The sequence below is a fragment of the Caulobacter sp. CCNWLW153 genome, from assembly GCF_036889365.1.
Lineage (GTDB): Bacteria > Pseudomonadota > Alphaproteobacteria > Caulobacterales > Caulobacteraceae > Caulobacter > Caulobacter radicis.
The window spans coordinates 1-57,671 of the sequence record NZ_JBAKFV010000006.1 but is presented as its reverse complement, the minus strand read 5'-3'; the positions used below and the strand labels follow the sequence as shown (position 1 = coordinate 57,671).

Below are 57,671 nucleotides of genomic sequence, written 5' to 3'. Positions count from 1 at the left end.
CTGCAGCCCTTCCGTGATCGGCTTCTCGAGCGGCGCCGCATCTGAGGGCGCATGAACGGTGCGCCGATGCTCGCGCTCATATTGACCTCGCCTTAGGACCATCTTCTCCGGGTCGCACGGCGCCCAGGTGGCGGCGTAACGGCGCCGGCGAATGATAAGGACTTTGAACAGATGTGGCACGCCGCTGTCCGCCACGCTGCTGTGGGGCAGCGGAAAGGCCGACCGCGCTGGGCCATCGAACCGCCGCCTCACAGACTTTCAATTGGACGTTGACGCACTTTCAATTGGACGCCATGAATCTTTCAATCAGACAGCTCGGTACTTTCAATTGGACGGCATCATGCCCAACCTGCGCCCACGTTTCGTCGCCGACCGCGTCGCCGAAGCGCTAAGCGACACACGGGTCGTCCTGCTCGCCGGGCCGCGACAATCGGGCAAGACCACCTTGGCCAGGTCCTTGGCGGGTGAGCAACCATGTTGAGTTCAGGCTTTTAGCCAGGGCTGCTGGCGTGCGAGGACGAGGTTGGCGGCCTCGATGAGCTTTCGCATGACGGCGACGATGGCGAGCTTGGTTGGTTTGCCGGCGGCCATGAGGCGGTCGGCGAAGGCCTTGAAGCCGGGATCGAAGCGCTTTGCGGCGATGGCGGCGAGGTAGAGCATGCAGCGAGGCCGGCTTCGGCCGCCGCCGATGAAGCTCTGGCCACGCCACTGGCCCGACTGACGGTCGAAAGGGGCCACGCCGAGCAGGCTGGCGGGCTGGCCGCGCTTGAGCGCGCCCAACTCGGGCATGCGGATGACGAGGCTTGCGGCCACGATCGGTCCTACGCCCGGCAGCGACTGCAGCAGCCGCCAGCGAGCGGCGAGATCCTCGAAGGCCTTGATCCTGGTGAAGATCTCGCGCGCCAACCGAGCCTTCAGCCGCTTCAGGCTTTCGATCTGCTCGCCGAGGCTGGCGGCCAGATCCGGCACTGTCACGTGCTCCATGGAGGTCTTCAGTCGGGCGGCCAGGGCGCTGATCTGCTCGTAGGCCGTCATCCGTTCGGCCAGCTCCGCCAGGCGCGGATCCTGGGCCGCCCGCACCGTGTCCACCTGCGCCGTCGCCGCCGCGATCAGCGCCGCGTCGATCCGGTCGGTCTTGGCCCGCAAGCGCTTGAGCCTTGCGAACAGCCGCACCTCCAGCGGCTGGTGCACCACCACCTCCAGGCCCGCCGTCTCCAGCCTGGCTCGTATCCCGCGCTCGTAGCCGCGCCGTCGCCTCCACCCCCACGCGGCCAACGCCCATTTCCTTCAGCCAGGCGCTCAACGTTTCCCAGCCGGCCGCGTCATTGCCCCCCTGAAACTGCTGGGCGCAGCCGTGCACCGCCACGTCCAGCTGCCGCTTGCCTACGTCGATCCCAGCGATTTTCGTGTTACGCTCAATGCGTTCCATCGACCCATCCTTGTGGCTTCGGACCTCATCGTCCCTGCAACCATCCGGGTCATGAAACTTCGGCGGCGGCCCTGCTCACCCACGGCCTTAAAGCCACGGGGTTATCGGCCCCTCCGCCGAAACCCGCCTGGTGCTGAGAACACCGGGCGGGTGTCCCGGAAGACGCCCCAAGCTATCAGCCTTCTAACAGACAAGGGGAGAACCTATCTCACGCTCGACGACGCCACGACCCTTGCCGCCGCGCAAGCCGATCCGGCCGGACTGATCCGCAGCCTCGACACAGCGATCATAGACGAAGTCCAGCGCGCACCTGACCTGCTGCTGGCGATCAAGCAAGTCGTTGATCGAGATGCAAGGCCCGGCCGCTTTCTCCTGACGGGCTCAGCCAACTTGATGACCCTGCCAAGGGTCGCCGACTCCCTGGCCGGCCGAATGGAGACCATCCGCCTTCTGCCGCTGGCCCAGGCGGAGATCCTGGGCGAGACCCGGCCACCCTTTCTCTCGAGCCTGTTCGCCGGCCATGCGCCCAGGGCCGGCGCAGCGCGGCTCGGACCCGACCTCGTGGAACGCGTCCTGGCCGGCGGCTACCCCGAAGCGCTGGCGCGAAGCGCTTGGGCGCGCCGCCAGGATTGGCACCTGAATTATGTCGAGGCGGTGATCGAACGCGACGTCCGCGACGTCGCCCAGATCGACCAGCTGGACCGCATGCCAAGGCTTATGCGCGCCCTGGCCGAGCATTCCGGGCAACTGATCAATCACTCGAGCGTGGGCGCCGCCTTCAATCTCAACCATGTCACCACCCAACGCTACACCGGCGTCTTCGAGCAGTTGTTCCTGGTCCGAACGCTGCCGCCATGGAGCAACAACGCCCTCAGCCGACTGATCAAGACGCCGAAGCTGCACTTCCTGGATCCGGGTCTGCTGGCGGCTCTGCGCAACCTCACGCCGGAGCGGGTCGCCGCTGATCGGACCCCGTTCGGGGCCGTGCTCGAAAGCTTCGTCTTCAGCGAGGTGTTGAAGCTGACCGCCTGGGACGCCGACCGCTACACATTAAGCCACTTCCGCGACAAGTCCGGCGACGAGGTCGACATCGTGATCGAAAACAGGGCCGGTGAGATCGTGGGCCTGGAAATCAAGGCCTCGGCGACGGTCCGCGGCGGGGACTTCAATGGTCTGCGAAAACTACGTGGCGCGGTCGGTGATCGCTTCAAGTTCGGCGCCGTGCTTTACGACAGCGCCGACACAGTGCCGTTCGGTGAGGCGCTGGCGGCCATGCCGCTCTCGACCCTTTGGGGGTAGTTCACACCTCGTGATCGCCCGGGCCGGCGGCGACGTGCTGCGTTAGCTGATACCTACGCGCCTCGCCGCCAGCCCAGGACAAGCGACAGAGGGCTAGGTCGGTCTCGCTACCGTTTGTGAACCTCAGAGGAGGCAATGAGGCCTAGCTCATCCTGACGGAAAGAACGTCGCGTTTCCAGAGGCCAGCCAACGGTAGCTACTGGCGCCGCTTTGACCAAGACGTTTGTCGTGGCCGAAGCTCGTTTCGGCTTTCGATCATGCCGCCCGAGGGCAGGCCTTGTTGTGCAGGTCCACTTCACAACAAGGGCCGCACGCGGCGTCCGCGTCGTGACGATAGATCAGGAGCCATTCGAACGCCCCTGACGACTTCAGCCATCTGATCGAGGAAGGGGAAAGCAGAACAAGGCCCTTCCCATGAACCTGATCGAAATTCTTCCTTCCCTCATTACGGCCGCCACCGGACCGGCTGGTGCCGTCGTCGTAGCGCTTGTCGCTCTCGGCGTTGTTGCGTTGGCGCTCACGAAGATCCCTAGCGGCCGTCAATGAGCTAGCGGACTGTTCGTTTGCGTATAGTTGCAGAAGATTTTGCTTCAAGTCTCGACCGAATGTCTGCGCCTAGCGCGTTCTCGCTGGTCAAAGTGGCGGGTTTCGACGTCAAACATCACGGTTAACCGTCCAGAAATCTTGAACCCTCGACGCGCCTACCGACATTCAGTGTGAAGCTTGGCAGGAGCGAACATGGGGTGGGTGGGCGTCTGGAGTGCATTTCGTCGCGGCGGTGCGCGCCGCCGCGGCTTGGTGGTGAAGTTCGCGATGAAGACCAAATTTTCTACAGTGGCGCTGCTGTTGGCTGAAAGCCTGCTTTTAACGCCTGCAGACGCCGAAGCGACGCCGCGCTACCGAAGGAGGGATGGATGGCTGTCGTGTCTGAGCGCGGCCTGCTGGACCCTCACCTTGGGGACGTTCTCCTTCTACCTCGCGGGCGGAATGGACATCGCGGCCAAAATGCCAGACATCGGCCCCGTCGATGGAAAGCTCATTGCAACGGGATTCACGACCATGGTCAGTTGGGTCATGCTGGTCGGGGTGATCGTCTTGCGTTGGGGAAGCGATCACGTCGCCCGTCAGATCAATCGATGGGCGAAGTGGCCGCGTGTGGAGCCTGCGCCATTCGGATACTATCTTGTCGACAGTTGTGCGGCCTTTTGCTGGGTCGGGATAGGGCTCATCACTCTTGCAATGCTGGCGGGCGTTTCGGCTCAGCCGTTCTGGGGCTGGCTAGGATCTGATGCCCCGAGCGCCGTCGCTGCTTTCTGGATATTCGCTATAGCCGTCGTGCTCTTTCATTTCCGGCGTTCGGACATGCGCAAACGCTTTGATCAGCAGGTCTACGGTGGGCACTGGAACGCCGTGCGCAGCGCCCTGATCGTTCAGGGGCTGCCCTGCGCTCTCGGCGCGAGTTGGATCATCTCGCTGCGGTAAATTGACAGACGAAGAGGCGTTGGTCCGCGACGGAGGTCCTCTATCGCAGAACAATTCTAGACGTCGTGGTTCCGGAGCAATCTCAGGGGACGCTATTGGCGCGCTACCGCCCGTCGAAATAGACCGCCACTAGGAAGTGCTGATCGCACCAAACAGGTCTCACCAGAACTTTGTGCTGTGGTTGTTGAGACCCCGTGAGTAGGTGTCGGTCCTTGCTGTGAACGTCTTTGGGATGTCGGCACCACTACGGCCATCCTTGAAGAATTCACGGACCGCGTACAGCGCGCCGCTCTTGAGGTGCTCCCAAGTGTGGCGAAGATGAGTCTGCAGTTCCCGGTCTTGCTGGGCCTTCGTCGGCTTTCGCTTAGGGGCGGGGCTCGAGTAGCCCGGTCTAAGATCCACCTCGTGCGTGAAGGTGATCGAGCCGTGCTTCCATTGGTCATCGATCGTTGAGCGCCAGCTGTAGGAAACTCGGACACTGAGGGTTTGGCTCAAGCGCAGCGGCGACCAAATCAGGTCATCAATGGTGAAGAGTTCGCGGTCCCGAAGTTCTTCTTCAATTCGGCGTTTCATCGCGTCGACGGCATACGTAACGTCGGAGGCAGCGCGATACAGATCGTATTGTGTTTCCTCGCGCTTTCGGCCTGATTTTGCTTGCCGATCTCGATCCAAAGCCCGTTCAAAGGCGTGAAGATTTTGTAGGATGTAGGGGCCGCAATTCCAAAGGTATTGGCGCACTCGGTTGCGTGCCCGATCTGCTTGGACCGTTCCACCAGCCTGTACAGTTCTTTAGCATCGAGAGCGGCAATAGCCTCTTGCTCAGAGCGCGGAGTATTGATTTCGCCCATGTTGGTACGCTCGTCCCGTGCCGACCTAACCTCCGGGGATCATCTCAAGGCGACAGGCGTGGGCGCAACTACAAGTTTTCCTAGTGGGCGGCGAGTTTCTGGCCGTAAACCAACGTCGGCTTGTGGCGCGCGTCGGACGACGACCGAGGCCTCGATGACGAGCTGGGGGCGATCGTCGCACGAAAAGGTTGTCGATCAGGGGGCGGAACAGGCCGCGAAGGCGCCCATCGTCGCGCGTGCTCGAGACGATCGAACGCTCCGGCGAACTCCTCTCGCGACATCACGCCCAGCGCGATGAGGATGCCGATCAGGGCCGCGGTAACGCCAGACTGATAGTCGCCCATCAGCAATGTGGATTCGTCAGCGGTCATGCGCTCGCTCCAATGTGGGCCTGACTCAGAACTCTTCCCAGCTATCGAGCGTCGGCGCCGCTGAGCCCCGGACCAGCATCGGGGCGCGGGTCATTGGGCGCGTCTTTTTGATCGCGCCGGGACGCTCGCGAGGCGGGCTGGACGCGGCGCTTGTCGCCGTGACCGCGCTGATTCTGAACCGTCCGACCATCTGGCGAAGCTCGCCTGCTTCGAACTTCAGGCTGGCGGACGCGGCGGTGGCCTCCTCGACCATGGCCGCATTTTGCTGGGTGACCTGATCCATCTGATTGACCGCGACATTGACCTCGTTGAGGCCGGTCGCCTGTTCCTTGGAAGACTGGGCAATCTCGGAGATCAGGCCGTCGATCTGGCCAACCTTCTCGACGATTTCGCCGAGCGCGCGGCCGGTTTCGCCGACCAGCTTCACGCCGCGTTCGACCTGCGAGCCGCTATTGGCGATCAGGGTCTTGATCTCCTTGGCCGCCTCGGCTGAGCGTTGGGCCAGAGCGCGGACTTCCTGGGCGACAACCGCGAAGCCGCGACCAGCCTCCCCAGCGCGGGCGGCCTCGACGCCAGCGTTGAGAGCCAACAGATTGGTCTGGAAGGCGATTTCGTCGATGACGCCGATGATGCTGGTGATCTGGCCCGACGACTTCTCTATCTCGCCCATGGCGGCCACGGCGTCGCCAACGATCTCGCCCGAACGAGCGGCGTCTGCCCGGGCGCTGGATGCCGCTGCCGAAGCCTGCCGGGCGCCCTCAGCGCTGCGATTGACCGTGGCGGTGATCTCGTCGAGCGCGGCGGCGGTCTCCTCGAGGCTGGCGGCCTGTTGCTCGGTGCGGCGGGAGAGGTCGTCCGAGGCTATAGAGATCTCGTCGGCGCCAGCGCCGACGCTGCCGGTGGCCGTGGTCACCGAACTCATGGTCTCGTCGAGGGCGGCCAGGGCGCGGTTGAGATCGTCGCGCAGTTTCTGGAACTGCGGATCGATCGGCTGGTCGAGCCGGCAGGTCAGGTCGTTAGCCGCCAAGCGCTCAAGGGCGGCGGCGATCTGGTTGACGGCGTCGACCCGCCCGGTCACCACCGTGGCGAATTTCACGATCTTCTCGACGCGGCCCCTAGGCCCGAACACGGGGTTGTAAGAGGCCTGGATCCAGACCTCCTGGCCGCCCTTGCCGACACGCTTAAACTCGGCGGCGACATATTCGCCCGCGTTCAACTTACGCCAGAAGTCAGCGTATTCGGGCGAGCCGGCGTAGGTCTTGTCGACGAACATCCGGTGGTGTTGCCCTTTGATCTCCGAGAGGCTGTAGCCCAGCGCGTCGAGGAAGTTCTGATTGGCGTCCAGAACCAAGCCGTCGGTGGAGAATTCGATGATCGCCTGAGCGCGGCTGATGGCGGTGAGCTTGGCTTCAAAATCCGCGTTACGCAGCTTCTGGTCCGTGATTACGGTGGCGACCTTCACCACGCGCTCAACCTTGCCCGAGCCGTTGCGGACAGGATTGTAGGAGGCCTGGATCCAGACCTCGCGACCGCCCTTGCCGATGCGCAGATATTCACGCGCATCGAACTCGCCTTGGCCGAGCTTGGACCAGAAGTCGCGGTAGTCTTGACTCGCTGCATACTCAGGCTCGACGAATAGGCTGTGGTGCTTGCCGACGATCTCGGAGAGCCCATAGCCCATGGCGTCGCAGAAGTTGGCGTTGGCGGACAGGATCTTGCCCGACAGGTCGAATTCGATCGTGGCGAGTGAACGATCCAGCGCCGCCAAGGTATGGGCCGGATTGCCATTCAAACGATTGCGTAACCCAATCACCGCGCTTCCTCCGAGGTCAAGCTTTCGCGCAAAGGAAGCGAACTGGGGTCAACGAACGGTAAAATTCGAAGGCGTGATTTGTCGCGGTCTTAGAAAATCGAGCCCGATTTGGGTTGCCTGTTCTCAATTAAAGGTAGCTATTTTTTGTTCAGAGAATTTGATGATGGAGAATATTGACCTGATTTCGCGCTATGCGGGACCCCCCCGACACGAACGTGAAGATTTCTAGCGACGATCTGCCGCATCGCATCGGGCCTGAGAAACGACCGGCTGATTTGATGACATCTACAGAGGAAGTTTGGCGCGCGGCGCGATTGGATGCTCTCGGCCCGAGGCGCGTGCGCCACCTGAGCGCCGAAGTCGTGTTCTCGGAGGTGATCCAAAGTCGGCTATTGGCGCGCCGGGCCCAAGAGCGTCGTGTTCTTGGTGCCGACGCAATGTCCGCAAATGGCGCTGCCTTACCGATCGTAGCGGGACTGTTAGGATTGCGAAAAACCGCAGGGATCGGTCGGTGATCTGAACCGAGCGGCCTATGTCGGTCATGCGACGGTGCAAACCTCCAGCATTGTTATGGTGCGGACGTCGATAACGCGATCTTGTCCCTACCTCCCTAAGCCGTAGCTATGCACAGCCGGTTCCGCCCCTCCGGCTATTGAGGCGGCGCGATGCAGGCCTTTGATTGTAACTTCACCTTTGAGCTGCCGATGCATTGTGCGGCATGGAGTTGGGCAGAGCATGACTAAAGAGTCGCTGGATAATCCGAAAGCTGGGCCAGCGGCGGCAAAGGTTGAAAACACCGGGCCACGCGAAGCCAACAATGGGCTGTCGAGCCCTTCCTACGACACGGCGGACCGAGATCACGTCGACGGCGCCCTGCGTGGAAGCGAGGAACGTCTTCGTTTGGCCCTTGAGATTGGCGGCCTTGCCAGCTGGGACTGGCACATCGCCTCGGGCAAGGTCGTTTGGAACGACCGCCACTTCTTGCAGCAGGGCTACGCGGTCGGAGAAGTTTTACCCAGCTACCAAGCCTGGCTCGACCGGTTGCATCCGGACGATCGCGACGAGACGGTGGCGTTGATCGAAGCGGCTCGCGATGGCCGGTCGACCTTCCATCATGAGTTCCGCGCTCTATGGCCAGACGGTTCAATCCACTGGCGCGCGGCGCGCGGTCGATTCTTCTACGATGAAAGTGGCACCCCGGTGCGCATGATCGGCGTCGCTGAGGATATCACCGAGCAAAAGCTCGCGGCCCAGCGAATGGCGGCTTCCGAGGCTCGGCTGCGATTGGCGCTGGAAGCGGGCCGAATGGCGCCGTTCGAATGGTCACTCGACGACGCCCTCCCTCCTCCTAGTGACGACCTGCGCCGGCGAGTAGACTTTGGCGACGCTGGCGCTCGCCTCGAAGAGGGACGCGCTCGCCACCACCCAGACGATGCCGCTCTTCTGAGTAAGACGCGACAGCGCGCCCTCGACGGCGACGACACATTCTCGGATTTCGAATTCAGGCGCCTAACGGCTGACGCCCAGGTGCGCTGGCTGCAGGTCCGATCGGAGATCGTTCGCGATAACCTTGGCCGGCCCCGGAAGTTGGTCGGCGTACAGTTGGACGTCACCGAGCAGCGGGAGAATGAAGAGCGTCTGCGGCTTCTGATGCTCGAGGTCGATCACCGCGCCAAGAACCTGTTGTTTGTCGTGCAGAGCATGGTGTCGCTAGCCAAGGCCGGTGATCTCGAGACCTACCGACAAGCCCTGCTGGGGCGGATCGAGTCTCTCTCGCGCGCCCATCAGCTACTTGCTGAAAGTCGATGGTCGGGCGGCGACCTGCGCCAGCTCCTGACGGAAGAACTTGGCCCTTATGGCTTGGGTGACAACGGTCACATCAAGCTCGACGGGCCGCCGATCTCCTTGCCGGCCAGACATGCTCAAGCGCTTGCGCTCTGCCTCCATGAGCTGGCGACCAACGCCGCCAAGTATGGCGCATTGTCCGTCGATGAAGGCGTCTTGACCGTGCAATGGCGTAGCAGCCATGGGCAGCTTGAGCTGTCATGGATCGAGCGTGGGGGCCCGCCCGTCGTTGCGCCGAGACGTTCAGGGTTTGGTGGGACCTTGCTCAAGCGCAGCCTTCAGCCGTTTGGCGGTCGCGTGGAATTACATTGGGCAGAGCTAGGGCTCAGCGCGCAAATTACGCTCCCGCTGCAGGCTAACCCAGACCCAGAGCCAGACCCAGACCCTGCATAGGTCGTCTTTCCGGAGGTGCGGCAACGACAGCAAATGGCGCAGCCTTGCCGCGCCGACACCATGATGAGTCAGACAGATCATGTCGGACAATAGCTATACTGCATGCCGCCACAGCTGATGGCGAGAGAGGACCGCACCGCCGGCTTTGGGCAAAACGGCGGGCGTTGGCTAGGACGATTTCCCAACAGGAAACCTAGACTCCAAGGCCGCGCTTTGGAAGAACTCGGTCTGATATCCACGGTCGATAAAATTGGGGGGAGCGAATGCTCGCACGACTGGTCATCGCTTCGATCATGGCCCTGAGCGCCTCGGCGGCCATGGCGCAATCCCCCCAATGGTATTTCTACAAGGAGGTGAGCGGGATCGAGGTCTATTACGCCGTGCGTATCAATCCCGATGAGGCGCGGGTCTCGTGGAAATGCGTGAACAAGACGGGCGACGCCGTCAGCTGTTCTATCGGCGCCGGCCAGAACAAGGTCTATCGATGTGTCCGCGACGGCACGCCCGTCGGCTTCACCGAAGCGCTGGGCGAGCGTGCAACGGCTCCGGCCCGCGGCGAATACGCCTTCCCGTCCGAGTCCGCCTGCAAGGGCAAGGGCGCTAGCCAGGTCGAGCCCTACGGCGTCCAGATCAGCATCGAGCGGTAGTCCCCGATGAATGGCGTCAATCCTCTGGGCATGCGGCTTTCGATCGGTCTGGCGATCGCCGGCGCCCTTGGCGGCGGAGCCGGCGCCCAGCCCCCGGCGGCCCAGCCTGCGAGCAGCCCGCCGGGGAGCCAGTACGCCTATTGCTGGGCGACATTGAAGCCCCAGCCCGGAAAAATCGACCATTCATACTACTACTCGCCCATCTTCGTGGGGCGGCCGGGCGACGAGGCCGACAAGGCGGCCTTCGCGGCGGCCGTGGTCGGCGCCTATGGCGGCGAGGCGGGCGTCTCGTCCTGCTCGTCTCGCGCTACGGCGGCGGAAATGATCGCCGTTCGGGACAGGCGGTTCAACAGGGACGCCCCCCATGCCGTCATGACGACCCTCCTGCCCGGCGGTGCGCGGGTCGCCAATATCGAAGGCGCAGCCGTTCCGCGAACCGATCCCCCGGGCGACGGCTCGCCCGAACGGCCGCTGATCCTGGAATGCACGGCCGCCGCCGGCCAGTTCAGTTCCTTGACCCAGCGGTACGAGACCGCACAGAGCGTTCTGGTGAAGATCGCCGGGGGGCAGGTCTCGATCTGGAAGCGGTCGGCGTCTTCCTGGATTCAGCACCCTTGCGTGGAAAACAGCCGCAACGGGCAGTTCTGTTCGATCACGCCCACCCGCATCTGGCTCAAGGACAGCTACGAGCTGACGCCGGGAGCCGAGGAGTCGAACGAACTGGATATCGACCGCCGGTCGGCTGGCTTTAAGTTCGAGACCCTGCTGGCGACGCCCAAGGTCGCGCCATACATTCAGGCTCGCCAAGCCACGGGAGCGTGTCGGCCGACGAAGGAGCCCGCACCCGCGCCCGCCGGACCCGCGCCGCGCACCGCCTTCTGAGCGAGCTCCGGTTGTCGGAACGTCTCCTTTCTGGAAGTGCGTCAGCGTGCGCAACTGGCGCGACCACGCCGGAGAACCGGACGTCGCGACTGTCAGGGAGAGGCACTGACTTTGGTTTGCCGCTGCGAAGCAGACCGTCATGTTGAGCCCAGCTCACCGCCGCATCGAGTGCTGGACGGACCCGCGCTGGCATGACGTCGGTCGGCGGATGGTCGTGCCTCGTCGCAGCAAGCTTGTCGTCTCGCACAAGGGCTATCGCAAGACCGAGGAGAAGGGCGCCACGCCTGATCCGCTGATGGGCGTTTGGCCGTTCGGCTATCGGCTCGAGCCCTGGGATGAGCGGGCTACCTTGTTGTTCTATCTCAACCAGGCGGAGGCGCATCTGGGCAGTCGATGCTGTCGGCCCTCTACGGCGCTTGGGCGGCGCGGACGGGCGACCGCCCCTGGCGCTCAAGCTTCTGGATGAGCGCTTGGTGACGGGGCGGAAGGCGCTGACGGCGAGGGTTGCGGGACGTCGCGGTGGGCTTTGCGTGCGTCGCCGACATCGTCATTTCCGGTGGCTGCAACGTCGCGGCTGCGGATGACGAGTGATTGAGGCGGCTTCGTGCGGATTAGGCGCCCAGTGGCGATGTAGTCGGGCTGGATGGAAAAACGGCCAGGAAGGCCCTGGCCGTTTCCCAATTCGCCGCCGTCTCGCGCGGAGGCGACAAGGCCGTGTGAGGGCCTAGTACTTCACCTTCAGGCGCGCGTACCAGAAGCCGCCGTTCATGCCGAACGGACCGCCCGAGCGCGGATAGATCTGGCCGTCGGCCGTGCTGCCGGTGATCGCGTAGATCGGGTTGGCCGTGGTCGGGGCCAGCTTGTCCGGGTACTCGTCGAACAGATTGTTGGCGCCGACGGTCAGGGTGTACTTCTCCGCGACCGTGTAGCTGACGTCGAGGTCGGCGGTGACCTTCGAGCCGAACTTCTGGCCCGGATAGTCCTGGTTGGTGCTCCAGCTGCTGTAGTAGTTGCCGCGGGCGTTGATCGTGAAGCCGGCGACCTCGTAGCTGGCCGAGACGTTGGCCCGGTGCTTGGGCGTGATGTTCTCGATGTCGTAGATCCGGTCGTCGCCGATGGCGATGGGATCGAACTTGGTGACCTCGCTCTTGTTGTAGCTGTAGGCGAGCGTGAGGCTCAGCGGGTTGTCCAGCAGCTCGGTGCGATAGCTGGCGACCGCGTCGACGCCCTTGGTCTCGGTGTCGAAGCCGTTGGTGAAATAGGCCACCGCGCCGCCGACGCCGACCGCGGCCAGCGCCGGTTGGGCGACGATGTCGGCGGCTTCGACGTCGAAGGTGCTGGTGATGCTGATGCGGTCCTTCACCTTGATGAAGTAGCCGTCGACGGTGAGCGTGAAGTTGCTGATCGGGTTGAAGATGAACCCGACGCCGTAGTTGGTCGACTTTTCAGGCGTCAGGGTCTTGGCGCCGAAGTACTGCGCGATGGCGCTGGTCACCGGATAGGTGCCGGTCTGCACCTGCTCGCCGCCGGGGGCGAACGCCGTCGTCAGGATCTCGGTGTTGCTCTGCCCGGGCGACGGGGCGTGGAAGCCTGTGCCCACGGTGCCGCGCACCGAGAACATGTCGGAGAACTCGTAGAGGCCGTTGACCTTGCCCACGAAGGTGTCGCCGAAGGTGTCGTAGTCCTCGTAACGCCCGGCCACGCCCACCGTGAAGGCCTCGGTGACGTCGGTCTCGGCGCCCAGATAGACGCCGTAGTTGCTCTGGGTCGAGGTCTTGGCCGAAGCCGGGCTGGTGCCGCCGTAGCCGCTGGCGCCGGGCGACTGGGAAGCCGTCTCGGGATTTCCGTTCACGATCGAGCGGGTGTAGACGCCGGGCGAGACCTGCACGTACAGCGGCTGCACCGCATAGGGACCCGCGGCGTAGGACTGCAGGTCGCCAGCCGTGGCTTCATATTCCTCGTGCCGGAACTCGGCGCCGCCCGACAGGGTGACCGGGCTCGCGAACCCGACCTCAAGCGGATAGGTCAGGTCGAGGTTAAGGTTGGTTTCGCGCTGGATCAGCTTGCCGAACTTGAACTCCTTCTGGCTGGTCGGGCCGAAGGAGGCGTTCAGCGAATGAGTCATCGCCAGATCGAGCGAGTTCTTCCCCACGGTCGCCGACAGATCGTAGGTCAGTCCGCTGTCGGCCTTACCCTTGACGCCCATCGTGCCGTAGAACTGCTCGACCTCGCCCTGGAAGCGCGGGGTGAAGCCGGCCGGATAGATGGACGTGAAGTTGAAGACGTTGCCGTCCTTGACGAAACCGCCCGTCGGGCAGGTGGCGTTGCCGACCGGGCAAGGCGTCAGATAGATCGGCGCGAAGGCGCCGTTGCGCCCGGGCGAGCCCGTGGCCGGCGCGCCAGTGCCGTTGTTGACCGCCAGCGGCGTCGGCGCCGAGATCGGCGAGCGATAGTTGAAGCTCTGATCGGCCTCGCGATGCCCAACATTGGCCGTCAGGTAGATGCTTGTGTTCTCGCCCACGTCATAGGCGGAGTTGACGAACACCTTGTAGCCGTTGGTCGGCGACGAGCCCCATATCTGCGCCGGGCCCGGATAGTTGGGCAGCTGGTTGGCGAGCGTGGGATTGTTGGCCGCGAACACGGCCGCGATGGGCCGGGTGGCGCCGCGGCTGGTCTGGCCGTCGTCGAAGTACTCGGCCGACACGTTGACGAAGCCGGCGTCGAACAGCTTGAAGCCGCCGTTGACCGCGAACTGGTAGCTGTCGCCGTCGCCGGCGTAGGTCTGGCCATAGCGCGCCTGGGCCTCGAAGCCGCTGTCGGCGTCGCGCAGGCCGTAGTTGATGACGCCGCCGATGGCGTCCGAGCCGTACTGGGCGGTCGCGCCGTCGCGCAGGATCTGCAGGTTCTTCACCGCGATCGACGGGATCATCGATAGGTCGACGGCCTGGGCGCCCAGTGACAGCGCTGTGTCGCCGCCGGTGACGACCTGGACCAGCGCCGACCGGTTATAGCGCTTGCCGTTGATCATCACGAGCACCTGGTCGGCGCCGAGGCCGCGCAGGGACGGCGCGCGCACGAAGGTCGAGGCGTCGGAGATGGTGTTCTGGGGCACGTAGAACGACGGGACGAGGTTCTTGACCACGTCCAGCATGTCTGCGGCCGGCTGGCGGGCGAGTTCCTCGCCGCCGAAGACATCGATCGGAGACGGCGAATCCACGACCGAGCGGTCGGTTCTGCGCGTGCCCAGGACGATGACGGTGTCGACCTCGGTCGCGGTCGGCTCGGCCGGTGCGGGCGGCGCTTCGGCGGCGTTGGCTAGACCGACACAAGCAAAGGAGAGAGAAAGAGCTGAAATTCCAGAAAGCAGAATATTACGTGAGCACTTAGTCATGCATATCCCCTCGTGGCGCTATGCGCGCGTGTTTGCTTTCTCCGTAGGGCTTCCCGGGATCATTTTTATTGTTGGGTACTAGAGTGCGGGCGACACATTCATCGAATTTCGCCGATGAAACATTTCTTCAACTCTGTCGCTTTCGCAACAGACCTTGCCGTCATGTTGTCGTAACGGCGTTTCCCGACGTGCGGGCGCCCCTTTGGGCGGCGCCCGCCGAGATTTTTTGCAGCGCGATGATCATGATTGCGGCGCCCGAGCATTGGGCGAGATCGTCGACTGTGTAGACGGGCGCTTTTCGATGACCGCCCCCCCCGGGCGCGACCTTGGATTTGATGAGGCATGAGGCTTGAGCGTGCGGCGACCGGGCGCGTGGCTTGGCGCCGACGTGTAGGGCCAGCCCCAGCGTGTTTCGGGCTGAAGACGTGGAGGCGGTCTCTTCTTCTAGTTGAGAAGGGTGGGAGAAAATGGTCTGCTGGTCGGGCTAAGCCCAGCGTGATGCGCAAAAGCAGCAAGCGAAAGCTTTAGAGGCCCCTGCGGCGGTACGCTCGGTGGTGTGTGCAACTGGCTGCTCTCGATCGCCAAAGCCGTGAGAGGCAACGCTTGGTTCCACCACGAGCGCCTTTTCGAATCTTGGTGGTCGAAGGCGACTGTATCTTGGCGCAAGAACTCGCGAACGCGCTTGTGGCTTTCGGCAACCAGGCCGTTGGACCAGTAGCCCAGCTCTCTGAAGCCATGACCATAATCGAAAGAGGGCCAATCGATGGGGCGGTGTTGGACGCCAACTTGGACGTCCAGACGCTACTGCCTTTGGCCTGCACCCTGACCCAGCGCGCAATACCCTATGTGCTCGCCGCAGGCGGCGACCTGGAAGTGTTTCCCGATGCTCTCCAAGGCGTTCCCGTCGTTCGAAAGCCGGTAAATATGTGGGTGCTGAGGTGGATAATGCGAAAGCACAATTGGTGACGCTATCCAGCCAGGAAGCGTGAGCACAGCCCCGGAGACAGGATTTCAATGGGACACGCAGAGGCATTGGCCGCTCACGCGTTCAGTTCTCTTTATCCATCGGACGCATCTGGCAGTTGGCTGCCTGGACCAGAAGCGTCGCCTTTTCGTCGCGCGTTTGAGCTTGAGCGCCCATCCGCCCATCCTAGCATCACCCGAACGTAACAGGAACGCGCAACTCCCCCCTTGGCCCGGCCCTAAGGGGCGTCGGCCCAGGATCCGGCCAGCCGGAAGATTTCCGCCCGCACGGCGGGCGGCATGCGCAGCGCCGCGTGCATGAAACCGGTCGCACCGTCGAGTTGGCAGAACCGCGCCAGCAGGTCGTCGCCATGAGGGGTCTCCAGGCCAGCGAAGAAGGCTGTGATGGGAACGCCCAGAACGCGGGCCATCTGGACCAGCTTTGAAGCGCTGATCCTGTTTTCGCCGCACTCGTACTTCTGGATCTGCTGAAAGGTCAGGCCGACCGTGGCGGCCAGATCATGCTGCGAGATCTCCTTGGCGCGCCGATGACCGCGCAGCAAGGCGCCGATGTGCCGGTCCAGGGCCTGGTTGGCCGCAAGCTCCTTCATACGCCCTCCGTGGTTGCGTCATTGGCCAGGAAAGTCGGTCCAGGATCAAGGCGCTAGGGGCGTCGACCTCCAGGCCTTGGGCTTTCCACCCGGGCGATAGCAATCGGTTCGCGTACGGAACAACCGCCGCTCTGGGGCGTAGTCTTTTCAAGCATCCGCTGGAGCAGAAACGGCCTTGGCGGTGTGAACGAGCCAACAGCGGAGGGCGTTGTCATGCCTGACGAAATGCACTGCGATTTTCGATCGTCTTTCCGTCTGGAAGCGACTGTCGCCGAGGCTGATCACACATCAATCGCCCGACCTTCTTGCAGCTTGTCGAAACAGTGATGGCCTGACGCCGGTCAGCGTCAGGCCGCTCCAGCATCTAGATACCAGGCTCGTCCTGGACCGCTCGCCCCTAGGCTTGAGCGCCGCTGCGCCCCGGTCCAGCCGGGGCGCCTTCGCGCGTTCAAGGGACGGAGCCGATACGCCGAGTGTTGCTCAAGACGGGCGGGGGATAGGCGTGTCAGGCGAACCGCACGGGGCCTGAAGAGTTGTTCGGACATGGAAAAACGTTGGCCCGCCGTGCTCTGGATCGTCCGCCATGGCCAGAGCGCCGGAAATGTCGCGCGAGACGCCGCGGACGCCGCCGGGCTTGGCCTCATCGATATTGCCGATCGCGACATGGACGTGCCGCTGAGCCCGCTTGGTCACCACCAGGCGCAGGCTCTGGGCGGCTGGTTCGCCGCCATGCCCGCCAGCCAGCGTCCTCGCACCATGATGGCCTCTCCCTACCGACGGGCCGTCCAAACCGGTGAGGCGATCAGAACGGCCGGCGGTCTTGAGCGCCCCGACCAGCGGTTCTGCATCGACGAGCGTCTGCGCGAGAAGGAGTTTGGCGTGCTCGACCGGCTGACCCGGATCGGCATCGAGGCCAGGTTCCCGGAACAGGCGGAATTTCGTCGTCTTCTCGGCAAGTTCTATCACCGGCCGCCCGGCGGTGAGAGCTGGTGCGACGTGATCCTGCGCCTGCGCAGTCTGCTGGACACCATCAGCCTGCACCACGCCGGAGACCGAGTCCTCATCGTCGCCCATCAGGTCGTCGTCCTTTGTCTACGCTATCTTCTGGAAAGCCTGACCGAGGACGAAATCCTTAAGATCGATCGCCTGGCCGACATCGCCAACTGCGGCGTCACCGAGTATCGCTTCGACCCCGATCAGGGCGCCGACGGGGGGCTGCGGCTGGTGCGATATAACTTCACCGCGCCGCTGGAAGGCGAGACGGCGGTCACCGCCGCGCCCGACGCCAATGTGGCTGCCAGATGAGCCCGCCGATCACGATAGACGCTGCTTGGGCCAGGGACCACCGGCTGCCGCATCCAGGGGAGGGGGGCAAGGAGGCCCGCGGCAGGGTGCTCGTGGTCGGGGGCGGCGTGGCGCTCCTCGGCGCTGGTCGTCTCGCCGGCGAGGCGGCTCTACGCGCCGGAGCCGGTAAGCTGCAACTGACAGCGCCCGCCGAGGCGGTCGCCATGATGAGCCTGATTGTGCCCGAGGCGCGTGTCCTGGGCTTGCCGCGCGATGAGGAGGCCGATGACGCGCTGTTCCAGGCCCTTGGCCAAGCTGACGCCGTCCTGATCGGTCCTGGCATGGAGGCGGACCTAGGGCGCTTGGCCAAGGCGCTATGCCTGCATGTGCGTTCACCGTTGGTCCTGGACGCCGGCGGTCTGGCGGCGGCGGCCTGTCCAGGCCCCGATGTACGTATACTGACCCCGCATGCTGGGGAGATGGCCACGCTGCTGGAAACGGAAAAGGCTGAGGTCGAGGCCGACCCGGCCAGCGCCGCTAAGGAGGCTGCGCGCCGGTTTTCGGCGGTGGTCGTGATGAAGGGGGCCAGAACCGTGATCGCCACGCCGCAAGCACGATTGGCGTACTACGCCGGCGGCGGCGCGGGCCTTGGGATCTCCGGATCGGGGGACGTGTTGGCGGGGGTGATCGCCGGGGTGCTGGCGCGGGGCGTTGATCCCTTCCAAGCCGCAGCCTGGGGGGTCTATCTGCATGGTGAGGCAGGCAGGCGCCTGGCTGAGCGGGTCGGCGCCTTGGGCTTCCTGGCGCGAGAGATCGCCGCCGAGATACCACGGCTGCTCCATGTCTGAGCGTTCGCCGCCAGCACGGATGTGCGATGTGCGCCGCGCGGGGTGGTGAGACATAATGGCCAAAGCCCCGCCGGCCCGGAAGCTGAAGGTGTACGCCGCCCAGATCGGCTTTTTCGACACGATCGTCGCTGCGCCCAACCAAGCCGCCGCCCTGGCCGCTTGGGGCGTTCGCCAGAATCTGTTCGCCGAAGGGCGGGCCAGGGTGAGCAAGGATGAGGCCAACGCCGATGCGGCCCTGGCCAATCCTGGCGTTCCGCTACGCCGCGCCATCGGCTCCCGCGATGCGTTCAGCCTCGAGCCGGCCCTGCCCAGGGCGCCTGCGGCGCCTGGGCCGCCGAGGCTCAAGGTCGTGGCCGAGACGAAGGGGCCAGCGGTGCAGCCAAGGCCCGATCGCTCGGCGTTGGCGAAGGCCGAAAGGGCGCTGGCGGCGGTCAATCAGCGACGGGCGGAGGAGGAGGCTGACATCCGGCGCCGCCGCGAGGCCCTGGACGCAGAGGATAAAGCCTCTCGCAGACGATGGCGCCAGGACCGGGCAAAGGCCCAGAAGGGCGTGGTCGAGGCCAGGCGAGCCTATGAGGCCTCAGGCGGCGAGGCGTGATCAGGAGGCCCTGCGGGCCGTGGTCTTGGGCGCGGCCTTGGAGGCTGGCGCCTTCACCTCGCCGGTTCGCTCGGGCGAGCTCTTGTCATCGGTCCGGGGCGGAGTGTCGTACGCTCGACCGTCGCCTGGAGCCGGCATTGGCGGGGCGGGCCGCGGTTCTGCGAACGGCATGACGGGATCGTCGAACTCCGGCCTGGTCGGCATGGGCGGAACTTCGGTCGGGGTCTGGCTGGATGTCGAAGGACGGCAATTGGTCACGGCGTCTTCTCTGGCTTTCTCTATCTCTGCCAACGCTCGCCTTGGCTGAGGGCTCCAGCAGGCCTTGCCTTTGGGCAGGCGCTCAGTGATCGCTTCGCTGCTCCAAGGCCAACAGGCCGCCGCGTTGCAGGGGCCGGCCGCCTCATGGCGCGAGCCGGGCGGAGCTTTGCAGGACCGACGCGTCCTCGGCGGCGTGGCCGCCGCCCCCCTGTTGGAACGTCGGCGCTCTTGCAAGGTTGTCAGTTGCAGCCGCGCCGCTGACAGGTGGCGGCGGTGTTCACGCCAGAGCTGGGAGAGCCTCATGACCGATACCGGACCGCTTTCGCTGGACGCCCGCCACCGCGCCAAGGCCAGGGGCAAGTTCGAGGAAGCCGGCGCTCACGCCAAGGACGCCTATGGAAGCCTGAAGGGCGGCGCCGAGGAGCTCTACGAGGGCGGCCGTGAGCACGTCCAGGACGGGCTGCGCCTGATCGAGAGCAAGGTGCGCGACAAGCCCGCCTTGGCCCTTACGGCCGCCATCGGCTTAGGCGTTCTGCTCGGCTTGCTGCTGCGCGGTCCTCGCACCGTTTACGTCCGCGCGCGGGTCATCACCCGGTCCTAGATTTCGGCGTCGCTTCCGGGGTGGGGTGTTAGACCGACAGTCGCGGCGGGCTCAGTGCTTGGTGGGCTCGAGATCCGAAGGACTGGTAGCGTCACGGTAAACGTGCTGCCGAGGTTCTCGCCGGCGCTTTCGACACTGATCGTACCGCCGTGCAGGGCGACAAGCTGACGAACCAGCGCCAGGCCGATGCCAAGACCGCCCTGGGCCTTTGTCAGGTGATCCTCGACCTGGGCGAAGATCTCGAAGATTCTGGCCTGCATCTCTTGCGGCACGCCGACGCCGGTGTCGGCGATACGAATCTCCACGTTCTCTTCCATCGGCCGCGCCGACAGGGTGATGGTTCCGCCCGGCGGCGTGTACTTGGCGGCGTTGTTGAGGAGGTTGGCCACGATCTGGGCCAGCCTGGTGTGATCGGCGTCGAGCCAGATCTCGCCTGGCGGCAGATCGGTGACGAACACGTGGCCGGCCGCGTCGATATGATGCTGGCTGGCCTCGATCGCGGATTTCAGCACATCGCCGAGTTCGACCTGCTCCTTCTTGAGCGAAATCTTGCCCTGGCTGACGCGAGAGACATCGAGCAGATCGTCGATCAGGTGGGAAAGGTGCGCCAGCATCCTGTCCATACGGATACGGATGTCCTTGGCGCGCTCGGCTGGAATGTCCTTCTTGAGCAGGTGCAGGCCCCCGCCAAGGGCGGCGACCGGATTGCGCAGCTCATGCGCCAGCACAGCTAGAAAATTGTCCTTGTGACGGTCGGCGCGCCGCAGGGCTTGGGCCAGCGCCTCCAGCTCGTCGCGCTGGCGCTCGATCTGCTGGCGCTGCTGGTAGAGATCGAAGAACACCTCGGCCTTGCTGCGAAGAATGGTGGGCTCGATGGGCTTTTGGATGAAGTCCACGGCCCCGGCCTCATAGCCCCGAAAGCGGCGTTGAAGGTTGGCTGCGCCAGCGGTGAGAAAGATGATCGGGATATGGCGGGCCCGTTCGCTGCCGCGCATGAACTCGGCGAGCTCGAAACCGTCCATGCCGGGCATCTGCACGTCGAGCAGGGCCAGGGCCACGTCGTGGACCAGCAGCAGCTCCAGCGCCTCTTCGCCCGAGCGCGCCTTCAGACAGTGGAGCCCGTCGCGTTGAAGCAAGGCTTCTAGCGCCAGGAGGTTTTCGTCCAGATCATCGACCAGGAGGAAGTTGATCGGCGGATCGGCGATCATCGCTCGGTTCCCAAACTCAGGAGGTAGGATGCGATTGCATCAAGGGACATGACGGCTGCGGTCGGCGTGGCTGCGAGCGCGGCTTGCGGCATGGCCGACGCCTGGGCGCTGGCCGGATTTTCCACGATCGCCGCGCCGCCGGCCTTGGCCACCGCGCGCAGGCCCGCCGCGCCATCCTGATTGGCGCCGGTGAGCACCACGCCCACCAGACCGTCGGAGAAGACGTCGGCGGCGCTTTCGAACAGGATGTCGATCGAGGGGCGGGAGAAGTTCACGGGCGCGTCGGCCGACAGGGCCAGGGCGCCGTTGGTCTCGACCAGCAGGTGATAGTCCGGCGGCGCCAGATGGACCACGCCGCCGGCTATCGGCTCCTTGTCCTCGGCCTCCTTGACCGTCAGGCGGCATTTGGCCTCGAGCAAAGGCGCCAGGACATTGTCGCGATCGGGCGGGACGTGCACGACCACGAGGATCGGCAGCCGATAGTCGTGGGGAAGGGGGGGCAGGATCGCCATCAGCGCCTGCACCGCACCGGCCGAGGCGCCGATGACGACGACCCTGGGGGGCGACGCGCTCATAGATCGCGCCTTTGATAGATCTTCTCGCTCGGCGTGAAGGCCGCAAAGGCCTCGGCGTGGGCGGAAAAGCGCAGGCTTTCCTTCGAGCCCAGGCCCAGGAAGCCCTTGCGGGCGAGGGAGTCGTGAAAAAGGCCGATCGCACGGTCCTGCAAGAGGCGATCGAAATAGATCATCACGTTGCGGCAGGAGATCAGGTGCATCTCGCCAAAGACCGCGTCGGTCACCAGACTGTGGTCGGAAAACACCACCCGTTCGCGCAGACTCTTGTCGAAGGCCGCTCGGCCGTAGTCGGCGGTGTAGTAGTCCGACAGCGACGAACGCCCACCCGACTGCTGGTGGTTCTGGGTGAACTTGCGGACACGGTCGAGCGGATAGACACCAGCCTCCGCGGCCGCCAGGGCTTCGGGATTGATGTCGGTCGCATAGAACAGCGTGCGATCGTAAAGGCCTTCCTCGCGGAACAGGATCGCCATCGAATAGAGCTCCTCGCCGTTGCTGCAGCCGGCGACCCACACCTTCAACGACGGATAGGTGCGCAGGTGCGGCACGACGTTCTCTCGCAAGGCGCGGAAATAGGACGGGTCCCTGAACATCTCGCTGACCTGGACGGTCAGGTAGTCGAGCAGGCGCGGCAGGAACGCCGCGTCGTGAAGCAGGCGATCCTGAAGCGCCGAGAGCGTGGGAAAGCCCAGCTGGTCACGCGCCTGCGTCAGGCGTCGTTTCAACGACGCCCTGGCGTAGTGGCGAAAGTCGTAATGGTAACGCTGATAGAGCGCTTCCAGCAGCAGCTGGATTTCGAGGTCGACGATGTCTTCGGGCACGGCAAGACTATCTCGGCATCCAGACCCGGACCAGCGAGAGGAGCTTGTCCACGTCGATGGGCTTGGCCATGTAGTCGCTGCCGCCGGCGGCGATGCAGCGCTCCTGGTCGTCGGGCATGGCCTTGGCGGTCAGCATAAGGATCGGCAGCTTGCGCCAGCGAGGATCCTGGCGGATCTGGCGGGTTGCCGACAGGCCGTCCATGACCGGCATCATCACGTCCATCAAGACCAGATCGACCGCCGCAGACGAGTCCTGCGAGGCGCGGTCCAAGGCCTCTATGGCCTCCTGGCCGTTGCGGGCGATCTGGATGATCGCGCCTCTGGGTTCGAGCAGGTTGGTCAGCGAGTAGACGTTGCGGATGTCGTCCTCGACGATGAGGATCCGACGCCCTTCGAGCATCGCGTCGCGGTTGCGCGCCTTCTGAATCATCTTCTGCTGCTCGGGCGGCAATTCCGAAACAACCTGGTGCAGGAACAGCGACACCTCGTCGAGCAGCCGTTCGGGCGACTTGGCGCCCTTGATGATGATCGAACTGGAGTAGCGGCGCAGCCGCTGCTCGTCGTCGGCCGACAGGTCATGGCCGGTGTAGACGATCACCGGAGGAAAGGCGCGCTCACTGTCCTGGCTCAGTGTTTCCAGGAGCGAGTAGCCCGAGGCGTCCGGCAGCGACAGGTCCAGCACCATGCAGTCGAAGGTCTGGGCGCGTAGCGCCTCAAGGCACTCGGCGGCCGTACCGACGCCCACCGTCTCGACGTCGCCCGCCGACAGCAGATGTCGCACGGCCTCGCGTTGAGTTACGTCATCCTCGACGACCAGCACGCGTTTGACGGCGCTGGAAAGCTTGGCCTGCAGGCCGTGGAGGACTTCCGTCAGATCCTCCCGGCGAACCGGTTTGACCATGTAGCCTATAGCGCCCAGCGACAATGCGGTCTGGGCATGGTCGTTGGCTGAAACAACATGGATCGGGATGTGGCGGGTGGCGTCGTCACGCTTCAACCGATCGAGCACCATCAGGCCGGATTCATCGGGCAGGCCGACGTCGAGCACGACGGCGCTGGGTTTGAACTGTCGGGCCAGTGTCAGCGCTTCATCGGCCGTTCCCGCCACCAGGGCTTGGAAACCGATCTCGCGCGACAGGTCGCGAACGATGGCGGCGAAGGCGGCGTCGTCTTCGATCACCAACAGGACGCGGCGGGCGCTGCTGAGACGGTCGCGATCGTCCTCAACGCTGGCGGCTGGCAGGTTGGCCTTCTGCATGGGCGTGGACGAAGACAGGTCAGGCGCTGGGTTCTGCGCCGCGACCAGCGCCTGGCGGGGCGAGACTTGCGAAGGATCGTAGGCCAGTGGGATGCTGAGCGTGAAGATGCTGCCCTCGCCGGGGCGGCTCTCCAGGGTGATGGCGCCGCCAAGCAGGCGCGCCAGCTCGCGCGAGATGGAAAGGCCCAGACCGGTGCCGCCATAGCGCCGGCTGATGGTGCCGTCGGCCTGCCGGAAAGCCTCGAAAATGCTCTCCTGGTGTTCGGGCGGGACGCCGATGCCGGTGTCCTCGACCCTGAATGACAGTCCGCCCGCCAGGTTGGGCGCTATGGCCAGACGCACGCCGCCCGTCTGGGTGAACTTGAAGGCGTTCGAGAGCAGGTTCTTGAGGATCTGCTCAAGGCGCTTGCGGTCGGTGTGGATCGTATGCGGCGTCTGCGGGGAGAGATCGATCTCAAAGCCCAGTCCGCGATCTTCAGCCATGGGGTGGAAGAGTCCACTCAGATCCGAGCTCAGGCGCTGGAGGGACAGGGGCTCGGCCAACACCTCGACGTGGCCCGCCTCGATCTTGGACAGATCAAGAATGTCATTGATCAGCACCAAGAGATCATTTCCCGAGGAAACGATGGTCTGAGCAAAACTGACCTGCTTTTCCGTGAGGTTGCCGTCCGGGTTGTCCTTCAACAGGCCCGAGAGGATAAGCATGGAATTGAGCGGCGTGCGTAGTTCATGGCTCATATTGGCCAGGAAATCAGATTTGTACTGGCTGGCGCGTTCGAGCTCACGCGCCTTGAGCGTGATCTCCTCGCTGGTGCGCTCCAGGGCATCCTTCTGGTGTTCCAGGGTCTGGGCCTGTTCCTCCAGTTGGCTGTTGGTCTGCTCAAGCTCGACCTGCTGCTGTTCCAGACGCACCTGGCTTTCCTTCAGCGCCCGGCTCTGCTCTTCCAGCTCCTCGTTGGAGACGCGAAGCTCCTCGCTCTGGACCTGCAGTTCCTCCGACTGTCGCTGGGTTTCCTCCAGGGCGTTCTGAAGCTCTGCGCGGTAGCGGGCCGAACGCAGGGCGATGCCGATCGAGGCGGCCGCCTGATCGAGCAGATGAAGCACCCGCTCGTCGACCGGATGCAGGAAGCCCAGCTCGAGGACGGCGTTCACCGTCTCGTCGGCATGGGTCGGCACCAGCACGAGGTGGCGCGGCTTGTCGTGGCCGAGCGCCGAACCGATCGTCATGTAGCCGTCAGGGACGTCGCGAACGATCGTCGAGCGGCCCTCGGCGGCGACCTTGCCGAGCAGACCTTCCTTGAGGTCGAACCGCAGCGGAGAATGAGCGTCTGCTGGAAGGCCCAGGGCGGCGGCGCGGTAGAAGGACCCGTTCTCACCCTTGAACAGCGCCCCGGCCTGGAAGCCAAGATAGTCAGACAGAAACGCGAGTATGGCCTCGGACAAGCCTTCGACCGACTTGTCGCCCATCATCGCCTCGGAAAGGCCCACCTGGCCGGACTGGAGCCAGTCTTCGCGCGCGCGGGCCGATGCGGCCCGGCGCACCAGGACGAAGACGGCGATGGTCAGGATCGCGCCCAGCAGTCCCGACAGCACGCCGCTTGCCGTCGCCGTACGATAGGCCTGGTCCATCTCGGCCAGGCGCAGGTCGCGCAGCCGGTCCTCCTCGCGCCGCATGACGTCGAGTTGGCTGCGTATGGCGTCCATCTCCGTCTTGCCGCGATCGGTGGCCACGACCGCCATGGCGGCCTGGGCGTTCACCCGGCGTAGTTTGATCGTCTCGTCCAGTTCGGCGAGCTTGGCGTCGATGTGCCGCTCCAACTGGCGAATATTGGCCTGCTGGACGGGGTTGTCGGTGGTCAGCGATCTGGCCGTCTCAATGCGTGAGCCGGCGGCCGTGACCGCGCTCTGGTAAGGTTCCAGATAGCGGTCGTTGCCGGTTAGGAGATAGCCGCGTTGCCCGGTTTCGGCGTCTTGCGCGGTCGACAGCAGATCATCCAGCGCGATCAGCACCTGATGCGAGTGCAGGATCATCTGGTTGTTGTTGCGCAGCACCTGGATGTTCCGGAAGGCGATCGACCCGCTGATCAGGAAGAAGGCCAAAACCAGGACCATGCCTAGCATGGTCCAAAGATCTACGTCGGCCCGCGATCCGGCGCGACGAAAAGTGTTCTGGGGCATTGAACTCGAACGCCAGGCACGCCAACCGCGCGCAAGAAATGAAAAAGGGGAGGGAAAAGTCGCTTGGGCGCGCCGGGAAATCGCGGGCGATGAACGCCTATGATGACGATCGTACGAAATTCATCTTTTCCCCCGGCGAACGCTGGCGTGCAAATGCGATGCTAAGGCAAAGGTTCCCATCGCACAGGTGAAATAAAATCGTCGAGAGAACCTCACCGCCAATCGGGCCTGGTTGGCGGCGCGGCGATATCCCTTTCGAACCGCTTCCGGACGCCGCACGAAGGCGCCAAGGCTTCACCACTGGTTCGGCCTCCAACCGGGAGGGGGAGTGAGGATCAACGCACCAGGAACGGGTTCGAGGCGAGCGACGTTTGGGCGGCTCAGTACTGCGCCGATTGGCGCTGGCCATTCTTTCGAGGACCTCATGCGCGGCGCACTCGGCGTTTTCATCGTTCAGCCCAATCCCGACAGCGGGTGGCGCCTGTCGAACGCCTACAGCGGTGAAGTCACATGCTTTGAAAGCGGTGGTCAGGCCGAGCGTCGTGCGATGGCGCTGGCCCGGCAGGCGCACGCCATGCATGGGGCCGGAGAAGTATGGGTTTATGACCGGTTGGAGCGATTGGTCGGACGCTGGTGCGTGGCGGCCGGCGGCGTGTCGCTCATCGAGCCTGAAAATACAGCGCAGGCTGCCTGAGCGCCGCGAGATGGCCGGCCAAAAAGGGGCGCGGCTTCGCCATGGATAGAGATCGTGGGCGGCGAGCGCTCATCCGCAAGAGGGAACGCCAGTCATTGCTGAGACTTCCTTCGAAGAGGAAAAAACATGCTGGTTACGAGGTAGAGATGAACGACCGGTCCGCTGCGTACTGGAGTCCACTGATGGGCGTGAACGTCTCACGAGTTCGCGCCTACCTGGCGGCGTTGAAGGCCGCTCGGCGCGCTGGAAGCTCACGCTGACCGCAGAGTGGAAGTCTTGCAAGGACGAACCGGCGGGCTCGTTGGCGCAATAGCTCCTGCCGGAAGATATGGGCTCCAGCGACAACGTGCATGCGCCAGAGCCCAGTACAGAGGAGGACGGTCGCTCCTGGCGGATCGTGCGTCCTGCCTGCTGACGCCGCCCCGAAGGGGGAACAGAGCGGCGGATCGTCAAAGGTGATTTGACGTAGGATCAAACCCTGAACGGTAGCGCTTGTTCCCAATCGTTCGCTTCTTTCCGCTCTATGACGGTTTGAAGCCGCGCGGGCCCGATCGAGTGGACGCCTCCGTTGGAAGGGCCCGACTTTGGGCCAAGATCGTCACCAAGGGGGAAGCGAAAGTGGCGCTCTGGCCCCGTCGGCCGCGAGGCGCCATTCGCGAGGCGTTCCGGTTCGCGAGGACCGATCGCGGCCTCTGGCGGCGGTGCGACCGTCCTGCTGGCGGGCGACGAGGGTTTAGCCGGGGCGGCCACGGCGGACATGCTCGCCGGATCGGTTTCATGGCCGTGAAGGCGGTCAACGCCGAGGCGGCGCCTGGATGGGACGAGCGGGCAAAGCCGCGCCTTGCGTTGTCTCCCGGGCGGCAAAGGCGATAGAGAAGGAGGCGACTTGGCGCGAAACCTGGATAAGCCTTGAACGAAGATGAGCTGGAGAGCCTTGCCGCGCGGTTGACCTGCCGCAAGGCCCATGCATCGGCGTTCAACCTTTTTGTCGTGTTCGCCCCAAGCCAGGTCACCATCAAGGGTGATGTTGTCGGTTGGTCGAGTTCGCCCGGCTATGTCCGCTACTTCTGCCCACGCTGCGGTTCCAGAGTCTTCGCCGAGAACGCCGGCGCGGACGAAACGCGCGAGTACGAAGTATCCCTTGGCCGCTTCGACGAGGCCGGCGTCTTTGTTCCGCAGTATGAGAGCTGGACCAGACATCGGGAGCCTTGGCTGGAGCCGCTGTGGGTTCCGCAGTCTGAAGCCAGCAGGCAGGGAGACTGAACGATCGCCGCCGCCCCGGCGCCCGTGCTTCGGACGGGTTGCGCATGAGCGTGCGGGAAGCGCTAGGTCGTGGCGAGCGCCTTGCCGACCAGGTCGCGGGCCTCGGTCTGCACGGCCTTCAGGTGGTCGGGACCCAGGAACGATTCCGCATAGATCTTGTAGACGTCCTCGGTGCCGGAGGGGCGGGCGGCGAACCACGCGTTGCCGGTGGTGACCTTGAGGCCCCCGATCGCCTCGCCGTTGCCCGGGGCGGCGGTCAGGACGCTGGTGATCGTCTCGTCGGCCAGGACCTGGGCCGACACGTCCGACGGGCTGAGCGCGGCTAGGCGGGCCTTTTGCCGACGATCGGCCGGGGCGTCGATGCGGGCGTAGGAGGGGGCGCCGTACTGCTCGGCCAGGCCGGCATAGAGCTGGCTGGCGCTCTTGCCCGTGACGGCCTGGATTTCCGCCGCCAGCAGCGACAGCAGTATGCCGTCCTTGTCGGTGGTCCAGACCGAGCCGTCCTTGCGCAGGAACGCCGCGCCGGCCGATTCCTCGCCGCCGAACCCGACCGACCCGTCCAGCAGGCCAGGAACGAAGTGCTTGAACCCGACCGGCGTCTCCAGAAGGCGGCGGCCGAGCCCCGCCACGACCCGGTCGATCATCGAGGAGGACACCAGGGTCTTTCCGACGGCGACGTTCTGGCCCCACTGCGGACGGTGGGCGAAGAGGTAGGCGATGGCGACCGCCAGATAGTGGTTGGGGTTCATCAGGCCGCCGTCCGGCGTGACGATGCCGTGGCGGTCGGCGTCGGCGTCGTTGCCGACGGCGACGTCGAACGGCGTCTGGCCCTTCATCATCTCGATCAGGTTGGCCATGGCGCAGGGCGACGAGCAGTCCATGCGGATCTTGCCGTCGCTGTCGAGCGGCATGAAGGCCCACTGCGGATCGACCTTGTCGTTGACCACGGTCAGGTCCAGCCGGTGGCGGTCGGCGATCTCGCCCCAGTAGGCGACGCTCGCCCCGCCCAGGGGATCGGCCCCGATCTTCACGCCGGCCGAGCGGATGGCGTCCAGGTCGAGGATGGAAGGCAGGTCGTCGATGTAGCGGCCGAGGAAGTCATGGCCCTTGGCCGCCGCCTTGGCGCGCTCGAACGGAACGCGGCGGACGTCGCGCAGCCCGCCTTCGAGAAGTTGGTTGGCCCGGGCTGCGACGGCCGAGGTGATCTCGCCGCCGGCGGGACCGCCGGATGGCGGGTTGTACTTGATGCCGCCGTCGCGCGGCGGGTTGTGCGACGGGGTCAGCAGAATGCCGTCGGCCTGGCCGGGGTGGGCGCGGTTGTGGGTCAGGATGGCGTGCGAGACGGCCGGAGTCGGCGTGAAGCCGTCGGCCGCGTCGATCAGGGCCTCGACGCCGTTGCCGGCCAGCACCTCGAGGACCGAGCGCCAGGCCGGCTCGGAGAGGGCGTGGGTGTCGCGGCCGACGAAGACCGGCCCGTTGATCCCCTGGGCGGCGCGATGCTCGACGATGGCCTGGGTGATCGCCAGGACGTGGCCTTCGTTGAACGCGCCGTCGGCGCTGGAGCCGCGGTGTCCCGAGGTGCCGAAGGCGACCCGCTGGCCGACGTCGCTCATGTCCGGCTGCCGATCGGCGTAGGCGCGGACCAGGGCGTCTATGTCGGTCAGGTCCTCGGCGCGCGCGCGGCGCCCAGCGTGTTCGTGCATGGATGTACCCGAAAATGACTGGCGGCTAATATGCGCTGGCTTCGGATAGGTTCCTGCAAAGGGGCCGCCGACGCTTTCGTATCTGGCGGCGTGAAGTTCGCCGCTCCAATCGAAGGCAGCTGTCGCTGCGCAAGAGGCAGTTAAAGTCTGGCGGAACGTTGTGGCCAAGCTGGCGTTCAGCGACGCGGTCAATGTTTAGACGGGGTCTGCCATTTTCAAGCTCGAGGCCTTCACGCGCCTGGCCAGTCGCGATATGCCCTGGGCGGTGCGACTGATCGGCGGCGCTCTAGCGGCGCTTCTGGCGCTCTGGCTGCATACTCTGACCGAGCGGGTCTGGCCCGGCGGAGCGCGCTTTGCGCTTCTCTTCCCTACGATCCTCCTGAGTTGTCTGGTCTTGGGCCGCGTGGGCGGCCTAAGCGCCCTTGCGACCGGACTGGTCGGGGTCTGGATGTTGATGATGCCGAGCCGGGGCGATCTTGCCCATGTCTCGTCAGGCGAACTCTCGGCGCTTTGTCTCTACGCGGCCTCGGGCCTGCTGGTTGTCGTAGTCACGAGGCCTAAAGAGCGATCAGCCGGCAGCTGCTGGCCGAACGTGATGGGGCCGCCCGCCGCAAGGCCGAGGAGGACGCTCGGTTCGTCGAGCTTTTCCGCAATGCGCCGGGCTTGGTGGCGATCTATCGAGGTCATGACCTCGTGGTGGCGTTCGCCAGCGCCGAGCTTGTCGAATTCCGGGGACGCGGCGAGATACAGGACCGCTCCTATCGTCAGGTCGCGCCTGAAACAGCGCCAGCACTTTTCGCGCTGATGACCAGGGTCATGGACGGTGACCAGCCCTATGTGGGGCGCCAGATGCGCACGCCCTTCCAAGCCCGTCCTGACGTCCCGCCGGAGGAGCGCTATTTCGACATTCTGCTTCGGCGGATCGAGCCTGCGTCCGATGGCCAGGCGCGGCTCTTCGTCCAGGCGCTCGATGTCACCGAGGCGGTCCTGACCAGCCAGGAGAACCAGAAGGCGGAAGCCCAGCTGCACGCTGTAATGGAGGAGATGCCGGTGGGGGAGGTGCTGCTCTCGCTCGAGACTCGCCAGGTCGTTCTTTACAACCGGGCCGCATCGCTCATCGTCGGCCACGACGTTCTGACCCGCTCGGCGGAACAATTTGGCGTTTATGGCGCCATGCACGCCGACGGCGCCCCGTTTGCTTCTGAGGACTATCCTGGGGCCCGCGCGCTTTCAGGCGAGACGATTGAGAAAGAGGAGCAGCTCTACCGCCGTCCTGATGGACGGATCGTGCGACTATCGGGGGATTGCAAGCGGGTCGCGGATGGAACCGGACGACCTCTGGCTGTCTGCACCTTCACCGACTTCACCGACCTGAGGCAGGCCCTCGACGCCAAGTCTTTGCTGGTCAATGAGCCCAATCATCGCGTCAAGAACACTCTGGCGACGGTTCAGCCTTGGCGGGCCAGACCTTTTGCGGAGATGCGGCCCAGCCTGGGGCAAGAGAGGCGTTCGAGGGCCGCCTTTTGGCCCTGTCGCGCGCCCATAATGTCCTCACCCAGGCCGACTGGCGCACCGCCAGCCTGATGCGGATCATCCATGAGGCGATCGAACCTTTCGGCGCGGCGCGCTTCGCCGTTGGCGGGGAAGATGTCCAACTGCCGCCGCAGAAGGCGGTCGCCGTTGCGATGGCCTTGCATGAACTCGCCACCAATGCGGTCAAGTATGGTGTTCTGACACGCGAGCAGGGACGCGTGTCCATCGATTGTGAGGACGCTGATGGGCGCATGAGGCTGGAATGGCGCGAGCAGGGCGGGCCGCCCGTCGAAGAGCCCCGGCAGATCGGCTTCGGGATGCGGCTGCTGACCCGCGCCCTGGATCGTGACGTGGACGGCGGCATAGACGTCACCTTCGCTCCTACGGGCGTGACGTGCGTCACCAGGGGTCTATGAGCGCTAGGATGTGATGAAATCCGTTCTCGCCGACGTCGGCCTCCACGCAACCCGGCTCGCCGCGCGCGGTTTCTTTCGCCGCGAGGGAAGCCAGTCGACGCGTTCGGGATTGTCTTCTTATGACAAAGGAGGATGCCGATGACCAAACAGGATCAGGCCAGGCCACAAGAGCAACAGCCGCAGGCGACGCAGCCAGGCGGCCTGGAGGCGCCGCCGCATCCGGCTCTTGATCCAAACCAGAAGACGGACGCCACCCACGACCCTACGGCCGGAGATCCAGGCAATGGGGCCGATTAGGCCAGCGCTTTCCTAACTCACGACCCGAAGCGGCGGCACGCGGTAGGCGGGAACGAGCGCCATGGGTTCAGCCTGACCTCCGTCGGCCGCGAGCCAGCGCGCCAGCCGGCGTAGCGCCACCGGGGCAAGGAGCGTCAGACCGTCCTTGCTGGCGACGATGTGAGGGGTCTCGTCGGGCCGAACGTCCACTTCGATATCGAGCGCGCGGACCGCTCCGGTCCCAAGCCGCTCGATGCTCGTGGGACCCAGACGCTCGGCGCGATCCAGCACCAGACGAAGAGGGGCGTAGCCGGCGCCGCGCAGAGCGGCGAGCGCCAGATAGAGCTTCTCTTCGTAGTCGATTTCGAACTTGGCCATGGCGCCCCTCCCCAGAAGCCAGGCCATGGACGCGCCGAACGCGAGTCCTGTCAACATGACGCTGGCGCGACCAAGGGTCTCATTCGATCGCCCACCAGAACGGCGAACCGTTGGTGAGGCGCGAGATCTGTCGGCCGTCCGGCAAGGCGGCGTCGCGCCACCAGGTCTCATCCACCACCGGCGCGTTGCGAGCGATGCAGGCGTCGGCGCAGCCTATAGCCGCAACGACAAGCAGACGGCGCTCGCCGGCGGTGCGCTCGAAAACCACGGCGTTATCGGAGACGGGGCGCTTGATCTCCAGCGGCGAGATGGCCGCCGCGAACAGGTCCGGATGGTCGCGCCGGGCCTTTAGCAGGTCTCGGATGAGCGCCTGTTTGGTCGCGCCCGCGCGCCAGTCTCCACCGCCTTCATGATCGAGCATCGCGTGACGCTGGTCGTAATCGACAGGTCGGCGATTGTCGGGGTCGACGAGACTGAAATCCCAGAACTCGGTTCCCTGGTAGAAGTCGGGTACGCCCGCCAAGGTGAGTTTCAGGCCGGTCTGGACGAGACTGTTGGCGACGCCGGCAGGCGCGATCTGGTTGACGAAGAGGTGAGCGTCCTGCCGGAAAGCGCCGTCGCCGTCGATCAGCAGCCGGCGAAGATAGCTTTCGCTGGCGGCCTCATAGGTCTCATCCTGCACCGTCCACGATGTCCGCAGCTTGGCCTCGCGCAGCGCCTTTCGCTGCCAGTCCCCCAGACGCTCGGCGAAGGCGGCCATCGCCTTTACGTCCGCCGGCTCAAGATCCAGCGGCCAGGCGCCGACGATCATCTGGTGCAGCATGTGCGCATCGCCCGGATCGACGCCTTCAAGCGGCTTCAGCGACAGCCAGGCCCTGGCGCGCTGCGCCCACAGCGCGGAAATCTCGCTGAGCACCGCCAGCCGAGCGCGCACGTCCTCCCCCCGCTTGTGATCGTGCGTCGCCGTCGCCAGCATACTGGATGGAAACGCCGCTCCCCGCTGTGCCGCCTGCCGTAGAAACAGCGCCGGAGACATGGAGAGGCGGGCCGGATCGAAGCCGACATCGTTGCGCGAGAGCAGCCGGCCGTAGCGATAGAAGGCGGTGTCCTCTACGGCTTTCGCGGCGACCGGCGCCGAGAGCTGCTCGAGGCGCCGGATGGCGTCGATCCGAAGGTCGGCGGGAACCTCCCCTTCGCCGCGGAGCCAGGCGGCGATCTGATCCAGCGCCAGGCTCGACGCCGGCTGCGCCGCCTTGGCGCTCGCCAGGGCCTTGAGGGGCGGCTGTCGGGTGTCGGCGGCGTAGGTGCGGTAGTTTCTGGAGGCCTCGACCAAGCTCGCCAGAGCCCGGCGGAGGGCGGGAAGGGGCAGGTCCCTTGTCGCGACGTCCCAGCGCGCCAGCCGGTAGAAGGCCATGGCCGCCGCGTCCAACTGGCCGGCAAATCCGCCTGAGAGGATTTCGCGTCTGGCGTCGAGCTCCTCGGCCTCGAAATCGGCCGGACGTCCGCTTATCTGTCGCCAAAGACTGGCCAGGGGACCAGCGCCCTTGGGATCGTGTTGCAGCGCCGAGAGATCGTTCATGACCTCGTAGCCGGTGGTTCCGTCCACGCCCCAGTCGGCGGCCAGGCGCTCGTCCGCGCCAAGAATCTTTTCGACCACCAGCCAGGCCTTGCGCGCCGGATCGGCCGTGATCAGCGCCTCGCGCAGTCGCCGACAGTAGGCCGGCGGATCGGCCAGGCCGTCGACATGGTCAACCCGCAGACCGTCGATCAGCCCTTCGCGATAGAGGCGCAGGGGCAGGGCGTGCACCGCCTCGAAGACGACCGGATCTTCGATACGTAGCCCGGCCAGCTCAGTGATGTCGAAGAAACGCCGCCAGTTGATCGCGTCGCCAGCCGTCCGCCACCAGGCCAGGCGGTAGTGCTGACGCTCCAAAAGATCGTGCAACCGCGCCAGTCCGTTCTCGGTTCCTGGATCGTAGGCGGCGGCCAGGCGGAAAGGATCGACGTCCTCTATCCGTGAGGCGTCCGCGGCGGCGAGAACCTCGGCGTAGTCGCAGCGGCGCAGCGGGAAGCGGTGGGCGCCATGAGCCAGGACGGAGAGGCGGTCGGGCTCGATGTCCAGTTGGATGGCCCCCGCGGCGAGAGCCTCGGCGTAGGGGGCTCCGAGGAACGGAGCGAGCAGCTTTCCTGCCAGGTCGGGATCGGCTGGCGCCCAATCGATGTCGAACATCCGGGCGAAGGGGCTGGCCCGGCCGTTCTCCAGGACATCCAGCCACCATGCGTTGTCGCCGCCGCCGACAGCCAGATGATTGGGCACGATGTCGAGGACGACGCCCAGGCCCTGGGCCCGCAGCGCCTCGACCATGTCGCGAAAGCCCTGTTCGCCGCCCAGTGCTGGATTGATCTTGAGGGGATCCACCACGTCGTAGCCATGGGCGGAACCTGCTCGGGCTGTGGCGATCGGCGAGGCATAGACGTGGCTCACCCCCAGTCTGGCCCAGTAGGGCGCCAAAGCCGCCGCGTTCGAGAAGGTGAAGCCGGCGTGAAACTGCACGCGATAGGTCGCTGAGGGGATCATCGGGGTCTCTGGACGTTCAGGCGGGCGATCCGGCTGGTGACGACGGGAGCGGCCAGGAGCGCCTCGCTCGCCACCGGCAGTCGCCGGCGCCAGTTGGGATGAACATCGACGACGCCGGGCAGGTTGGGCTGCTCTTCCAGGCCCAACACATCCTCGATCGGGATCAGCGCCAACTCGCAGGCGCTCGCCCCGACAATCGCCATCGCGGCTTCGACGGCGGGATCAGGGTTGTGCGGCGAGGGAACGGGGCCCTGGGCCAGGTCGGATTGCGAGGCCATCGTCCAAAGCGCGGCCCGGTCGTCAACGCGCTCGACACGTTCGGCCTGGCGGTCGCCGGGCGCATTCAGGCGCTCGCGCCACTCGATGTCGCGTCCGCGCCACCAGCCGGCGACCGGCGGCAGGTCGTGGGTGCTGGTCATGGCCACGGCGCGCCGGTCCCAGTTTTCAGGTGGAATGAAGGCCCCGGTCTCCTCGCGCTCGAAAGGCAAGACCCGCATGCCCAGCAGCCCATGCTCGTCGAGGGCTTCGCGCAGACCTGGCGGCACGACGCCCAGATCCTCGCCGATGATCACCGCTCCGGCCCGGCGCGACTCCATGGCGATGAGCGCCAGCAGATCATCGATGGGATAGCGCAGATAGGCGCCCTGGTCGGGGGATGCTCCATCCGGGATCACCCACAGCCGCCCCAAGCCCAGGGCGTGGTCGATACGGACCCCGCCGGCGTGCCGCAACGCCGTGCGCAAGGTATCGAGGAAGGGTTGGTAGCCGGCGGCTCGAAGGGCGTCGGGAGCAAAGCTGGTCAAACCCCAGCCTTGTCCGGCCGCCTGAAAGGCGTCAGGCGGAGCGCCCAGAGTCAGGCCGAGCATCAGCTCCTGGGGCCGTCTCCAAGCGTGCGAGCCGCCGGGGTCGAGGCCCACGGCGAGGTCCGAGACCAGTCCTATGCCCATGCCGGCGCCTTTGGCCGAGGCCTGAGCCTGCTGCAGGCCAAGGTCGGCCAGCCATTGTGCGAACAGAAAAAAGCCGACCCTGTCGCCAAGACCAAGCTGCTCCACGACGGCCTCGGCGTGGGCGACGTCCTTGTACGCCTCGGGCCAGCGGCGCCAGCCGCCCGCGCCGAAGATATGCGCCAGGCGCTCCTCGAGCGCCTCGAAGATCGCGTGGCGACGAAGTTCCTGGCCGCCAACCGCGACGAAGTCCGTAAATCGCTGCTCGCCGGCGAAGGCGTGATAGGCAGCGTTCAGCCTGGCGAGCTTGGCGGCCGCCGACTGCGGCCAATCGATCAGCTCAGGCCCGCCCCGAGCTGCGGGGGCCGCGCCGAGGGCCGCGGGATCTGCATAGAGAATATTGAGGTGGTCGCGGCTCGACGGTGAGTACGGACTGCAGCGCTGTGGCGCGCTGGGAAAGAGCGCATGGGTCGGGCTGATCGCCAGGGCGTCGGCGCCGGCTTGGCCGGCCGCGCGGGCGAGGACGGCCAGGGCGCTGAAGTCGCCGAAGGTCCCATGCTCACGTAAGCCGTAGAGTTGGGTGGTCAGTCCCCAGGCGTCGCGGCCCAACAGATCGCGTGGCGTCAGGCAGCGGGGGGGACAGACCGCCAGCTCCAGCGTGCGGTCGTCCAGCTCGAGGCGATGATACCCTGGTTCGGAGACGCTCAGGGTCAGACCATCGGCGTCTGAGGCGGCGTCCCGGGTGCGTCCGTCCTCCAGGATAACACGACCCCGGCGGGCGCCTGCAAACCTGATCGGCGTATCGACCCGCCCGATCAGCAGCTTCGGGGACGATCGCTCTCGAATGGCCGCCAGGGCGTGACTGGGCGAGGCGACATCGTGGCCGAGCGCAACCAGCACCGCTCGAATGGTGTCCAGTTCGACCCGACGGTCGCGGCCGTTGAAATCGGTCCATTCGACCAGCACGCCCGCCGCGTCCGCCAGCGCCAACAGCGCGGTGTCGCTCATGGTTCTTGCGCCAGCCAGGCGGCGAACGAAGCCGGCGGTATCTGGCCGTTCAGCTGCCGATCGCCCACCACGACGAGTGGAGGTCCAGCCGGGGCGGGGCAGAGTGGCGCGGCGACCTCGCCAAGATTGACGGCCACTGTGTAGGTCTTGCTGCCCAGGCGCCAGGCGGCTTGTACGGACTTGGCGCCAATCGCGCGTGCGCCAAGGCTGCTTGCGCCGTCGATGTGGGGCGCCAGATTATCGCGCCGCAGGCGCAGCAGGGTTGCGATCAGTTGACGCCAGCTTTCGGCGTCCGGGCCGGGCGATGGACGCGAGGCCTCGAAGGTCGGGGCGGCGTTGGGGTCTGGAATGGCCGCTCTGGCCTGCGGATCAGCGAAGGCTGGAAACTTGGCGAATTCGCGCCGACGGCCCTCGCGCACGGCGTCGGCCAAATCGTCGTGGAAATCGGTGAAGAACAGGAACGGGGTTTCCGAGCCGCTCTCCTCGCCCATGAACAGCATGGGGATTTGCGGCGACATCAAAAGGAGCGCCATAGCCGCCCTCAGGCGTTCGGGAGCAACCAGCGTCGTCAGCCGCTGGCCGAGCGCCCGGTTGCCGACCTGGTCGTGGTTCTGCAGAAAATTGACGAAGGCGGTCGGCGGCAGATGCCGGCTGGGCGCGCCCCGCGGCCTGCCGTCGTGATTGGGCGAACCCTCGCCCTGGTAGATGAAGCCTTCCGCCAGGCTGCGAGCCAGACGCTCGGCGGGCCGATCGGCGAAGTCCTGGTAGTAGCTGCTGGTCTCGTCCGTCAGCAGAACATGCATTACGTTGTGAAAATCATCGTTCCACTGAGCGTCATAGCCGCCCGACAACCGGTCAGGGTCGTTGCCCTCATTCTCCAGTACGAGATGGATGTGGCGGTCTGGACAACGGGCGCGCACCTCCGCGGCGAGCCTGTCCAGAAAGTGGTTGTCTGCGATCGCGTGCACGGCGTCGAAGCGCAACCCATCTAAACGGAAGGTCTCCAGCCAATAGAGGGCGTTTTCGATGAAGAACCGCGCCACGGGTTCCTCGCCAAAAGCGATGGCCGGTCCCCACGGGGTGTGACGCGCTTCGTCGAAAAAGGACTTTGCGTAGGCCGGCAGGTAGTTACCGTCGGGGCCAAAGTGGTTGTAGACCACGTCGAGCAGCACCATCATCCCCAGGCCGTGGGCCGCATCGACCAGGGCCTTCAGGTCGTCCGGCGAGCCATAGGCGCCGGCGGGGGCGTAAGGCAGGACGCCGTCATAGCCCCAGTTGCGCGACCCCGAAAAGCTGTTCACCGGCATCAGTTGCAACGTCGTGATCCCTAGGCCCGAAAGCGCGGGCAGCCGGTCGGTTACACCGGCGAAACCGCCCAGCAGGCCGGGGTGAACTTCATAGATCACTGCGTCCGACCAGGCCCGGCCAAGCCACTCGGGATTGCGCCACGCATATCCTTCAGGGCTGACCAGGACGCTCCAGCCGTGCACGTCGTCGGCCTGGGCGCGAGCCGCCGGATCAGGCACGACGAGGTCGTTGTTGATCCGAAACCGGTACTTCTGCCCGTCGGCAGCTTCAGTCTCGTAGTCGAACCAGCCATCAGCCAGCCGGTTCATGACGAAGACGCCTTGCCCGTCGAGGTCCACGGCGACGCGCTCCTGCCCCGGCGCCCAGAGGCGCAAGCGGACACGCCCATCGCCAAGCCAGGCGGGTCCGTGATTCATCGTGCTTCTCCGACCCCGCGCAGAATGACCGCCGCACCGCCTGGTAGGTCGAGCATCTCGCCGACAGGGGCGGGTTCGGCGTCAGGGTCGGCGCTGTCGATGAGCCGCTCGAAAGTCAAACCTTCAGTCGGAAGCACGAAGGTGAGGGCTTCGCCAGCGCCGTTCATCGCCAGGGCGATCAGTTCCAGCGATCCGTCGGCAAGTCGGCGGGCGCGGCGCATCAGGAGGGCGCGGCCCTCCGGATTGCGCCAGTCGTCCTCCGACAATGGCTGGCCGCGCTCATCGAACCATTCGATGTCGAGAACGCCGGGCGCGGCTTCGTCCTGGCCGTAGAGGAAGGAGCCGGACCGCAGCAGAGGGTGGGCCTTGCGAAGCGCGATAAGCTTGGCGGTGAAGTCGATCAACGCCTGACCGGACTGTTTGGCCGCCTGACCCCAGTCAAACCAGCTGATCTCGTTGTCCTGGCAGTAGGCGTTGTTGTTGCCGTTCTGGGTGCGGCCAAACTCGTCGCCGCCCAGCAACATGGGAGTGCCGAGCGAGGCCATCAGCGTCGTCAGCATCGAGCGGCGCACTCGGTCGCGCTGGTTCTGAATGATCGGATCGTCGGTCGAACCTTCGGCGCCCCAGCCGCGCGAATAGTTTTCGCTGTGCCCGTCCTGGCCGTTCTCGCCGTTGGCTTCGTTGTGCCGGCCATCGTAGCTCACCACGTCGTTGAGGGTCATGCCATCATGTGCGGTCAGCATGTTGATGCTGGCCCAGGGGCGGCGGGCGCGTCGATCGAAAAGGTCGCCCGAGCCCGAGAGCCGCGCGGCCAGATCCGGCCGTTGGCCCGCGTCGCCGCGCCAGAAGCGCCGGGTGGTGTCGCGGAACTTGTCGTTCCATTCGGCGAAGCTGGGTGGATGGTGGCCCAGCTGGTAGCCGCCTGGACCGATGTCCCATGGCTCGGAAATGAGCTTCAGCCGGCCCAGCACAGGATCCTGGCGCAGGACGTCGAAGAAGGCCGCCCCAGGCGAAAACCCTGCGTCGCCCTCGCGGCCAAGCGTCACGCCCAGATCGAAACGGAAGCCGTCGACACGGAAGGACTGGGCCCAGTAGCGCAGCGAATCCGCCACCATCTGGATGACCCGGGCCGAGGCCATGTTCAGCGAATTGCCGGTGCCCGTGTCATTGATGCAGTGGCGCGGGTTGTCGGCGACCAAGCGGTAGTAGGTGGCGTTGTCGAGACCGCGCAGGGACAGGGTCGGACCCATCTCGCTGCCTTCGGCGGTGTGGTTGTAGACGACGTCGAGGATGACCTCGATGCCGCTGGCGTGCAGTCGGCGCACGGCCAGGCGGAATTCATCGTGGCTGCCGCTGGCGAGATACCGCGCTTCGGGCGCGAAAAAGGCCAGGGTGTTGTAGCCCCAGTAGTTGGACAGGCCGCGCTCCTGCAGGAAGCGATCCTGGGTGAAGGCGTGGACCGGCAGCAGTTCCAGCGCCGTGACGCCCAGGCGCTTGAGGTGTTCGATGACCTTGGGGTGGGAGAGGGCCGCGAAGGTGCCGCGATCCTTGGGGCCGACCTCTTCGAGCAGGGCGGTCAGGCCCTTGACGTGGGCCTCGTAGATCACCGTCTCCGACCAGGGCGTGTTGGGCCGGCGATCGCCTTCCCAGTCGAAGGCGTCGGCGGTGACGACCGACTTGGGCATGGCCGGGGCGCTGTCGCGACGATCGAAGGAAAGATCCGCGCGCGGCGAGCCGACATGGTAGCCGTGCAGGGCGTCGGTCCAGCGAAGCTGACCGGCCAGCCGGCGGGCGTAGGGGTCCAGCAATAGCTTGTTGGGATTGAACCGGTGGCCCTGTTCGGGCGCGTAGGGGCCATAGGCGCGAAAGCCATAAAGCTGGCCAGGGCGCGCGTCGGGCAGATAGCCGTGCCAGACCTCGTCGGTGCACTCGGGCAGGGGATAGCGGGCCAGTTCCTTTCGGCCCGATGGGTCGAAGAGGCAAAGATCAATGCGCTCGGCGTTGGCTGAGAACACCGCGAAATTGACGCCAAGACCATCGAAAGTGGCGCCCAGGGGATAGGGCGATCCGGCGTCCAGGCGTTCGGGCGAGGGGGTCAAGCGCTAGGTCCTTCGTAACGGAGATAGACAGCGGCCAGCGGCGGCAAGGTCAGGTCCAGGGCCGGGCCGTCGGGATTGGGAAAGGCGCTCGCCCCGCCTTGGTTGCCAAGGTCGCCGCCGCCATAGACGGCCGCGTCGGTGTTGAGGATCTCGGTCCAGCGGCCTTCCAGCGGAACGCGCACTCGCCGCATCTGCGGCTCGGGCGTCATGTTGACGGCCACGATCAAGGGCGCGCCGCCATGGAAGGAGCGGCGCTCGAAGACAAAGACGCCGTCGCGATCGTGGTTCTCGGCGATCCAGCCAAAACCGCGCGCATCCGCGTCAGTGTGATGCAGAGCGCCTTCCTGGCGATAGATACGGTTGAGATCGCCGACCAGGCTCTGCAGCCCGGCGTGCTCAGGCGTCTCGAGCAAGGCCCAATCGAGCTCGCCGTCGTGGTCCCATTCGCGCCACTGGCCGATCTCGCCGCCCATGAACAGCAGCTTCTTGCCAGGATGGGCCCACATCAGCGCCAGGAGCGCGCGTAGGTTGGCGAACTGGCGCCAGCGGTCGCCCGGCATCTTCGACAGCAGCGAGCCCTTGCCGTGGACGACCTCGTCATGGCTAAGCGGCAGGACGAAGCCCTCGGTGAAGGCGTAGGTGAGGCCAAAGGCCAGGTCTCCGCCGTGCCAGCCGCGATGGACCGGATCACGATGCATGTAGCGCAGGGTGTCGTTCATCCACCCCATGTTCCATTTGTACGAGAAGCCAAGACCGCCCTGATCGACAGGCGCGGTCACGCCCGGCCAGGCGGTCGACTCCTCGGCGATGGTGATGGCGCTTGGGAAGTGCTCGCTGACCGCCGCATTGAGGCGACGCAGGAAGGCTATGGATTCCAGGTTCTCGCGCCCGCCATGGACATTGGGCGTCCACTCGCCGGCCTTACGGCTGTAATCGCGGTAGAGCATCGAGGCCACCGCATCGACACGCAAGCCGTCGATGTGGAAGCGATCCAGCCAGTAAAGGGCCGAGGCCACCAGGAAGCTGGCGACCTCGTCTCGGCCCAGATTGTAGATCAGGGTGTTCCAGTCCGGGTGAAAGCCCTCACGCGGATCGGCATGTTCGTAGAGGGCCGTGCCGTCGAAGCGCTCCAGCCCGTGGGCGTCGCTGGGAAAATGGGCCGGGACCCAGTCGAGAATGACGCCCAGTCCCGCCTGATGGCAGCGATCGACGAAGCGGGCCAGTCCCTCGGGCGCGCCATAGCGTGCGGAAGGCGCGAACTGCCCGAGCGGCTGGTAGCCCCAGGAGCCGCCAAACGGATGCTCCATGATCGGCATCAGCTGAACATGGGTGAAGTCGAGGCCGGCGACGTAGGGGATCAGGTGGTCGGCCAGGGCGTCCCAGTCGTGACATTGGTGACCGTCCCAGGGGCGTCGCCAGGATCCGGCGTGGACCTCGTAAATCGAGATCGCCGCGCCGGCGTGATGGCGGGCGGCGCGGTCGGCCATCCAGCCGTCGTCCCCCCAGGCATGGTCGAGTAAGGGCGCGACGATCGAGGCGGTGGCCGGCGGGATCTCGGTGGCGCGAGCGAGGGGGTCGGCCTTGCGGCGCACGGACCCGTCGGCGCCCTCGACATCGAACTTGTAGCGCGCGCCAGCGGCGAGGCGCGGAATGAAAATCTCCCAGACGCCCGCCTCATGGCGCAGGCGCATGGGATAGCGCTCCCCGTCCCAGCTGTTGAAGTCGCCTACTAGGCTCACCCGCCGGGCGTTGGGCGCCCAAACGCTGAACGCCACGCCCTCGACGCCTTCAAGCGCGCGGGGGACGGCGCCGAGCCGATCGGCCATGCCGGTGACCTCGCCCCGTATGATCGCGGTCAGGTCGGCCTCTGAGAGCACCGGACCAAAGCTATAGACGTCCTCGGTTTCCCAAGCGCTGTCGGGCCACAGCACGCGCAGGGCGTAGTCTGCGGTCGGCTTGATTTCGCCGACGAAGAGGCCCGGCGAGGCCTCCTGGAGGCGGCCAAGGCGTCGGCGGCTCTTGCGAGAGATGACTTCGACACCCGCCGCGCCGGGCTGAAAGGTGCGCACAACGTCCCCGTGGCGTCCAAGGTAGCCGAACGGATCGGACGCCCAGGACACCGCACTCTCCAACCCCACCCGACATCTCCAAATTGCTGCGAGTGCACAACGATCAGGCGATCAATCTGTGCCGGGAGCCATCAAAAAATATTCCCGGAACCCTTGCTCTCTCCCGTTGTTTCCGAGGCATCTCAGGGAGTAGCGGCTATGGCGTTCGGGGCGTGGCAGAGTTTATTGTGCAGTTGCGAGGAGGCGCATCAGGGGCCTGAATTCGGCGCCGTCCGATGAGCGCCGCCAGCATCCTTTCGGTCGCCGCGGAGATTTTCCCCCTGATCAAGACCGGCGGCCTGGCCGACGTCGTCGGGGCGCTGCCGCTGGCTCTGGCGCGCGAGGGAGTCAAGGTCGTGACCCTGATCCCCGGCTATCCGGCTGTGAAAGCCGCGCTGGAAACGCCCAACATGGTACACCGTTTCGCCAGCCTGATGGGCGCGCCGGCCCGGCTGCTGCGTGCGAGGGCGGGCGCTCTGGACCTCCTGGTGATCGATGCGCCTCACCTCTATGATCGACCCGGCAATCCCTATCTGCAGGCGCCGGGAGTCGAATGGCCTGACAACGGTCAGCGCTTTGCCGCCCTGGCCAAGGTCGCCGCCGAAATCGGCCTGGGCCTCCTGGCTGACTACCGCCCCGATGTGATCCAGGCTCACGACTGGCACGCCGGCCTGACGCCTGCCTATCTCCACTATGCGCAGAAAGAACGCCGGCTCCGGGCGCCGCCGGTCGTCCTATCAATCCACAATCTGGCCTTTCAGGGACTGTTCCCGGCAAGCCTGCGGACCAAGCTCGGGCTGCCGGCGGAGGCCATGGCTATCGACGGCGTCGAATACTGGGGCGACATCGGCTTTCTCAAAGCCGGCATCCAGTTCGCCGATCAGGTCACCACCGTCTCTCCAAGCTACGCGGCGGAGATCACCACCGAAGAGGGCGGCATGGGCCTGGGCGGGCTCTTGAAGACCCGCGCCAAATCGCTGGTCGGCATCCTCAATGGCATCGACGCGGACGTCTGGAACCCTGAGACAGACACCGACATCAGCGCTCGCTATACGGCAGAGACGCTCGAACGTCGCGCCATCAACAAGCTGGCTCTTCAAGCCAAATTTGGCCTTCGTCCGGACGCCGAAGCCCCGCTCTTTGGCATCCTCAGCCGGCTCACCGACCAGAAGGGCGTCGATCTGCTGCTGGGCGCCCTGCCGGTGCTGTTTGCCGAGGGCGCCCAGCTGATCGTCTGCGGCCAGGGCGAGCCGCGGTACGAGGCCGCGTTCTCGCAGGCCGCCGAGCGCTATCCCGGCGCCATGGGCAGGTTCCTGGGCTACCGGGAAGACCTCGCCCATCTCATCCAGGCTGGCGCTGACGCGATCCTGGCGCCGTCGCGTTTCGAGCCCTGCGGCCTCACCCAGCTTTGCGCCATGCGGTATGGGGCCGTCCCGGTCGTCTCGCGCACCGGTGGGTTGTCAGACACCATCATCGACGCCAACACAGCCGGGATCGCCCGTTCGGCCGCCACCGGCGTGCAGTTCGCGCCGGCCACCCAGGACATGCTTGAAGACGCCATCCGCCGAACCTGCGCTCTTTACCGCGATCCGGTCAGCTGGCGGCGCGTCCAGCTCAACGCCATGGCCTCCGATAGCTCCTGGCGCGTGTCGGCCGCCGAATACGCCGCGCTTTTCGCGCGCCTCGCGGCGCGGCCTCTCCGCGCTCCAGCCCAAGATGTGACCACCACGGCGCTGGTGTCGATCGCGCCGGCGAGCCCCAGCGAGCCACGCAGCTTTGCCGCCTACGAGGCCGGTGAGCCCGGCTCCCCCGGGCCAGCGCCCCGACGGGCTACAACCCGCCGGACATCGCCCAGAAGCAAGGCGACGGCCCCGAGCCTGCGTCGGGTTGAAGAACGATGATCGTCGCCGAACTGATCAAGCTGCTGCAGGAGTGCCACCCCCAAGCCGTGGTGCTGATCCCGGCCGACCCGTCCATGGGGCAGGCGTGCGAAAAACTGGCCGATGTGGCCAGGATCGACGCCAGCCAGTTCCCCGACGGGCCAGCGGCGCAAGGCGGCGTGGTCCGGCTCTCGAGCTTTCCCGTCGATCTGCTGATAAGCAGTTTCGGCCTCGCCGAGCAGGCTGGCAGATAGGGGCCTTAAGGCGGACTGGAGCGACCTTGGGGCTTTCCTGCCGCGGTCAGGTGAAGTTGATCCACTCCGGTTCGCGCACAAAGGCGTGCCGAGGCAAGCCGGTCATCGACCGAAGCCGCCGAAGATCCAGCAGGTTGATCGTGCGCACGCCGCGCTGGATGAGGCCAGCGCGCTCCATCGCGCCGAATTTTCGGCTGACATGGACAGGACTAAGGCCCACAAGATCTCCGACCTGGCCCTGGGTCAGCGGGAAAGGCATGGTTCCTTGCTCGGCCAGGCCAAGCGCGCCCAAGCGGTCGAAGAGTTCGACGAGCATGCCGGCGATGCGCACCGATCCGTCGGTCTGTCCCATCAGAGCCAGGGCCTCCATCAGTGTTAAGCGCTCGCGCTGGGCGCCTAGGAAATGCGCCGCCGCGATGCGCGGGAAACGCGCCAACACCCCCATCAGGTCGCCGCGCGACACCGGTCGCACCGTGATCGGGGTGAGCGCCGTCAGGCATTCGGCCGTCCGGGTCACACAAAGGCTTGGCGTCCCTAGGACATCGCGCGGCAGGTGGATCTTGACCGTCTGCTGTCGACCGGAAGCGACCGTGATCGACGACGCCACCCAGCCGTCGACGAGCAGGAAGAGGTGTGTCGGCTTGGTTCCGTCGCGCTTGAGCACATGGTCTCGCGGGAGATGCTGAGCGGGACCCAAGATGGCCGCCAGCGCCGCACGTTCGGCGCCGCTAAGATCGAACACTTCGTCAAGGTGTCCCCCTCGGCGCCCCGGGTGCGCCGGCCCGCGCCGCTGCTTGCTCATCCATGGGTCCCGGATCGCCAAGAACCCAAGGTCGCGCATTATCCTAGGTTATGGTTTGTGACGATCGATCAGCAAGGTTGCCGCGCACCGCCGCGCCATGTCGCCATACTGAGCCTCGTCGCGCCGATCTAGCCTGAAGCCGGGTCTCATTTTTCAGCCGGAGAAGGCGGCCTTGCCGTATCGCTTTGCCGCTGAGCGGACCCACACCAGCCCAAAGCGTGGGCTGGCCGGCCGAGATCTTCGCAGGCGAGCGGTCCGGACGAGGCTTGGGAAGGTGGAATACCGCTCCGATCGGACCCTGGCGTTTCGATCGCCAGCGGCTCGAAATCACCTGAATATCGCCCTGGCGCCGACGGCGCGGCGGCCCGGCACCGCCCTCGGCAGACGTCTGCGGCATCCAAGTTCTCGAGTTTTGCGCCTGTCTCGGGGGGCAGGCGAAATTCCCCTTCGGCGGCTGAAACCGATTGCGGCGCCGCGCGATCCTATCAAATGATCATTATCGTCGCGCGGTCGAGGGCAGGCTTCGGCGTCTTGTTGGGGAGCGACCTTGTCGAGGAATTCGACGAGGTGGATGTGGCGAGGGCCTGCGCGGCGAGACTATGCGAGGAGGCCCGCGCGCGAGGCGAAAGCTTCAGCTGGGTCGATGTCAGCCAGGCGTCCGCGCCGCTGGCGATGGGCCGAAAGCCGTGAGACCATAGGCGCACGAGGCAGGAGAGCCTGGCGAGTTGGAGCGCCTGCTGGTCCTGGCTCGCGCGGATGACTTGGCGATGAAGTTCGATTTGGCGTGACGGGCGTCGAGTGGCCCGGCCAGCCAGCGCGCCCACCCGCTCCTTGAGCGGTAAGTGTATGAGCCTGCCGCCGCGGCCCGGGCGAGGCCGCAGCGAGCATGGTTCGGCCATTCTTCCGAGCGCTGGAAAAGGGTGGGCCGTGGCTAAGCTTTCGCCCCTACCGCGTGCGGATCAGCCGCCGCCTTACAGATCGACCTTGGCGTTGTCGCCCATTTGCGGGGCCGCGCCGGTCACCGCCGCCAGGACCATCTTGACCAGCGCCACGGCCTTGCCGGGGCTGTCCCAGAGCTCACCTTGGTCGGGGGTGAAGGTTATCAGGCGGATGGATGGGTCGCTGGCGTCCTCCCACCAGGCCTTGTCGAAGTCGGACCACAGCGCCGCGATCTTTTCGCGCTCGTTGCTGAGACGCGCCGAACCGACCATCACGACGTATTTGTAATGGCTGTTGTCGGCCCAGGCGCAGGAAACGGCGGGGAAGTGCTCGACCTGGTCGTTCTTGCCGCCTTCGACATCGACGAGGAAATAGACGGCGTGCTCGTCGCGGCGCACCCGTGCCGAAAGCGGCCGGCTGTGCTGCTGCTCGCCGTCCCAGGTGGTGAACATCGCGATGTCGATCTTCTCGGCCAGCTCCCAGATCCGGTCGGCGACCTCTTGGGGCGGCTTGGGATTGTCGTCGCTGCGTTTCTTGGTCATCGAAGGCCCTCTAGATGTGAACAAAGCCAACGCGCCGGTGCGCGGCTGTGTTGCAGGCTTAGGGACAAGTGCGGCCGGCCCGGCAATCATCCAGCGGGCGGCGGCAAGGCCGCGGGACAGTTGAGGCGATCGCCTCTAGCCGCTCAGCGCGCAAAGCAAGGCGTGGACCAGCGCGCGGCGTTCGACCTCGCTGTCGCTGGCCTTGGCTACGACGAGCTTGTCCTCGCGGACCGTCAGAACCTCGCGCCACCGCGACAGGGCGGTCATGGCCTCTGCCGGCGAAGCGCTGGCCGGGGTGAGCGACACCCCCTTGGGGCCGGCGCGCACCTGACGCACCCCCGCGCTTTTGGCCAGGCGCCGCAGGCGCGCGTCGTCAAGCAGTGTGCCGACCGGCGGGGGGAGGGCGCCGAAGCGATCCTCCAGCTCTTCCTCGAAAGCGTCGATCTGGACTTGGTCTTCCATTCTCGCCAGTCGGGCGTAGAGATTGATCCGGGTCACCGCGTCGGGCACGTAGGCGGTCGGGATCGCGCCGGGCTCGCCAAGCTGCAGATCGGGGGTCCAGTCTTCCGCCTCGGCCTCGCCGCACTCCACCCGCAGGGCTCCGGCCAGCAAGCGCTGGTAAAGCCCCGCGCCGATCATTCGCATATGTCCGGCCTGATCCTCGCCGACCAGATCGCCGCCGCCGCGCAGATCCAGGTCCCGGGCGCTGATGGCCAGGCCCGATCCCAGGCGATCAAACGCCTCCAGCGTCGAAAGCCGCGCGCGGGTTGCCTCGGAAAGGTCCTCATCCGGATCCGACAAAAGATAGGCCACCCCTTGAATGCGGCCCCGGCCGACCCGGCCGCGCAGCTGATGAAGCTGAGCCAGGCCAAAGCGGTCGGGCCGCCAGACCACCATGGTGTTGGCCCGCGGCACGTCCAGCCCGCTCTCGATGATGTTGGTGGCCAGAAGAACGTCCCCGTCGCCATCGGCGAAGCCGACCATCACCGCATCGGCCGCCTCGGCGGCCAGATCGCCGTGGGCCACACGCACTTGCAGCTCAGGGACGAGGCTGGCCAACTGGGCCTGCAGCAGATCGATGTCCTCGATCCGCGGCACGACGACGAAGCTCTGCCCGCCCCGGCGCTTTTCGCGCATGAGCGCCAGGCGCAGGCTGGCCGCATCGAAAGGGGCCAGGAACGTGCGGATAGGACGCCTGCGGGCGGGCGGGCTGGCGATGACGCTGACATCTTGTACGCCGATCATCGCCGCTTGCAGGGTCCGAGGGATCGGCGTGGCCGTCAGGGTCAGGAGATGGCCGTCCACGGCCATGGCGCGCAATTTCGCCTTTAGCGCCGCGCCGAACTTCTGTTCCTCGTCGATGATCATCAGCCCAAGGTCACTAAAGCCGATGTCCTTGCCCGCCAGGGCCTGGGTGCCGATCACCACGCCGATCTGGCCCGCTTCCAGGCCCTGCTTGACCGCCTGGGCTTGGGCGGGACTGACCAGGCGCGACAGGTGAGCCACGCCGATCCCCGTGCCGCAGAACCGCCGCTTGAAGGTTTCGACGTGTTGGCGAGCCAGGACCGTCGTCGGGGCGGCCAGGGCCACCTGGCGCCCGCTCAGGGCCACGGCGGCGGCCGCCCGTAAGGCCACCTCGGTCTTGCCAAAGCCGACGTCGCCGCACACCAGACGGTCCATGGGCCGTCCGCTGGCGAGGTCGGCCAGGACCGCCTCGATGGCGGCCGACTGATCGGGCGTCTCGGGATAGGCAAAGCGAGCGGCGAACTTGGCGTAGGCCGCCTTGGGCGCGACGATGGGCGGGCAGGCCCTTTCCTCACGCGCCTTGGCCAGGGCCACCAGTCGGGCGGCGGCCGCTTCCAGGTGTTGATGAACCTCGGCGCGCCGCTTGGACCAACCCTCGCCCTTGAGCCGGTCGAGGGTTACCGCGCTCTCTTCGGCCCCGTAACGCCAGACGCGGCCGATCTCCTCGACGGGCGCCTGCAGAATGTCGCCGCCATGATACTCCAGTTGCAAGGTGTCATGGCCTACGCCGTCAACCTCGATCCGGGCCAGATCACGCAGCACCCCCACCCCGTGATCTTCGTGCAGGACGACGTCGCCGGGGCGAAGTTCGGGTTCGGCCAAAAGATCCTGCAGGTTGGTCGCGCCGCGCGCGGCGGTGCGCCCGCCGACCACGTCGCTGGCGGCGATCACGGCAAGCTGGCTGGCCGCCTCGATGAAGCCGGTGTCGAGATCAAGCTCGATGCTGACCACTGCGTCCAGGGGACTGGCGAGCGCCTGCGCCCAGTCGGCGCAAGGCAGCGGTTTGAGTTCAAGACCACGGGCCAGAGCCCGGGCAAGAGGCCGAAGCTCCTGCCCCAAGCCTGTCAAGACCACGCGACGCCCGGCCTGACGATGATGGTCGACGAGATCGCAAAAGGCCCGGCCGGGATTGCGCTGGAGAGCAAGGTTGCTCACCGGTTCGAAGCCGCGCGTCTCCAGGCGCACGGCCGACCAGCTGGCGAGCGCCGCCTTCAGGTCCGCGCCCAGGAGGTTGAGGTCTCCGGGCGCGCCAGGCTCAGGGCCCGCCCCGCCGAGCGTCTTTCGCGCCTCGAAAGCGTCCAGCACGTGAGCCTCGACCTCGTCAAGGCGCGCCGCGGCCTTGACGTCCATGGAAAGCCTGGCCTTGGGCAAAAGCTCGAACAGCGAGACCAGTACGCCGTAGTGGTCGACCATGGCGTGCTCGGCCCCGGCTTGCCGCTCGGGAACCGCGCCATCGGCGCCGGGCCTGAGGATCAGCTCGCTCGCCGGGCCAAGGCGCAGGGTTTCGAGCTCGCCGGACGAGCGCTGGCTCAAGGGGTCGAAGGTTCGTATCTCGGCGATCCGGCCAGCGTCGAGCGCGATACGCACCGGGCAGGCGCCGTCCGCGGGGAAGATGTCGATGACCTCGCCCAGGAAGGCGATCTCGCCGGGCTCATCGATGCGCTCGTCGGCCACATATCCAGCGGCGGCGGCGAAGTCGCCAAGCACTTGGCGGTCGAGCACGTCGCCGCGCCGAAGTTCTAGCGCCGTCTCGCGCGCCAGCGCCGCCGGCGGCAGCTTCTGGACGATAGCCTCGGGCGAGGTGACCAAAACCCGCCGGCCCGCCGGCTGCGCAAGTCGCCCGAAGATCGCCATGCGCCGCCCCATCACATCCCGCGACGGCGAGGCGCGATCATAGGGCAGGCAGTCCCACGGCGGCAGCACCAGGACTTCGAGGCAGGGGGCGAAGCCAGCCAGGGCCCGGCCGATTTCCTCGGCGCGGCGTTCGCTGGACGCCAGGTGAACGAGGGTGGCTTGGCCCTTGGCGGCTTTACGCGACAGGGCTAGCGCCACGGCCGAAGCGGGCGGCTGGATGCTTGGCGCGCTGGACGCGCGGTGGTTGCGAGCGCCCGGCGCCAGGATTTCGCCGACGGTGGGGATGGGGCTCGCGGCCTGGGACATGGGGAAAAAAACTCTTGAAGACGCGCCCGCGCCGCCGCGTGCAGGGCCGAAACACTTCATGCCAGAGGAGGTTGCAGGCGCTGCTCAGGGAGGAGCCCACGAGGCCGCCCGGCGATCTTTTGACCTGGGCGCAGCATCAATCACGGAACGTTCGCGGGGAGGGCGCCGTTCAGCCTGCCCGACGGCAGCGCTTGGGCGTTGGCGCAGGCGCGAGGATCGCAAATTGTGGCGAGCAGAAGCACAGCCGTGGGCGCGGCGTCTCAGGCGCCTTGCGGCGCGGGATGAGATCATTCAGGGGCTCGAATGGGCCGGCCGACTCGGTTACGCCGCCCGCGGCGTCGTCTATCTGGGCCTGGGCGCAATCGTGCTCATGGCCGCTGTCGATCTGACGCCGCGGGCGCGCGGCGCCAAGGCGATGCTGGCGGCCTGGGCCGCCTGGCCGCCTGGTCTGGTGATCGTGACTCTTGTCTCGCTGGGCCTGCTGGGCTTTGCGATATGGCGCGGCCTGCAGGCCGGCCTCGACGCCGATCGCCATGGCGTGTCGCCCAAGGCGATCGCCGTGCGCGTCGGTCAAGCCGCCAGCGGGCTGATATACGGCGGGCTCGGGCTTTGGGGCCTGGAACTGCTCGACGCTTTCGAGGATGTCGGAGAGGCCGATGAGGAACAGGCCGCCCACGGCGCGGCCGCCACCGTCCTGAACTGGCCCCACGGCGAGGCGCTGCTGCTGGCGGCGGGCCTGACGCTCGTCGGCGTTGGGATAGGCAACGTCGTCCAGGGCCTGATGCAGGATTTCTCCAAGCGCCTGGCGTGCGATGCGCGTCTCTGCCGCGTCGTCGCGCCGCTGGCCCGGATCGGTTATGGGGCGCGGGGCTTGGCCACCCTGCCGGCCGGCGTCTTCCTCCTGAAGGCGGGGCTGGAGGCGCGTAGTGCTGACGTTCACAGCTGGGGCGGCGCTCTGCAGGCGCTTGAACGCCAGCCGTTCGGATCCTGGGTCCTGGGTCTGATCGCCTTGGGGCTGGCGGCCTTTGGTCTCTTTGGTTTCGTAGAGGCGGTTTTCCGACGCATCCGTCCCGCCCGGGCGCTCGCCTGATGGGCGGGGACGATCGCATCGCTCGCGCCAAGGCCGCTTCGCGAGAAGCCCGCGCGCCCACCCCCTGGTCGCGGCTGAGTGAAACCATCGGCGCCCCGATCGCTTATTGCGGATAATGGCAGGTAGGCTGGGCGGAATGACCTTGTGGCGCTGATCGGGCTCGGCGCGGCACTCTGCTCGATGGGGAGCTTCGTGCCTCAGTTGATCAAGATCTGGCGTGAGGGCGATGCTTCAGCCGTCTCGCTGCGAATGTTCGCCCTGACGGTTGCCGGCTTCACGCTTTAGACGGTCTATGGCGTCTTGCGTGGAGGCTGGCCGCTGGTGCTCAGCAATCTCGTCTGCCTAGGGCTGTCGGCGGCGATTCTGATTTCCAAGACGATCCTGGAGCGACGCTCAGCCTGAGGCCGTCATCGCCGCAGCCGTGCAAAACGCTGGCGCATCATGCCGCTCCGGCGTCGGGAACCTGAGCATTCGAGCCAAGGCGACTCATCACCGCGTGGAGCGCGGCAAACTGCACTGGCTTGGCCATGTAGCCGTCCGCCCCCGCCTGTACGCCCGCCGCGCGGTCGGCTTCCCCAGCGCTGGCGCTGAGCATCACGATGGGCACGCAGAACCCCTCGCAGCGTATGGCTCGGACGGCCTCCAAGCCGTCCATGACCGGCATGTTGACGTCCATGAGGACCAGGTCGAATCCGCCTTGACGGACAGCCGCCAGGCCTTCGGCGCCGTTCTCGGCCAAGACGCACAGGTGCCCAAGGCCCTCGAGCCAGGCGGCGAGGATGCGCTGATTGGCTGGGTGATCCTCGACGACCAGGACCCGGCGCGCGGTGGAGGCTGGATCTGGCGCCTCGGCCTCGGCGAGGATCTCGGGCGCTGCGCGACGCACCAGCGGCAGATCGATGACGAACCGTGAGCCCGCCTGGCTCGGCTCAAGACGAAGATCGCCGCCAAGCAGGCCGGCCACACGGCGGGAGATCGCAAGGCCAAGGCCCGCGCCGCCGTGGCGGCGCGTGCTGGAGCTGTCGACCTGGCTGAAGGCCTGGAAAAGACGGGCCTGGCCAGCGCCCGTCACACCCGGACCGGTGTCGGCGACCGTGATCCAAAGGCGCTCGGATCCTTGCGATGGGACCGCCTCGACAGTGACGCTGACGCCGCCGGCTTGGGTGAACTTCACCGCGTTGGAGAGCAGATTATGAAGCATCTGGCCCAGGCGGATCGGGTCGCAGAGCAAAGCGTCAGGGAGATCCGGGGCGAACGCCACCTCGAGGCTAAGGCCTTTCTCCTGCGCCCGGGGCCTCCAAAGGGCCGTGATGCGGCGAACGAGCGGCGCAAGCTCGACATCGACGAGCGAGACCTCCAGCTTGCCCGCCTCGATGCGCGCGAAATCCAGTATGTCGTCCAGGAGGCGGGCCAGGGTGCGGCCCTGCTCGTCGATAACCGCGACCAGTTCCTGCGCCGGCGCGTCCAAGGCGCCGTTGCGCAAGAGTTGCGCCGCCCCCAGCACCCCGTTCATGGGCGTGCGCAGTTCGTGGCTGATGACGGCCATGAACGCCGACTTGGCGTCGCTGGCGGCGGTCGCCTCGTCGCGGGCGATCTCAAGCGCGGCGATCAAGCGCGCCTGCTCGGCCTGGAAGGCGTCGATCTGCGCCTTGTGGACGCGCCCGAAGAACGCCTTGGTGAGGATCGCCGAGCCCGCCACGCCCGCGGCCGCCAGTAGCGCCCAACGCCCAGGCTCGCTGCGCGCGGTTGCGAGCACATAGGCCAGCACCACCAGATAAGGGGTCGCGACAATCAGGGCGCGCCTGGGGAGATGCCGAAACTGGGTCGCGACCAGGAGGACCCCGGCGAACAGGAACGTGATGGTCGCGACCAATGACCAGGGGCCATGGGTTCGCCACGCCAACAGCGGGGCCAAAGCCCAGGCCGCCGAGGTCAGGGTGGCGATCACGGTGAGCTCGGCGCCGACGCTGACCCGGGCGCTTCGCGTGAGAGCGCGCTCGATGCGCCCCCGCACCAGCCCCAGGACGCAGCAGGCGATGAACCAGCCAAAGGCGAGGTAAGCGTCGCAGCACACGCCGAGCAACAAGGCCCACGCGGCTAACAGCCAATAGCGAAGACCCTGAGCAATGACGATCGTCGACACGCCCGCGCGGCCCCCGCCTTCGGATGGACGGACCAAGAGGACATGGTTTTGCGGGGGTGGCGCCTGCAGGGACGACGAGGATGCGCGCGAGCTCATCGTCCTAGTTCACACGCAGGTGCTTAAGAGTCGATTATATCGATGTCGATATTTTCTACTCCGGCAGACCTTTTTGATGTCTGGGCGAAGTTGGTCTAGAACCTGACATATGGCGCAGAAAGATCCTGTCACCAGGGGCCCGATGGGTTCCGACGGCGCGTTCGACGAATTGCGCGTCGATCAGCAGCTCTGTCTGGCGCTGCAGACATCAGACAGCCTGGTGACGAGGCTCTATCGCCAGATGCTCGCGCCGCTCGGCCTCACTCACCCGCAGTACCTCGTTCTGATCTCGCTCTGGCAGGAGAGCGGGCGGGCGGCGATGGGCGACCTTCGGCGAATCCTGTGCATGGACACCGGGGCCGTCACCCCGCTCGTCAAGCGTATGAAAAGCAAGGGCCTGCTCGTCCGCTCGCGTGATGATGTGGACGAACGCAGGGTTTGGGTCGATCTGACGCCGCAGGGTTGGGCCCTGCGCGAGAAGGCTCTGGAGGCGCGGCGCTCCGTCGTGCGCCAGTTGCCGTTGACAGAGCCTCAAATCGCCGCCTTGCGCAGCGAGCTGCAGGCCATGAACGAGGCGCTGCTGACAGCCCTTCGAGACTAAGCGTCCGGCAGGTCAACGACCTTGTAGCGCGGGTATAACGGTTGCAGCCGCCGACGGCTCTGAACCGGGCGGCGTCTGACGTGTTCAGCCGACATGACCAATACCGCCCCGATCCGCTCCGCCCTCATTGGCGCCGTCGCCAGCGCCCGGTCGATGACCCCGATGGCCACCATCGCCTTGGCCCCCCTGGCCAGCCGCTCGACGCCCGGCAAGCTCGTCCTGCTCGATCACCCGCTGTTCAAGTTCGGCGCCCTGGCCGTGGGGGGTCGGCGAGCTGCTGGGTGACAACATGAAGACCGCCCCCGACCGTACGGTGTTCCTGGGCCTGCGGGCCCGGATCGCCAGCGCCGGCATCGCCGGCGCTGCCCTGGCGCCGCGCGGTCGCTAGAGGGCCGGAGCGGGCGTGGCGATCGCCACCGCCGCCCCGCTGGCCTATCTGACGCTGGCGGGACGCAAGCAGGCGATGGCGAAGTTCGGCCAGACGCCCAGCGGTCTCGTCGAGGACGCCCTGGTCGTCGCCGCGGGCGTGGCGACCATCGCTTTCTTCACGCACCAGCAGTGGGGCCACCGGCGGTGAAGGGAATCTCCACGCCAACCAGGTGTCGCCTGGCCGTCGGAGCGCTGGAGGCGCACCAGGTGAACCGGCCTTCGAGGAACCGGCTGCAAGCCTGACCGTTGGCACGGCGAGAGCTGGAGGACAGCGCCTTGGATGCGAACGCGGGTTATGCCCGAGCCCTGAGCCGCGCCTTCGGCGGGGCCCTGCTGTTTTCTTTTCCGCTGCTGATGACCATGGAGATGTGGTCGCTGGGCATGGCGGTGGAGCGCTGGCGCCTGCTGGTGTTTCTGCTGCTGACCCTGCCGATGCTGATCGGTCTGTCCTACTACGCCGGCTTCGAACCGACCTTTCGGCTGAAGGACGAGGTCCTGGACGCCTTGGCCGCCTTCGGCGTCGGCTTCCTGCTGGCAGCGGTCTTGCTGACCGTCTTCGGCGTGCTGCGGCGCGACGACATCCTCACCCAGGCCGGCCTTGGCAAGATCGCGCTGTGCGCCGCGCCCGCAGCCGTAGGCGCGCTTCTGGCCGGCAAGCAGTTGGGCGAGCGAGGACCCGGCGCGCGGGAGAAGGAACGCGCTGGCCCGCTCAGCGAGCTTTTCCTGATGGCGGTGGGGGCGGCGTTCCTGGCCTTCAACGTCGCTCCGACCGAGGAGATGGTGCTGATCGCCTACCAGATGGGGCCGTGGGCCACCCTGGCCCTGGTGGCGATCTCCATCCTGCTGCTGCACGTCTTCGTCTACCAGCTCGGCTTTCCTGGCGAGACGCGCCGTCGGCAGGCCGGCGACTTTCGCCGCACCTTCGTGGCCTTCACCTGCCCCGGCTACGGGGTCGCCCTGCTGATGAGCCTCTATCTGCTCTGGACCTTCGGGCGCACCGATGGGGTCGCCGCCCACGAAATCGCCACCATGACCGTCGTCCTTGGCTTTCCCGCCGCCATCGGCGCGGCCACCGCGCGCCTGGTGGTCTGATGGCCCAGAAGCCCAAAACCGTAAGTCGATCGCCAGCCTCCAGGGCGAAGGCCTCGCCCAAGCCGACGCCGGCGAAGGAAACGCCGGCCCTGGAATGGGCCTCGGCGGCCGTGGGGCTGGTGCTGGCCGCCACGGCCATCGGCTTCACGGCCTGGGACGCCGTGTTCGGCGCCAAGGGGCCGCCGGCCATCGAGGTGAATCTGGTCGAGGTCACGCCCACGGCTCACGGCTATGTCGCGCAGGTGGAGGCTTTCAATCACGGCGGAGAGCCGGCCGCCCAGGTCCAGATCGAAGGCGTGCTGTCGAGCGAGGGCGCGCAGCAGACCTCGGGCTTCACGATCGACTATGTCGCCGAGGGCTCCAAGGCGTCGGGCGGTCTGGTCTTCGAGAAGGATCCGAGGGCAGGCGAGCTGATGCTGCGCGCGACGGGTTTCGCCGACGCGTCCTGACGGCGTTGAACGCTAGTGACGCCAGAGGAATGGCGCTGATTGCCAAACGATGGCGATGGCGGCGAGGGTCGACGCCAGGGCCGACAGGCGCGGTACGAACACTCCGCCGAGACCGGGGCGGCGGGAGGCCCGCCAGGCCCGAACGGCCAAGGCGACTGCCGCCAGGACACAGGCGAGCGTCAGGCCCGCGAGAAGCCAGGTGAGCGGGGCCTGGTGCTCGTACGAGGATATGTCGACCAGACTGGCGATCGCATAGGCGGCCAGGAAATGCGCCGCCCACAGCACAAGACCGCCCAGCAGCGTGAGCCAGGCCCTCACGCCAGGCCTGCGGGAAAGAGGCGGGTGACGCCGAGCCCGACGAGGCCCTGGCCGGCGGTGTAGGCCAGGAACAGGCCGACGAGTTCTATCGTCGCTGGCCGGTCGGGGCCGACATAGCCATACAGCCGCCGCATCAGCACATAGAGCGCCATGATCGCCGCGACGGCGACGAAGAAGCCCTGCCAGGCCAGGATGGCGTGGACGATCGCGCCTTGAGCGCTGGCCTGCGGCGCAAGGCCGGTCGAACGCCACGACGACAGATCGACGCCGAAGGCCAGCCCCAGTAGGGTGGCGCTGGCGAGGACCATGGCTGTAGCCAGCCAAGGGCGCGAGAGCTGGCGTCTGGCCAGCAGGGCCAGGGCGCCGCCGCCGATGGCCGATGCCGTCGCGATGGCCAGCGAGGCGACGTCCGGCGGCGGACGCCAGGCGTCGGGATTGCGGCTCCACAGAAAGACGTAGGAGAAGACCGACATGGCCAGCACCATGCCGCCGACCACCAGGGTCACGACCATGGCCCACCAGCCGGTGCTCGACGGTCCGCTGGCGTAGGTGGGCAGCTCGATCCCGGCGCCGACGTCGACCGTCTGCTGCGGCAGAGGATGATCGAGGAACCAGCACCAGCGCAGCACGCAGAGGATGGCCAGAACGCCGCTCAGCACCGAGGCGGCGTAGGCCTGCACCGTCAGCAGCAGGAAGAAGCCGGCGGTGAACACCGCAGCCCAGACGTGCCAGCCCGAGGGGACGGGCATTCGCAGCAGGTGCTGGGGCTCGGCGTTGACCGGGCTGGTCACCAGGGTCTCGCGGCCGCCCGTGGGCGCGCCGGGCAGGAAGTAGCGTCCGGCGGCGACGTCTCGGGCGAGGGTCTTCTGGTCCCAGAGCGGATAGAGCGAGGTCACCACCGGGATGCTGCGGGTGGAGTAGAGGCCCGCCGGCAGCCACTCCAGTCCGCCGCCGCCGTAGACGTTGCCGGCCTCGCTGAAGCCGAAGGGTCGGAAATTGCGGATCATGTCGATCACCCAGATCAGCACCCCGGCGGCGAAGACGAAGGCGCCGATGCTGGAGATGAGGTTCGGCCACTCCCAGTCGCGACCAGCGGCATAGGTGTAGACGCGCCTGGGCATGCCCATCAGGCCGGTCAGGTGCATGGGCAGGAAGGCCAGGTGCATGCCGGCGAACATCAACCCGAAGGTCCAGCGGCCCAGGCGCTCGCTCAAGGGCCGGGCCGAGACCATCGGCGTCCAGTA

The 57,671-nt window shown here is 66.2% G+C and carries 46 protein-coding genes and 1 pseudogene; 23 read left to right on the top strand and 24 right to left on the bottom strand.

The features are described from left to right. Positions 1-483: 483 nt before the first annotated feature. On the bottom strand, positions 484-1,275 hold the full coding sequence (locus V6S85_RS11120; RefSeq protein ID WP_116570179.1) for a transposase: 792 nt from the start codon (positions 1,273-1,275) through the stop codon (positions 484-486). Between the two features lie 304 nt (positions 1,276-1,579). On the opposite strand from V6S85_RS11120, the gene V6S85_RS11115 reads away from it, so the two are divergent. Continuing rightward, a complete protein-coding gene (locus V6S85_RS11115) occupies positions 1,580-2,728 on the top strand; it encodes an ATP-binding protein (RefSeq protein WP_334348992.1) in 1,149 nt (382 codons plus the stop codon). Positions 2,729-3,541: 813 nt separating this feature from the next. Continuing rightward, on the top strand, positions 3,542-4,210 hold the full coding sequence (locus tag V6S85_RS11110; RefSeq protein ID WP_133244852.1) for a hypothetical protein: 669 nt from the start codon (positions 3,542-3,544) through the stop codon (positions 4,208-4,210). A 159-nt stretch (positions 4,211-4,369) separates the two neighbouring features. Here V6S85_RS11110 and V6S85_RS11105 read toward each other — a convergent pair whose 3' ends face one another. The 3 genes from V6S85_RS11105 to V6S85_RS11095 all read right to left on the bottom strand — a co-directional run bounded on the left by V6S85_RS11105 (position 4,370) and on the right by V6S85_RS11095 (position 7,221). Then, entirely contained in the window at positions 4,370-4,948 is a 579-nt protein-coding gene (locus tag V6S85_RS11105) for a hypothetical protein (protein ID WP_207780830.1), read from the bottom strand. Between the two features lie 190 nt (positions 4,949-5,138). Continuing rightward, positions 5,139-5,429: a hypothetical protein gene (locus tag V6S85_RS11100; RefSeq protein WP_133244991.1), complete on the bottom strand. Its 291-nt coding sequence runs from the start codon at positions 5,427-5,429 to the stop codon at positions 5,139-5,141. A gap of 25 nt (positions 5,430-5,454) precedes the next feature. Beyond that, entirely contained in the window at positions 5,455-7,221 is a 1,767-nt protein-coding gene (locus V6S85_RS11095) for a methyl-accepting chemotaxis protein (RefSeq protein ID WP_334348991.1), read from the bottom strand. A 756-nt stretch (positions 7,222-7,977) separates the two neighbouring features. Here V6S85_RS11095 and V6S85_RS11090 point away from each other — a divergent pair. The 3 genes from V6S85_RS11090 to V6S85_RS11080 all read left to right on the top strand — a co-directional run bounded on the left by V6S85_RS11090 (position 7,978) and on the right by V6S85_RS11080 (position 11,009). Beyond that, positions 7,978-9,480: a sensor histidine kinase gene (locus V6S85_RS11090; RefSeq protein WP_116490140.1), complete on the top strand. Its 1,503-nt coding sequence runs from the start codon at positions 7,978-7,980 to the stop codon at positions 9,478-9,480. A gap of 263 nt (positions 9,481-9,743) precedes the next feature. Next, positions 9,744-10,127: a hypothetical protein gene (locus tag V6S85_RS11085; protein ID WP_116490139.1), complete on the top strand. Its 384-nt coding sequence runs from the start codon at positions 9,744-9,746 to the stop codon at positions 10,125-10,127. 6 nt (positions 10,128-10,133) lie between these two features. Further along, positions 10,134-11,009, top strand: coding sequence for a hypothetical protein (locus tag V6S85_RS11080; RefSeq protein ID WP_133244854.1), 876 nt, complete (start codon positions 10,134-10,136; stop codon positions 11,007-11,009). 724 nt (positions 11,010-11,733) lie between these two features. Here V6S85_RS11080 and V6S85_RS11075 read toward each other — a convergent pair. Beyond that, positions 11,734-14,226 carry a TonB-dependent receptor plug domain-containing protein gene (locus tag V6S85_RS11075; protein WP_334348990.1) on the bottom strand — a complete coding sequence of 831 codons (2,493 nt, stop codon included), beginning with the start codon at positions 14,224-14,226 and terminating at the stop codon, positions 11,734-11,736. Positions 14,227-15,602: 1,376 nt separating this feature from the next. Further along, positions 15,603-15,974: a helix-turn-helix domain-containing protein gene (locus V6S85_RS11070; protein ID WP_334348989.1), complete on the bottom strand. Its 372-nt coding sequence runs from the start codon at positions 15,972-15,974 to the stop codon at positions 15,603-15,605. Positions 15,975-16,517: 543 nt separating this feature from the next. On the opposite strand from V6S85_RS11070, the gene V6S85_RS11065 reads away from it, so the two are divergent. The 4 genes from V6S85_RS11065 to V6S85_RS11050 all read left to right on the top strand — a co-directional run bounded on the left by V6S85_RS11065 (position 16,518) and on the right by V6S85_RS11050 (position 19,563). Then, positions 16,518-17,279 (top strand): histidine phosphatase family protein, encoded by a 762-nt coding sequence (locus tag V6S85_RS11065; protein ID WP_116490135.1) that lies wholly within the window; start codon positions 16,518-16,520, stop codon positions 17,277-17,279. Then, a complete protein-coding gene (locus V6S85_RS11060) occupies positions 17,276-18,106 on the top strand; it encodes an NAD(P)H-hydrate dehydratase (RefSeq protein WP_116490134.1) in 831 nt (276 codons plus the stop codon). The genes V6S85_RS11065 and V6S85_RS11060 overlap by 4 nt, the downstream gene beginning before the upstream one ends. A gap of 88 nt (positions 18,107-18,194) precedes the next feature. Then, positions 18,195-18,704, top strand: coding sequence for a hypothetical protein (locus tag V6S85_RS11055; protein WP_133244855.1), 510 nt, complete (start codon positions 18,195-18,197; stop codon positions 18,702-18,704). A 559-nt stretch (positions 18,705-19,263) separates the two neighbouring features. Further along, complete coding sequence (locus V6S85_RS11050) at positions 19,264-19,563, top strand: hypothetical protein (protein ID WP_116570184.1); 300 nt, start codon at positions 19,264-19,266, stop codon at positions 19,561-19,563. Here V6S85_RS11050 and V6S85_RS11045 read toward each other — a convergent pair. Genes V6S85_RS11045 through V6S85_RS11030 form a run of 4 tightly spaced genes read right to left on the bottom strand, consistent with a single transcriptional unit; the run spans position 19,560 to position 25,546 of the window. Next, entirely contained in the window at positions 19,560-20,771 is a 1,212-nt protein-coding gene (locus V6S85_RS11045) for a hybrid sensor histidine kinase/response regulator (RefSeq protein ID WP_334348988.1), read from the bottom strand. The genes V6S85_RS11050 and V6S85_RS11045 overlap by 4 nt on opposite strands. Continuing rightward, the gene (locus V6S85_RS11040; protein ID WP_334348987.1) at positions 20,768-21,346 is read right to left on the bottom strand and encodes a chemotaxis protein CheB; all 579 of its coding nucleotides are present in this window, start codon (positions 21,344-21,346) and stop codon (positions 20,768-20,770) included. Before V6S85_RS11040 ends, V6S85_RS11045 begins: the two co-directional genes overlap by 4 nt. Then, positions 21,343-22,167, bottom strand: a complete 825-nt coding sequence (locus V6S85_RS11035; RefSeq protein WP_116570186.1) for a CheR family methyltransferase — start codon at positions 22,165-22,167, stop codon at positions 21,343-21,345. Before V6S85_RS11035 ends, V6S85_RS11040 begins: the two co-directional genes overlap by 4 nt. A 7-nt stretch (positions 22,168-22,174) precedes the next feature. Beyond that, entirely contained in the window at positions 22,175-25,546 is a 3,372-nt protein-coding gene (locus tag V6S85_RS11030; protein ID WP_442885658.1) for a response regulator, read from the bottom strand. A 481-nt stretch (positions 25,547-26,027) separates the two neighbouring features. Here V6S85_RS11030 and V6S85_RS11025 point away from each other — a divergent pair, with 481 nt between their 5' ends. Together V6S85_RS11025 and V6S85_RS11020 are read left to right on the top strand one after the other, a co-directional pair. Next, entirely contained in the window at positions 26,028-26,297 is a 270-nt protein-coding gene (locus V6S85_RS11025) for a hypothetical protein (RefSeq protein WP_133244856.1), read from the top strand. Between the two features lie 909 nt (positions 26,298-27,206). Further along, the gene (locus tag V6S85_RS11020; RefSeq protein ID WP_116570188.1) at positions 27,207-27,560 is read left to right on the top strand and encodes a GFA family protein; all 354 of its coding nucleotides are present in this window, start codon (positions 27,207-27,209) and stop codon (positions 27,558-27,560) included. Positions 27,561-27,622: 62 nt separating this feature from the next. Here V6S85_RS11020 and pgm read toward each other — a convergent pair whose 3' ends face one another. Together pgm and V6S85_RS26575 are read right to left on the bottom strand one after the other, a co-directional pair. Continuing rightward, positions 27,623-29,263: a phosphoglucomutase (alpha-D-glucose-1,6-bisphosphate-dependent) gene (gene pgm / locus V6S85_RS11015; RefSeq protein WP_334348985.1), complete on the bottom strand. Its 1,641-nt coding sequence runs from the start codon at positions 29,261-29,263 to the stop codon at positions 27,623-27,625. 516 nt (positions 29,264-29,779) lie between these two features. Next, positions 29,780-30,442: a hypothetical protein gene (locus tag V6S85_RS26575; RefSeq protein ID WP_442885656.1), complete on the bottom strand. Its 663-nt coding sequence runs from the start codon at positions 30,440-30,442 to the stop codon at positions 29,780-29,782. 275 nt (positions 30,443-30,717) lie between these two features. On the opposite strand from V6S85_RS26575, the pseudogene V6S85_RS26570 reads away from it, so the two are divergent. Both V6S85_RS26570 and V6S85_RS11005 read left to right on the top strand, forming a co-directional pair. Continuing rightward, a pseudogene (locus V6S85_RS26570) lies at positions 30,718-30,846 on the top strand (HWE histidine kinase domain-containing protein); the annotation flags it as partial. Then, on the top strand, positions 30,847-31,212 hold the full coding sequence (locus V6S85_RS11005; RefSeq protein WP_334348983.1) for a sensor histidine kinase: 366 nt from the start codon (positions 30,847-30,849) through the stop codon (positions 31,210-31,212). It abuts the pseudogene before it with no gap. Between the two features lie 309 nt (positions 31,213-31,521). Here V6S85_RS11005 and V6S85_RS11000 read toward each other — a convergent pair whose 3' ends face one another. The 6 genes from V6S85_RS11000 to glgB form a co-directional block, all read right to left on the bottom strand. After that, positions 31,522-31,866 (bottom strand): hypothetical protein, encoded by a 345-nt coding sequence (locus tag V6S85_RS11000; protein WP_133244857.1) that lies wholly within the window; start codon positions 31,864-31,866, stop codon positions 31,522-31,524. 79 nt (positions 31,867-31,945) lie between these two features. Continuing rightward, positions 31,946-34,444, bottom strand: a complete 2,499-nt coding sequence (gene treY, locus V6S85_RS10995) for a malto-oligosyltrehalose synthase (RefSeq protein ID WP_334348982.1) — start codon at positions 34,442-34,444, stop codon at positions 31,946-31,948. After that, entirely contained in the window at positions 34,441-36,396 is a 1,956-nt protein-coding gene (malQ, locus tag V6S85_RS10990; protein ID WP_116490121.1) for a 4-alpha-glucanotransferase, read from the bottom strand. Before malQ ends, treY begins: the two co-directional genes overlap by 4 nt. Beyond that, positions 36,393-38,120 carry a malto-oligosyltrehalose trehalohydrolase gene (gene treZ / locus V6S85_RS10985; protein WP_334348981.1) on the bottom strand — a complete coding sequence of 576 codons (1,728 nt, stop codon included), beginning with the start codon at positions 38,118-38,120 and terminating at the stop codon, positions 36,393-36,395. Before treZ ends, malQ begins: the two co-directional genes overlap by 4 nt. Then, positions 38,117-40,219 carry a glycogen debranching protein GlgX gene (gene glgX, locus V6S85_RS10980; RefSeq protein ID WP_116490119.1) on the bottom strand — a complete coding sequence of 701 codons (2,103 nt, stop codon included), beginning with the start codon at positions 40,217-40,219 and terminating at the stop codon, positions 38,117-38,119. The genes treZ and glgX overlap by 4 nt, the downstream gene beginning before the upstream one ends. Then, the gene (glgB, locus tag V6S85_RS10975) at positions 40,216-42,339 is read right to left on the bottom strand and encodes a 1,4-alpha-glucan branching protein GlgB (protein WP_425267059.1); all 2,124 of its coding nucleotides are present in this window, start codon (positions 42,337-42,339) and stop codon (positions 40,216-40,218) included. The genes glgX and glgB overlap by 4 nt, the downstream gene beginning before the upstream one ends. Positions 42,340-42,563: 224 nt before the next feature. Between glgB and glgA the strand changes: the two genes are divergently transcribed. Beyond that, complete coding sequence (glgA, locus tag V6S85_RS10970) at positions 42,564-44,228, top strand: glycogen synthase GlgA (protein ID WP_334348980.1); 1,665 nt, start codon at positions 42,564-42,566, stop codon at positions 44,226-44,228. After that, positions 44,225-44,461, top strand: a complete 237-nt coding sequence (locus V6S85_RS10965; protein WP_334348979.1) for a hypothetical protein — start codon at positions 44,225-44,227, stop codon at positions 44,459-44,461. Before glgA ends, V6S85_RS10965 begins: the two co-directional genes overlap by 4 nt. A 46-nt stretch (positions 44,462-44,507) precedes the next feature. On the opposite strand, the gene V6S85_RS10960 is transcribed toward V6S85_RS10965, so the two are convergent. Continuing rightward, positions 44,508-45,263 carry a Crp/Fnr family transcriptional regulator gene (locus V6S85_RS10960; RefSeq protein ID WP_334348978.1) on the bottom strand — a complete coding sequence of 252 codons (756 nt, stop codon included), beginning with the start codon at positions 45,261-45,263 and terminating at the stop codon, positions 44,508-44,510. Between the two features lie 489 nt (positions 45,264-45,752). Here V6S85_RS10960 and V6S85_RS10955 point away from each other — a divergent pair, with 489 nt between their 5' ends. Continuing rightward, on the top strand, positions 45,753-45,953 hold the full coding sequence (locus V6S85_RS10955) for a hypothetical protein (protein WP_116570199.1): 201 nt from the start codon (positions 45,753-45,755) through the stop codon (positions 45,951-45,953). 281 nt (positions 45,954-46,234) lie between these two features. Here the strand turns inward: V6S85_RS10955 and V6S85_RS10950 are convergent, their stop codons facing one another. Continuing rightward, positions 46,235-46,744 (bottom strand): pyridoxamine 5'-phosphate oxidase family protein, encoded by a 510-nt coding sequence (locus tag V6S85_RS10950; RefSeq protein WP_334348977.1) that lies wholly within the window; start codon positions 46,742-46,744, stop codon positions 46,235-46,237. 135 nt (positions 46,745-46,879) lie between these two features. Beyond that, the gene (locus V6S85_RS10945; protein WP_334348976.1) at positions 46,880-50,209 is read right to left on the bottom strand and encodes a TRCF domain-containing protein; all 3,330 of its coding nucleotides are present in this window, start codon (positions 50,207-50,209) and stop codon (positions 46,880-46,882) included. A 223-nt stretch (positions 50,210-50,432) separates the two neighbouring features. On the opposite strand from V6S85_RS10945, the gene V6S85_RS10940 reads away from it, so the two are divergent. Beyond that, positions 50,433-51,299 carry a DUF1206 domain-containing protein gene (locus V6S85_RS10940; RefSeq protein ID WP_334348975.1) on the top strand — a complete coding sequence of 289 codons (867 nt, stop codon included), beginning with the start codon at positions 50,433-50,435 and terminating at the stop codon, positions 51,297-51,299. Between the two features lie 144 nt (positions 51,300-51,443). Continuing rightward, positions 51,444-51,584, top strand: coding sequence for a PQ-loop domain-containing transporter (locus V6S85_RS10935; protein ID WP_334348973.1), 141 nt, complete (start codon positions 51,444-51,446; stop codon positions 51,582-51,584). A gap of 154 nt (positions 51,585-51,738) precedes the next feature. On the opposite strand, the gene V6S85_RS10930 is transcribed toward V6S85_RS10935, so the two are convergent. Next, on the bottom strand, positions 51,739-53,442 hold the full coding sequence (locus V6S85_RS10930) for a response regulator (RefSeq protein WP_334348972.1): 1,704 nt from the start codon (positions 53,440-53,442) through the stop codon (positions 51,739-51,741). A gap of 205 nt (positions 53,443-53,647) precedes the next feature. On the opposite strand from V6S85_RS10930, the gene V6S85_RS10925 reads away from it, so the two are divergent. The 5 genes from V6S85_RS10925 (at position 53,648) to V6S85_RS10905 (ending at position 56,109) form a co-directional block, all read left to right on the top strand. Continuing rightward, entirely contained in the window at positions 53,648-54,139 is a 492-nt protein-coding gene (locus tag V6S85_RS10925; RefSeq protein WP_334348971.1) for a MarR family winged helix-turn-helix transcriptional regulator, read from the top strand. A gap of 93 nt (positions 54,140-54,232) precedes the next feature. Then, positions 54,233-54,424 carry a hypothetical protein gene (locus V6S85_RS10920; protein WP_334348970.1) on the top strand — a complete coding sequence of 64 codons (192 nt, stop codon included), beginning with the start codon at positions 54,233-54,235 and terminating at the stop codon, positions 54,422-54,424. Positions 54,425-54,542: 118 nt separating this feature from the next. Then, positions 54,543-54,716: a hypothetical protein gene (locus tag V6S85_RS10915; protein ID WP_334348969.1), complete on the top strand. Its 174-nt coding sequence runs from the start codon at positions 54,543-54,545 to the stop codon at positions 54,714-54,716. A gap of 128 nt (positions 54,717-54,844) precedes the next feature. Continuing rightward, positions 54,845-55,660 (top strand): TIGR02587 family membrane protein, encoded by an 816-nt coding sequence (locus V6S85_RS10910; protein WP_334348968.1) that lies wholly within the window; start codon positions 54,845-54,847, stop codon positions 55,658-55,660. After that, positions 55,660-56,109, top strand: coding sequence for a hypothetical protein (locus V6S85_RS10905; RefSeq protein ID WP_334348967.1), 450 nt, complete (start codon positions 55,660-55,662; stop codon positions 56,107-56,109). Before V6S85_RS10910 ends, V6S85_RS10905 begins: the two co-directional genes overlap by 1 nt. A 12-nt stretch (positions 56,110-56,121) precedes the next feature. Here the strand turns inward: V6S85_RS10905 and V6S85_RS10900 are convergent, their stop codons facing one another. Both V6S85_RS10900 and V6S85_RS10895 read right to left on the bottom strand, forming a co-directional pair. After that, positions 56,122-56,427 carry a hypothetical protein gene (locus V6S85_RS10900; RefSeq protein ID WP_334348966.1) on the bottom strand — a complete coding sequence of 102 codons (306 nt, stop codon included), beginning with the start codon at positions 56,425-56,427 and terminating at the stop codon, positions 56,122-56,124. After that, a partial coding sequence (locus V6S85_RS10895; RefSeq protein WP_334348965.1) for a cbb3-type cytochrome c oxidase subunit I occupies positions 56,424-57,671 on the bottom strand: 1,248 nt, incomplete at its 5' end. The genes V6S85_RS10895 and V6S85_RS10900, both read right to left, overlap by 4 nt.

What these genes read in the sequence shown, in the direction of transcription:
- V6S85_RS11110 (WP_133244852.1), top strand. Translation starts at nt 3,542, where the DNA reads ATGAAGACCAAATTTTCTACAGTGGCGCTGCTGTTGGCTGAAAGCCTG.
- V6S85_RS11100 (WP_133244991.1), bottom strand. Translation starts at nt 5,429, where the DNA reads ATGACCGCTGACGAATCCACATTGCTGATGGGCGACTATCAGTCTGGC.
- V6S85_RS11090 (WP_116490140.1), top strand. Translation starts at nt 7,978, where the DNA reads ATGACTAAAGAGTCGCTGGATAATCCGAAAGCTGGGCCAGCGGCGGCA.
- V6S85_RS11085 (WP_116490139.1), top strand. Translation starts at nt 9,744, where the DNA reads ATGCTCGCACGACTGGTCATCGCTTCGATCATGGCCCTGAGCGCCTCG.
- V6S85_RS11080 (WP_133244854.1), top strand. Translation starts at nt 10,134, where the DNA reads ATGAATGGCGTCAATCCTCTGGGCATGCGGCTTTCGATCGGTCTGGCG.
- V6S85_RS11070 (WP_334348989.1), bottom strand. Translation starts at nt 15,974, where the DNA reads ATGAAGGAGCTTGCGGCCAACCAGGCCCTGGACCGGCACATCGGCGCC.
- V6S85_RS11065 (WP_116490135.1), top strand. Translation starts at nt 16,518, where the DNA reads ATGGAAAAACGTTGGCCCGCCGTGCTCTGGATCGTCCGCCATGGCCAG.
- V6S85_RS11060 (WP_116490134.1), top strand. Translation starts at nt 17,276, where the DNA reads ATGAGCCCGCCGATCACGATAGACGCTGCTTGGGCCAGGGACCACCGG.
- V6S85_RS11050 (WP_116570184.1), top strand. Translation starts at nt 19,264, where the DNA reads ATGACCGATACCGGACCGCTTTCGCTGGACGCCCGCCACCGCGCCAAG.
- V6S85_RS11045 (WP_334348988.1), bottom strand. Translation starts at nt 20,771, where the DNA reads ATGATCGCCGATCCGCCGATCAACTTCCTCCTGGTCGATGATCTGGAC.
- V6S85_RS11040 (WP_334348987.1), bottom strand. Translation starts at nt 21,346, where the DNA reads ATGAGCGCGTCGCCCCCCAGGGTCGTCGTCATCGGCGCCTCGGCCGGT.
- V6S85_RS11030 (WP_442885658.1), bottom strand. Translation starts at nt 25,546, where the DNA reads ATGCTAGGCATGGTCCTGGTTTTGGCCTTCTTCCTGATCAGCGGGTCG.
- V6S85_RS11025 (WP_133244856.1), top strand. Translation starts at nt 26,028, where the DNA reads ATGCGCGGCGCACTCGGCGTTTTCATCGTTCAGCCCAATCCCGACAGC.
- pgm (WP_334348985.1), bottom strand. Translation starts at nt 29,263, where the DNA reads ATGCACGAACACGCTGGGCGCCGCGCGCGCGCCGAGGACCTGACCGAC.
- V6S85_RS11005 (WP_334348983.1), top strand. Translation starts at nt 30,847, where the DNA reads ATGCGGATCATCCATGAGGCGATCGAACCTTTCGGCGCGGCGCGCTTC.
- V6S85_RS11000 (WP_133244857.1), bottom strand. Translation starts at nt 31,866, where the DNA reads ATGGCCAAGTTCGAAATCGACTACGAAGAGAAGCTCTATCTGGCGCTC.
- treY (WP_334348982.1), bottom strand. Translation starts at nt 34,444, where the DNA reads ATGATCCCCTCAGCGACCTATCGCGTGCAGTTTCACGCCGGCTTCACC.
- malQ (WP_116490121.1), bottom strand. Translation starts at nt 36,396, where the DNA reads ATGAGCGACACCGCGCTGTTGGCGCTGGCGGACGCGGCGGGCGTGCTG.
- treZ (WP_334348981.1), bottom strand. Translation starts at nt 38,120, where the DNA reads ATGAATCACGGACCCGCCTGGCTTGGCGATGGGCGTGTCCGCTTGCGC.
- glgA (WP_334348980.1), top strand. Translation starts at nt 42,564, where the DNA reads ATGAGCGCCGCCAGCATCCTTTCGGTCGCCGCGGAGATTTTCCCCCTG.
- V6S85_RS10965 (WP_334348979.1), top strand. Translation starts at nt 44,225, where the DNA reads ATGATCGTCGCCGAACTGATCAAGCTGCTGCAGGAGTGCCACCCCCAA.
- V6S85_RS10960 (WP_334348978.1), bottom strand. Translation starts at nt 45,263, where the DNA reads ATGAGCAAGCAGCGGCGCGGGCCGGCGCACCCGGGGCGCCGAGGGGGA.
- V6S85_RS10955 (WP_116570199.1), top strand. Translation starts at nt 45,753, where the DNA reads ATGATCATTATCGTCGCGCGGTCGAGGGCAGGCTTCGGCGTCTTGTTG.
- V6S85_RS10950 (WP_334348977.1), bottom strand. Translation starts at nt 46,744, where the DNA reads ATGACCAAGAAACGCAGCGACGACAATCCCAAGCCGCCCCAAGAGGTC.
- V6S85_RS10945 (WP_334348976.1), bottom strand. Translation starts at nt 50,209, where the DNA reads ATGTCCCAGGCCGCGAGCCCCATCCCCACCGTCGGCGAAATCCTGGCG.
- V6S85_RS10925 (WP_334348971.1), top strand. Translation starts at nt 53,648, where the DNA reads ATGGCGCAGAAAGATCCTGTCACCAGGGGCCCGATGGGTTCCGACGGC.
- V6S85_RS10920 (WP_334348970.1), top strand. Translation starts at nt 54,233, where the DNA reads ATGACCAATACCGCCCCGATCCGCTCCGCCCTCATTGGCGCCGTCGCC.
- V6S85_RS10905 (WP_334348967.1), top strand. Translation starts at nt 55,660, where the DNA reads ATGGCCCAGAAGCCCAAAACCGTAAGTCGATCGCCAGCCTCCAGGGCG.